This is a genomic window from Aeromonas sp., from assembly GCF_050252055.1.
Taxonomy (GTDB): domain Bacteria; phylum Pseudomonadota; class Gammaproteobacteria; order Enterobacterales; family Aeromonadaceae; genus Aeromonas; species Aeromonas caviae.
This window is the reverse complement of the sequence record NZ_JBFWLQ010000010.1, coordinates 1-55,525: the sequence shown is the minus strand read 5'-3', so window position 1 is coordinate 55,525 and position 55,525 is coordinate 1. Positions and strand designations below refer to the sequence as shown.

Genomic DNA, 55,525 nt, shown 5'->3' with positions numbered 1-55,525 from the left:
CGCCAAGCTGTTGATGGGCCGGGGAGGCGCAGCCTCCCAGCAGCAGGGTCGCGATCAGCAGGGCGGGACGGACGGCAGACATGAAGGTTCCTCGGGTGCCAGGGTCAATGACTATAGCAGGGGATTGGTGGGCGGCGTGCCCCTCAGCAGCCCGGCGAGGCGCTCCAGCCCTTCGGCGACGCGGGCGTCGGTGGCGGGCTGACTCAGGCTGAGGCGTACTCCCTGCGGGGCGGCAAACTGGCCGGCGGCGAAGTGTTCTCCGCTGGCGACCCCCACGTCAAGGGCGTTGGCGGCCTCCGCAAACTCCTGGCTGCGCCAGGGCTCGGGCAGCGGCAGCCAGGCGTGCATGGACCCCGGCTGCCAGCGTGCTCCCGGCAACAGGTGGCGCAGGAGCTCACCCCGGCGCGCCAGGATTTTTCGCTGGTGTTCGATGAGCGGCATGATCTGGCGCTGGCTCACCAGCTTGCAGGCCAGCTCGATGAGCAGCGGACTCACCATCCAGCTCGACAGCCGCATCGCCTGGGCGAAGCCGTTGCGAAGGGCGGGAGGGGACAACACGAAGCCGACCCGCAGGCCGCCGCAGGCTATCTTGGCGAGACTGCCGAGGTAGATGACCCGCTCCGGTGCCAGGTTGACCAGGGGAGGGAGCGCACTTTCGGGCAGCAGGCCGTTGACGTCATCCTCGACGATCAGCAGATCGTGGCGACGGGCGATGGCGACGATGGCGTCGCGTCGCGCCAGGCTCATGGTGGCCGTGGTGGGGTTTTGCAGGGTGGGGGTGAGGTAGAGCAGCTTGGCCCGGCGGGTACGGCACGCGGCATCCAGCGCCTCTGGCAGCAGTCCCTCCTCATCCATCGCCAGTCCCACCACCTGATTCTTGAGCTGGCGTGCATTGCCCAGCATGCCGGGGTAGCTCAGTCCCTCGCAAAACAGGGTCTCTCCCACGCAGCCGGTGGCCAGCAGGGCCAGCATGATGCCGTGCTGGGCACCATGGCTGAACAGCAGGCGATCTTCGCTCGCCGTGATGCCCTGCTCGGCGAGCCAGTCGACGAACAGCTGGCGCTGTGCGGGGCGTCCGGCCTCCTTGTCATAACCGAGCAGGCCGTTGAGATCCCCCTGCGCCAGCTCGGTGAGCAGGGGCCTGATGATGGCGCCCCTGTCCAGCTGGACCGGGAGGTTCTGCCACAACTCGATGCGCTGGCTGTCTTCATTGCGGATCACCCATTCGTTGGCGGGATCCGCCGCTCCCCTGACCCAGGTGCCGTGCCCGACCCGGGCCGCCAGCAGGCCCCGTCGCTCCGCCTCGGTGTAGGCGCGGGTGACGGTGCCCACGGTGACCCCCAGCTTGTCTGCCAGGGCCCTGTGGGTCGGCAGCCGGGTCTCGGGTGAGAGGATGCCGGTGGAGATGGCCTGCTCGATGGCCTTGACCAGTTTGAGGTAGAGGGGCCCCTCGAAAGGGGTGAGGTCGGGCGTCCAGATTGTCATGGTGACAATAAATCCATTGATCCAATATTGTCCGCAATATAGCGTGATTATCAGCCTGTATACAACCAACAAGCACACATTGTATCGGTACAATGTGGCGAGAAAGGAGTCTCCCCATGACCATCGAATGGTATGCCACCCTGTTTGGCTTCGCCCTGCTCACCTGCGGCACGCCCGGGCCGAACAACCTGATGTTGACGGCGTCCGGCGCCAACTTCGGCGTGCGGCGCACCCTGCCCCATCTCATCGGGGTGGCGGTGGGCCAGCCTGTGTTGCAACTGGTGCTGGCGCTCGGCTTCTATCCGCTGTTCGAGCGCTGGCCCCTGCTCAAGCTGAGCCTGCAGGTGCTGGGCAGCCTTTACCTGCTGTGGCTGGCGTGGCGCATCGCGGTGGCAGGCGCCCCCGGAGATCCCGCCAGCCGTGCCCGGCCCTTGACCCTGCTTGAAGGGCTGGGCTTCCAGTTCCTCAATCCCAAGGCGTGGATGATGGGGATCTCGGCCATCAGTCTGTTCAGCCTGCCGGGGAGCGACTACTGGCCGAGCATGTGGGGCATCATGAGTGTCTTCCCCATGGCGGGGTTCCCGGTCTGCTTCGCCTGGGTGATGTTTGGCCATCAGCTCAGCCGCTGGATCAACTCGGACAAGGGGTGGCGTCGTCTCAACGGCAGCCTGGGTGCCTTGACCGCCCTGTGCGTGGTGATGCTCTGGTATTAACAGCACCTTGATTATTCATGCAAAGAAAATGCATTGCTGACCTTGTCGTCAGGGCGTCGGCTCTGCATATTAGGAGGCTTGCCGTATCTGAACGAGGTTGAGATGGATCTGAACTGGTTGCTCCCCCTGGCGGGCTTTGCCCTTATCACCTGTGGCACGCCGGGCCCCAACAACATGCTGCTCACCAGTGCCGGGGCCGCCCAGGGGTTTCGCCGCTCCGTGCCTCTGCTGGTGGGGGTGGTGGGGGGCATCAACCTGATGATCCTGGCCACGGCCCTGGGGCTTGGGGTGGTGTTCGAGCGTCTGCCCCTGCTGCACGACGGCCTCAAGCTGGTGGGGTCGGCCTACCTGCTCTGGCTGGCCTGGAAGGTGGCCAACGCGAGTGGCCCGGCGGAGGGGAACCGGCCGCTCATCCCGGCCCATCAGGGGGCCATGCTGCAACTGCTGAACCCCAAGGCCTGGATGATGGCGCTCTCCGCCATCAGCGGCTTCACCCTGGCGGGGGAGGCTTACTGGCCGTCCGCAGGCTGGGTGCTCGGCATTTTCTTCGTGACCGGCCTCTATACCGGTGCCTTCTGGGTGCTGTTCGGTGCCCAGGTGCGCCGCCTCATCCGCACCGCCACCGGCTGGCGTCGTTTCAATCTGGGCATGGGGCTCGCTACGGCGGCCTGCGTGCTGATGATCTGGGTTTAGGCCTCGGCCTGAGCCTTTACCGGCTGTCTTGTTGGCCCTTCGGGGCCTTTTTTATTGCCGGGGCGGTGCGATCAAACGCGCCCCCTGAGGGATTGCAGCATTGGTTTGCACCATCGGGTTACATAAGGAGATCCCATGAAATGTATCGGTCTGCTGGGTGGCATGAGCTGGGAGTCCACCGTCAGCTATTACCAGGCCCTCAACCGGGGGGTACGCGAGCGGCTCGGCGGTCTGCACTCGGCGCGGGTGCTGCTGAGCAGCGTGGATTTTGCCGGGATAGAGCGGTTGCAGCACGCCGGTGACTGGCCCGCCACCGCCCGTCTGCTGGCGGCCGAGGCCAGGGCCATTCAGGCCGGTGGCGCCGATTTTCTGCTGATCGGGACCAACACCATGCACAAGGTGGCGCCGGAGATCGAGGCCGCCATCGACATTCCCCTGCTCCACATCGCCGATGCCACGGCCCATCGCCTCCAGGCCGACGGGGTGACCCGGGTGGGTTTGCTCGGCACCCGCTTCACCATGGAGCAGGATTTCTACAAGGGGCGGCTCCAGGAGCGCTTCGGGCTGGAGGTGCTGGTGCCTGATGATGCTGCACGGGAGCGGGTGCACCGCATCATCTATGACGAGCTCTGCCTCGGCGATATTCGCGAGTCGTCTCAGGCCGAGTATCTGGCCATCATCGCCGATCTGGCACAGACCGGTGCCCAGGCGGTGATCCTGGGTTGCACCGAGATCGCCCTGCTGGTGGGGGCGTGCCAGGCCGCCGTGCCTCTCTATGACACCACCGCCATCCACGCCGAAGCCGCGGTGACGCTGGCCCTTGCCTGATGTGGTGCGGGCGGGGTGAGGGGGCGCCCCTCTCGGCGCCCCGCCTGTTTTTTCCTCCTTTCATAACTGTGAGTCAGCCTTCATTTCAGCAGGGCTGAAGCCGTTTTTATTGTCAATCGGCTCACATTTCCTCTTTTTGTCTCTTGAGTCCGGGGCGTCAGGCGCCTAGTTTTCGATCACTGAAACGATTCAGCTTTCACAAAAACAAGAGACACGAGGATAAATCCATGTTGAAGAAACTCTCCATTGCCGTGCTGCTCGCCCTGGGCGCCACCGCGGGTCACGCCGCCGAATTTCTGCTGACCGACTCCCAGCAAGGGCTGGATGTGGGTGACTGGAAGATCACCAGCGAGAAGCTCGGCATCAAGAGCCCGGTTCCCTTCACCATCGAGAAGAAACGCCTGCACGGCGGCCGCCAGGAAGGGGTGGATCTGCTCATCGTCGACAACGGCGTCATGAAGATCACCCTTGTGCCGACCCGCGGCATGGGGATCAAGGAGGTCAAGGCGGCGGATCTGCGCCTCGGCTGGGATTCACCGGTCAAGGAGGTGGTCAACCCCGCCTTCATCGATCTCGAGAGCCGTGGCGGCCTCGGCTGGCTCGACGGCTTCAATGAGATGCTGGTGCGCTGCGGCTACGAGTGGACGGGTCATCCCGGAGTGGATGACGACGGCCGCCTCAAGAGCCTGCATGGCCGGGTGCAGAACATTCCCGCCTCCGTGGTCAGCGTGACCGTGGACGAAGAGCCGCCCTATGCCATCCACGTGCTGGGCCGGGTGGACGAGCGCACCTTCAAGATGAGCGAACTGGTCACCTGGACCCAGCTGAGCGTGGTGCCCGGTCAGGCGGAGTTTGCCCTGCAGGACAAGCTGACCAACCACGCGGACTACGAGAACGAGTACCAGATCATCTATCACGGCAACTTCGGGGCCCCCATTCTGGAGGAGGGAGCCAGGGTGAGCACGCCGGTGAAGCAGATCTCCCCGTTCAATGACTACGCCAAGGCCGGACTCAAGGGCTGGCAAACCTATCTGGGGCCCACCAAGGGCTTCGACGAGATGGTGTTCAACCTGGTGCCCTACAGCGACGCCGACGGCAATACCCTGGCAGTGCTGAACAACCGGGCCGGCAACGCCGGAGTGGCGGTGGGTTACAACACCAGACAGCTGCCGGTGCTGACCCTGTGGAAGAACACCGACACCCGGGCCCAGGGCTATGTGACCGGCATCGAACCCGGTACCAGCTATGCCTACAGCACCAAGTACCAGCGCCCGCTCGGGCTGGTCCCCAAGATCCAGCCGGGGGAGACCAAGACCTTCGATCTGACCTATCGCCTGCTGCAAAATGCCGACGAGGTGAAGCAGGCCCTGGCCCAGGTGGAGAAGATCCAGGGCGGTCGGGCCACCGAGCTGCGCGAGCAACCCCTGGTCAAGCTGCCATAAGGGAGAGACGCCCAGCAAAAAGCCGCTCCATGAGCGGCTTTTCTATTCCCAGCGACATATCCTTATTATCGGATAGCTCCTTTATTTTATAGTTCTAAAGTTAATTGTAATAAATAAATTGGGTACAGTTACTTGCTGGCTACTATATTTCCATAGCTTACTGTGTTACAGGCTTGTAAATGGGGTTGGCGTGTTAAAGTATAATTATATATAAATAATACTCTCGACGGCGGACTGAGATAACTGTGACTAGAACGCACCAGCAGAGCAGGTCAGTGGATTCTTTTGAGCTGGTGTTGTTATGAAAGTCCCTGAGAGGTCTGATTAAACTGTATGTAATGGTGGACGAGTAGATTGATATCAGCAATATTTATATTTAGAACTATACATTGAAAGGCACGATAGATACTTTATGTGACGAAATGAGCTATAAGGAGTTATCTGAAAATACTTAAGGTATGATATTGACGGATTATTACTGAAATCATTAGTAATAAAATCCAGTTTTTTGTAATTCAAGAATAGTTTTTCCTAAGTTAGGAAAATGCTTTACCTGTCAAAATCAAGTATCCATATGGGCCTTTTTTTTGTGCGTTGATAACATATACTTCCCATTTCACAATGAAATGGAAGATATGTTGTATGAAATTGTTCATGTTAGCTTTGTTAGTTCCGATAGGGGTTTCCGCTATTGAACAAGATTACCGAATGACAAAAGATGCTTGGGTTGATGGAAATATAGACAAGGAGACTGCATCATCAACAACGGTAATTGTGAATGTAAATGGTGACATCATCACTCCCGGAAGTAGTGGCGATAATATAACTGGTAGTTTCGTTGAGAATAGAAAAATAATACAACTGAAGCAAGACATAAATCAAAACAAAACTTATTATCTTGGCAAGGTAATATCAGACCGGCAGTATCAAGGTACTTGGTATGATATTAATGGTAATGGTGGTGACTTCCGCATCGAGTGGGGTGATGAAGAAAGACCTGATTGCCGTTTGGCAACAGAAACCGGCTGGTATCACGGTTTATACTGTAATGTAGATATTGATGGTGGGGGCTGGAGATTAGTTGCAGTTAGGTATAATAAAGAGACTCATGTTCCTGTTGAACAATTGACTGAGTTAAATAGCAACCAGTATCTGAATCCAGGTGCATGGGGGCAATTGAAGGATGAATCAACGGAGATACTATTTTTACAACCCGACACAGAGATATGGGGGGTTATGAATATATCACAAGCGAGTAATCCAAAATTATGCTCACCATTGAATGAGAATTTAAGTAAAAAGGTTTTAGTCCATGCTGAAAAAGAAGGGTGCTCACTCGAAAACTTAGACTATACCGTAGTCGGCCATCCTGGTAGTTTGGATTATCAAGGTAACTTCTATCGGTATAAAAAAGGTGTTTGGACTGCTAATTATCCAGACTTATGGATTAGAACAAATTGGCCACAGCAGCAAGATGTCTCATATGGTAGTAGCCAACTAATGGTCTTTGTAAGATAAATAAAGGCCACCTCAGGGTGGCCATTATTTATCTGGTGCATGTCAAGCAATACAATTTCTTAAACATGGCTGTACATGGCTTCTATCTCGCGCTGGTACTTGGCCTCGATGATCTTGCGGCGCAGCTTCATGGTGGGGGTGATCTCCCCGAGCTCCATGGAGAAGGCGCTCGGTAGCAGGGTGAACTTCTTCACCTGCTCGAACTTGGCCAGCTCCTTTTGCAGATCCTGAATGCGGGCCTCGAAGAACTCCATCACTCGGGAGTGGCGCAGCAGCTCGGTCTTGCACTGGTACTGCAGGTTGATGGAGCGGGCGTACTCCTCCAGGGACTCGAAGCAGGGCACGATGAGCGCCGACACGAAGTGGCGGGCATCGGCGACGATGGCAATCTGCTCGATGAAGCGATCCTTGCCGAGGGTCCCCTCGACCAGTTGCGGCGCCACGTACTTGCCGTTGGAGGTCTTCATCAGCTCCTTCAAGCGCTCGGTGAAGTAGATGTTGCCCTCGCCATCCAGCTCGCCCGCATCGCCGGTGCGCAGGAAGCCATCCTCGGTCATCACCTCGGCGGTGGCTTGCGGCTTGTTGTAGTAGCCACGCATCACGGTGGGGGCGCGCACCAGCAGTTCGTTGTTCTCGCCGAGTTTCACCTCGATGCCGTTTAGCGCCGTGCCGATGGAGCCCAGCCTGAACTGGGTGTCTTCATAGCAGCAGACGGTGGCGGTGGTCTCGGTCATGCCGTAGCCGTACTTGAGGTTGAGCCCCATGGCCTGGAAGAAGAGATTCACCTCGTCCGCGAGACGGGCGCCCGCCACCGGCAGGAAGCGGGTGCGACCGCCGAAACGGGCGCGCAGCTTGCGAAACACCAGGTGCTCGGCAAGCCAGAGCTGGCCATAGAGCAGGGGAGAGGCGGACTTGCCCGCCTGACGGGTGGCGACCATCTGCTTGCCCACCCGGGTGGCCCAGCCGAACAGGGCGCGGCGCAGGCGCGGCGCTTGGGCGACCTTGGCCTGGATCATGGCGTAGGCCTTTTCGTAGAGGCGGGGCACGGCGCACATCACGGTGGGCTTCACCTCGCCGATGACATCCATCACCTTCTGCGGGTCGCGAATGTAGACGTTCTCGGCGCCGCAATAGAGCACGTAGTAGCTCCAGGCGCGCTCGAACACATGGCTCAGCGGCAGCATGCAGAGGGAGACATCCTGCTCGCTGAGGTCGAGGCGAGCGTCATGCATCTCGAAGCAGGCGGTCATGTTGGCGAAATCGAGCATGACCCCCTTGGGTTCGCCCGTGGTGCCCGAGGTGTAGATGAGGGTCAGCAGGTCGTCCATGCGGTAGTGGCGCTCGCGCTCACGCAGCACCTGTTCGCTGGGTTGGTGGTTGCCGGAGACGAGGAAGGTCTGGAAGTGGCTGGCCGAGGCGCAGCCGCGCAGATCGACGGTGCCGTCCAGGGCGACGATGTGGCTTATCTCGCCGCTGTCGATGAGGTGCAGCGCCTGATCGAACTGGGGCTGCTCCCCCACGAACAGCATCCTGATGCCGGCATCCTTGACGATGTAGCGCAGCTGATCGAGGGTGCTGGTGGGGTAGATGGGCACGCTGACGCCACGGGCGGCCAGGATGCCGAGGTCGGCCTGGGTCCACTCGGGCATGTTGCGGGCATAGATGCCGACCATCTCGCCGGACTGGTGGCCCGCCCGGATCAGGCCTTGGGCGCAATAATCCATGGCCTGACCCAGGGTTCGCCAGCCGATGGCGCGCCACTGGCCATCCTGCTGGACGCGCAGGGCGGCCTTGTTGCCAAGGCGGGCAATACGCTCACGCATCACTCTAACCAGATGAAACTGCGACATCTCACGCATCCTCAAGTAACAGTTGTGCGCCCGCAGGGGCACCAAAATCGGGGCTGGAGTTTAAACTCTAACATTACAGCTTACAAGTGTGCGCCATTTGTCCTGGATCACAAAGTCGTCAACCAGATGAGAGTGAGGCATGATAGGGGGCAGGGATCGGATTCATTCAGGGAGTTGCACCATGAATATCGGGATCAAGAGCCTGTTCACCGGCGTGTTGCTGCTGTTGGCGGGGGCAGGCGCCCTCTGGTATCTGCTGGGGGGCGCGGGGGAGCAGGAGAATCCTTGGCTGAGCGGCGCCGAGGGCTATGAGCAGGCGCAGCGGCTGGCGCTGAGGGAAGGATACCCCTTGCTCTACGTGATCGAGCGCGCCAAGTGCCGACGCTGCAAGGCGCTGAATACCAGGCTGTGGCGTGCCCCCGAGATGCAATCCGCCCTGGCGGGGCTGGTGAAGGTGCGACTCAACCCGGATGCGGGGGATGGCAGCGAGCACATTCTGCGCCGCTTCCCCCAGGTTGCGACGGCCCCTGGCATCTATGTCCAGCGACCGGGTGAGCCGCTTCGCCCCATCAAGATCGCGGTGGATATCGATCAGATCTGGATGCCCGGCGTCACCTATGGTCGCGGCTTCTTCATGCCCCTCTCGGGAGCCGCCTTCGAGGCCGTGCTGAGGGTGACCCTGAGCCTGGAAGACCCCTCCATCGACAACGCGCCCCTGCCCTGAGGGGGGAAGCGAAGCGGGGAAGTTAGGGTGGTCAGAGGGGGGCGCCCGCTGACGGCGGTCTGCTGCGGGTTGTCAGCCGAAGTCGAACAGACGGGACATCAGCACGGCATCCTCCCTCTCCTGCCCGGTGCCATAGTAGTCGGCGCGGCGGCAATACTCGGCAAACCCCTCGCTCTCGTAGAGGTTGATGGCGGTGCGGTTGCCGGCCCTGACCTCCAGGAACCAGGCCTCGGCCTTGCCGGCCTTGCTGCGGGCCAGGTACTCCCTGAGCAGCGCCCGCCCCAGCCCTTTGCCCTGAAAATCGGGATGCACGCAGAGATTCATCAGGGAGCTGTCTCCCGCCACCAGATCCGAGATGTAGAAACCGGCCGGTCGTCCGTCCACCAGCATCAGGCCGTTGAGATAGCGCGGCCCGAAGCAGGAGAGCAGGTTGGCCTGGCTCCAGGGCTCCTGGTGGGCGGCCTGCTCGATGGGGTAGATGGCTTCGAAGTCCGATTCGAGCAGGGGGCGAAAGTGGGGCAAGAGGTCAGACATGGTCACTCCGGACGGGATTCAGGCTTGCGATGGACACCATGGCCGTGCCATGGTCGTGAGCATCAAGGGGTGTGGCGCTGCCGGCACTGCTGCCAGAGGGCGCGCTTGTGCGCCCCATCGGGCTTGAGCGGGCAGACCAGGGCATCGGGCCAGCGAGGGTCCGGCGCCGTCAGCCAGAGCAGGGGCGAAGTGGCCCCCGCGGGCAGGGAAGGCATCTCGGACAGCAGGGAGACCTCGTCGGTGCCAAGGCCGAGCCAGCGGCAGATGTCCCCGAGCAGGGAGGGCGCGGGCAGCGTCTCGGCCAGCAGCCAGAGCTTGCCGGTCGGCAGAGGGGCAGTCTCCTGCGGGGCCAGCACCTCGTCGGCGGGCGTGTTTGCCGGCTGCGCGGCGCCGTCGGGGCTGGTGCCTCCCGTCAGGAGTCGGCCTCTCTGTTGCCAGAGGGGGATGCCCATGCGGGCCAGGATGCGCTGGCGCAGCGGGTCCAGCAGGGGATCTTGCATGGCGAAGGCTCACTCTTGATCTGCGTTGGGGTAAATAATGATGCGCAGAGTACACTCTCGCGGGATTTGCTGCACCCCGGACGTGCGCTTTTCGCCCTGTGGCGATGGCAAACGAGCGCCTCCCCGGGGGCAGAGATGACAGACAATGAGAGTGGGGCGGGGCCAGAGGCCGGACCCCGTCACCACGGATGACCTATCAGCTTCGGAACTGTGCCTATGCCGCCTTTAGCCCAGAATACTGTTCGTGCCACCCCCATTCATGAGCGCCTGCCACGGCTCCTTTCCGCCCTTGGCGAGGGACTGTATGAGCGCCAGGATGCCCTGCGGCTCGGCCTGCTGGCGGCCCTGAGTGGCGAGAGCGTCTTTCTGCTGGGCCCCCCGGGCATCGCCAAGAGCCTGATCGCGCGGCGCCTCAAGCTGGCGTTTCAGGATGCCCGCCATTTCGAATACCTGATGACCCGTTTCAGTACGCCGGAGGAGGTGTTCGGCCCCCTCTCCATCCAGGCGCTCAAGGAGGATGGCAAGTACCTGCGGTTGACCAGCGGCTACCTGCCGGAGGCCGAGGTGGTCTTCCTCGACGAGATCTGGAAGGCGGGCCCCGCCATCCTCAACACCCTGCTCACCGCCATCAACGAGCGGCAGTTTCGCAACGGCGACAGCCAGCACCCCATTCCCATGCGGCTGCTGGTCACCGCCTCGAACGAGCTGCCTGCCCCGGACAGCGGGCTGGAGGCGCTCTACGACCGCATGCTGGTGCGGGTCTGGATGGACAGGGTGCAGGAGAAATCCAACTTCCAGGCCATGCTGGCGAGCGATGGCCAGTCCCATCAGAACCTGACCCCCTCGGTGCAGATTCGGGGGGAAGAGTACGACGCCTGGCAGGATGCCATCGAGCAGGTGCGCCTGCCGGACGCCTGTTTCGAACTCATCTACCAGCTGCGCCAGCAGCTCGACAGTCAGCTCGGGCACGGCTGCTATGTCTCGGATCGGCGCTGGAAGAAGGCGGTGCGGCTCATCAAGGCGAGCGCCTTCTTCAATGGCCGCGACGAGGTGGCTCCCCTGGATCTGCTGCTGTTCAAGGATTGCCTCTGGCACGACGAGGCTTCCCGCACCGCGCTGCTGGAGATGATCGGCGAGTTTTCCCGCCTCTACGGCTACCAGCAACTGGCGCTGACCCGGGAGCTGCTCTCCCTGCGCGAGCAGTTCAAGCAGTTGCAGGAGGCGGTCGCCCTGCGCATCGGCTGCAAGGCGGTCAAGCGCAAGCAGTGGTTCGGCCGCCGCGCCCGCGGCACCGAACTGCCGCTGGCCAACGCCAGGGCGTTCGGCAAGCTGGTGCACTTCCAGCTGCTCACTCCGGCGCCCTTGGATGGCAGCGATCCCGAGCGCCTCACCGGCACCCTCACCTTCGATCGCACCCTGCTTTCTCACTGGCACCCCACCGGGGAGGCGCTGGTGGGCTGGCCCCTCGGCAACCCCAAGGAGGGGCACTACGAGCTGGTGCTGGACGAGCAGTTGCGGCTGCACGTGCTGGATATCCAGCGCCAGCCCGTGCCCCTGATGCTGGTGGAGCGCACCCCCATCCCCGAGGTGGTGATGGCCCCCTGGCTGTCGGCCCTGGACGACCTGACGGGCCAGGTGAACCGGGTGCTGCAAAACCTCAAGGGCCAGCGCAACCTGTTCGACCGTCACCAGCCCCATCTGTTCGTGGGGGACAACTGGTTGCGTCAGGTGGAGGACAGCTTCTTCGTGCTGAGCCGGGACCTGGAGCGGCTGGGGGCCGAGCTGCAGCAGTGGCGGGATCGTCTGCCTCTTCTCGATGCACAGGGGTGACGTCGCGTCTGACGTGGGGTTGGTGAAATAAACAGGATGAAAAACATGTTTCGTCAGCATGATATTCCATCACATCTCAACGCCCGGGGTGGTCCATGTTAGAGATCGGCATGATGGACCTGGGGCTGCTCATGGGGGAGGGGGAACTGGCGGGGGAGATGGCGCTGCTGCTTGCCTCCACTCCCAAGATCTCCGAGTTCCTCAAGCGCTCGCCCCTGCAGGGCAAGCTGCTCAGAAAGCGCATCCAGACCTGGAGCGAACAGCTTGGGGAGGAGATGCGTCACAAGCCGGTGCCGGTGGCTCTCGAGCGGGAATACCTGCTCTATCAGGCCCATCGGCAACTGCCCCTGCCGGAGCTGGTGGGGCGCCTGCCCGCCCTGCTGGAAGCCCTTGAGCAGCACAGCCCTTTTGCGGGGGATGCCCGCAGCCTGGTGCGCCAGATAGTGGCCCAGCCCACCGAGGGGTTGCGCCAGCTCTTCATCGAGAAGTGGCGTGCCAGCCTGGTGGGCAGCCTGTTGCAGTTGCAGCAGCAGATAGCGGAGGCGGAACGGGAGAAGCAGCGCCAGGAGATAGAGGATCAACTGCTGGCCAACCGGACCCTGGCCGATGCCCTGGATCCGCACCAGATCTCCGCCGGTGGGCTCTGGGATCTGGCCCAGGGGAGCTGGCACAAGCGCAGCCTGGCGCTGGTGAAGCAGTACGCCCGCATGTTGCAGCAGGAGCCTCTGCTCGCGGAGATCGCCGCCCTGCTTGGGCGCAGCGAGCGGGAGCGGCGCAGCGAGGACAGGACGCTGCCGCCGGTGCCTGTGCACGAGCTGGAAGAGGTGCAAAGTGACGATGTGCCCGACGATCTGGTGGGGGTGCATCCGGCCAGCGATCTGATGCGCCTCCTGCCGAGCGAGGCGGTGATGCTGGCGCTGCCGGAGCTGGAGCTGGAGTTCTATCGCCGTTATCTGGAGCGGCGCCTGCTGAGCTACCAGTCGCGGGGCACCCTGCCGCGCCAGCGTCTGATGCTGCGCTCCCCCGAGCAGGGAGGGCAGGAGGTGCAGCCGCGTGGCCCCTTCATCGTCTGCGTCGATACGTCAGGTTCCATGGGGGGCTATCCGGAGGAGTGTGCCAAGGCGCTGTTTCTCGCCCTGCTCAAAGGGGCGATGGAGGAGAAGCGGGGCTGCTATCTGATGCTCTTCTCCACCGAGGTGGCGACCCTGGAGATCACCGCCGACACCGGGCTTGAGAAGGCGGAGCGCTTTCTCTCCATGAGTTTTCACGGGGGGACCGATCTGGTGCCCTGCCTGGAGCAGGCCCTGACCCAGCTCGAACAACCCGCCTTTGCCAAGGCCGACGTGCTGGTGATCTCCGACTTCATCGCCCAGAACCTGCCCCACCCCCTGCTCGAGCGGATGAACCGGCGACGGGCGCAGCAGACACGCTTCCATGCGGTCGCCATGTCCCGTCACGCCAAGGCGGCTATTTTGCGGGTGTTCGACAACAGCTGGCTGCTCGATTGCGGCCTGCGTGGACGCCTGCTGCGGCGCTGGCAGCGCCATTGAGGGTGCTCAGGCTCAGAGAGTGGGCCTGTGGTAGAGGCCCCGTTCGTTGACCTGCTCCTGATCCAGCAGCGGCTGACCGCTTGGCTGGGCAATATAAAAACCCCGCTTGCCGCTGCGCTTGACCCTGTACATGGCCTGATCCGCCCGGGCCAGCGCCGCGCCGAAATCGTCCTGGGGCCGGATGGCCGCAATTCCCATGCTCAGTCCCACCGAGGCGTCCCCGTTGGGCAGCTCGAAGGGGGTGGCGATGGCATCGATGCACTGGCGGGCGAGGTGGCTGGTGCGGGGATCGTCGCACGCCCAGGGCAGCAGCAGCACGAACTCGTCCCCGCCGATGCGCCCCAGCCGTACCTCCTCGCCGCAGCAGTGGCGAAGGCGCAGGGCGAGGGAGACCAGCAGTTCGTCACCTGCCCGGTGGCCCAGGTTGTCGTTCACCAGCTTGAAGTCATCGAGATCGATGAAGCAGATGGCCTGGTACTCCCCGGGAAAGTGGCGGTGCAGTGCGGTGCGGTTGAACAGGCCGGTGAGGGGATCCCGGTGGGCAAGCTGGGCGAGCTGCTGCTCGTACTCCTTCTCGTGGGTGATGTCGATGTGGGTGCCCATCACCCGGACGGGGTTGCCCTGCTCATCCCGCTCCACCACCCGGCCCCGGTCCAGCACCCAGGTGGTCTTGCCATCCTTGCCGATCATGCGGTGCATCGCCTGATAAAACGGGCTCTTGCCCTCCAGATGGTCGAAGAAGGCCTGCAGCACCTGCTCCCTGTCCTCCGGGTGCAGGTGGGCGCGCCAGACGTCGAAGTGGGCCGACAGCTCCTTGGGCTGGTAACCGAGCATGGAGCCCCAGCGCCGGTTGAAGATGATGAGTTTGCCGGTGGGCACATGGTTCTGCCAGATGCACAGGCCGGTGCCGTCCATGGCGGCGTCCAGCTTCTCCCGCGCGTCATCCGCGATGCGTTTGAGACGCTCGTTCTCCAGCAACAACCTGTCGTAAGCCTCCCTCAGCTCCTCGTAGGTCATTCCTCATCCCTTCCCCTGTTCGAAAGCATATATAGTCGATGCACTCTCTCCTTCTGTAAAGAAGGGGATAGGGGAGGCTCTCGTTCGATATGAGGCGTTTTCTCACCCTCTGGCGGCTGTGCGCCCAGAGTCTGTGGGGATATGATGACAGCGGTGAGCGCGGCGTCCGGCCAGTGAAGAGGAGAAAATGTCCGCATGAAGATCCTGATGGGAGGTGGTCTGTTGCTGGGGGTTGCCCTGGCCCAGGCGACGCCACTGGCTGGGTACGAGTTGCAACTGGCGTTGCAGCGACTGGAAGAGTCGACGATGCCGGTGCAGGTGTTTCGCGAGCGCGTCGCCGCCCTGACTGCCGGACAGGCACACTATCCGCCCGAGGTGCAGGGCCGCCTTGCCCGGCTGCAGTGCTGGGCCCAGCCGAGTGAACGGGACGAGGAGTTTCGCCGCGCGGTGGCGTTTGCCGAGCAGGGGCTGGCGCAGGCCCGTGCCCGCAAGGACAGGGTCACCGAGGTGGGGTTGCTCGCCTGCCGCGGGTATCACCGGCAACTGCTCGGCAACATGGCCGGGGCCGGGGAGGATTACGACGCCGCCCTGACCCTGGCTCGCCGGCTCGGGGATGAGCGTCAGCGTGCCGACATCCTGAGCCTGCGGGGGGAGATGTACTCCTACCAGGGGGAGCTGGCGGAGGGGCTGATGGATCTCATCGATGCCCACCAGCGCTACGAGGCGCTCGGGCTGGAGGCCAAGGGGCGCGAGGTGCTCGCCAATATTGCCAATGCCTATCGCAGGATGGGGCTCTATGAGCGGGCCGAGAGCTATTTCAAGGAGCTGGAGCACGACTACCGGCAGCTCGGGGTCGAGGAGTACCTGGTGGACATTCACAGCCAGCAGGGGCTCCTCTACATCGACACCGAAGAGTACGACAAGGCGCTGCCCCTGATGGCCGAAGCGGAGCGTTACTATCTGGGGTCAAAGCAGGAAGGAGTCCTGGCCTGGAGCCGGATCGAGCTGGCCACCATCCTGCAGAAACAGGGCAAGCCGGACCAGGCCATGATCAAGCTCGATCAGGCGGCAGCCTCCCTTCATCAGGCGGAGGGGGCGGACAGCGTCACCCTGGGCCACTGGCACCTCGTCATGGCCGAGGTCCTCGAGGCCCTGAACCAACCCGGCGAGGCGCTGCGGCACCTGGACGAGGCCGAGCCCATCTTTACCCGGGAGCAGAACCTGCGCTTCCTCGCCCGGGTGCATGAGACACGGGCCCGGGTGCTGGAGCGTCAGGGGCATATCCAGTCGGCCCTCACCAGCCTCAAGACCTATGTCGAGACCCGCCAGGCCCTCGAGCTCAGATTGCGGGAACAGCGCTCCTTGCAGATGCGTTTCGAGTTCGATCTCGCCCGCAAGGAGCTGGAAAACCAGACCCTCAGGTCCCAGCAGCAGTTGCAGGCGGAGAAACTCAAGCAGTTGCAGGAGCGGCGCTACTGGCAATACCTGGTGGTGGCCCTGCTGCTGGTGGTGATGGGTACCCTGGTGGTGCATCAGCGCGGGCGCACCCGCAAGATGCAGCGCCTCGCCATGACGGACGAACTGACCGGCATCCACAACCGGCGCCAGATCCAGGCCAAGGGGCGCAAATGGTTCACCCAGGCCCGGGAGGAGGGCAAACCCCTGTGCGTGCTGCTGCTGGATGTGGATCACTTCAAGAAGGTGAACGACCAGCTGGGCCACCACGTGGGTGACAGGGTGCTCACCGCCGTGGCCCAGTGCATCGAGGAGCAGTTGCGCAGCCTCGACAGGGTGGGGCGCAACGGCGGCGAGGAGTTTCTGGTGCTGCTGCCGGATACCCTCCTGGGCGAGGCCGTCGAGGTGGCGGAGCGGATCCGCCTCGCCGTCGCCCGTCTCGAGATTGAGGGGGTGCCTGCGGATCACCCCATCCGCATCAGCATCGGCTGTGCCCAGTACAAACCCGAGGATGACAACCTGGGCGAGCTGGTACGCCGGGCCGACGAGGCCATGTACGAGGCCAAGCTGGCGGGGCGCAACCGGGTGATGACGGCCCGGTGAGGCCGACCCCGGGCCCCCGTGATAGCGGGCTGGGTATTTTTCACTCGCGCGGGTATAATGCCGCGCAATTTTGCTTTGATCCGGGGCCAGACCCATGTAATGCAACGCGCTTCTCCTGTCTCCACCGGCGGTCACTGACCCGCCCGCGTGGTGTCGTTGTCTGCATGGGCGCCCTGCTTCCAAGGTGCTGTCCCGCATTTTTCCCACGGTGGCTCCAGGCCGCCGCTCAATAGAAGAACGTCGAATTATGTCAGCTGAATTTCTGAGTGAAGTCTCCAAGAGACGCACTTTTGCGATCATCTCGCACCCGGATGCGGGTAAAACCACCATCACCGAAAAGGTCCTGCTGTTCGGACAGGCCATTCAGCGGGCCGGTACCGTCAAGGGCCGTGGCTCGGGCCAGCACGCCAAATCCGACTGGATGGAGATGGAGAAGCAGCGCGGTATCTCCATCACCACTTCCGTGATGCAGTTCCCCTACGCCGACTGCCTGGTCAACCTGCTCGACACCCCGGGTCACGAGGACTTCTCCGAAGATACCTACCGTACTCTCACGGCGGTCGACTGCTGCCTGATGGTCATCGACGCCGCCAAGGGTGTTGAAGACCGGACCCGCAAGCTGATGGAAGTGACCCGTCTGCGCGACACCCCCATCCTCACCTTCATGAACAAGCTGGACCGCGAAGTGCGCGATCCGATGGAGGTCATGGACGAGGTGGAGCGCGAGCTCAACATCATGTGCGCCCCCATCACCTGGCCCATCGGCTGTGGCAAATCCTTCAAGGGTGTCTACCACCTCTACAAGGACGAGACCTACCTGTATCAGAGCGGTCAGGGCCACACCATCCAGGAGAAGCGGGTGGTCAAGGGGTTGAACAACCCCGAGCTGGATGCCGCCATCGGCGAAGATCTGGCTGCCCAGCTGCGTGGCGAGCTGGAGCTGGTGCAGGGCGCCTCTCCCGAGTTCGATCACGACGCCTTCATCGCCGGCGAGATGACCCCGGTCTTCTTCGGGACCGCCCTCGGCAACTTCGGTGTCGACCACATGCTGGACGGCCTGACCGATTGGGCGCCAGCCCCCATGCCGCGCAAGGCCGAGAGCCGCGAAGTGGTAGCCACCGAGGAGAAGTTCTCCGGCTTCGTGTTCAAGATCCAGGCGAACATGGACCCGAAACACCGCGACCGTATCGCCTTCATGCGCATCGTGTCAGGCACCTACTCCAAGGGCATGAAGATGCGCCACGTGCGCATCGGCAAGGACGTGAACATCTCCGACGCCGTCACCTTCATGGCCGGTGACCGTGAACAGGCGGTCGAGGCCTGTGCTGGCGACATCATCGGTCTGCACAACCACGGCACCATCCAGATCGGCGACACCTTCACCCAGGGTGAAGATCTCAAGTTCACCGGCATCCCGAACTTCGCACCTGAACTGTTCCGCCGCATCCGCCTGCGTGACCCCCTCAAGCAGAAGCAACTGCTCAAGGGGCTGGTGCAGCTCTCCGAAGAGGGGGCGGTGCAGGTGTTCCGTCCGCTCATCAGCAACGATCTCATCGTCGGTGCGGTCGGTGTGCTGCAGTTCGACGTGGTGGTTTCTCGTCTGAAGAGCGAGTACAACGTCGAGGCCATCTACGAGGCGGTCAACGTCGCCACCGCCCGCTGGGTGGAAGGGACCGACGTCAAGAAGTTCGAAGAGTTCAAGCGCAAGAACGAGGTTAACCTGGCCCTCGATGGCGGTGACAACCTCACCTACATCGCGCCGACCATGGTCAACCTGCGCCTGGCCCAGGAGCGTCACCCGGACGTTCACTTCCGCCAGACCCGCGAACACTGATCACCCCGCCCGCGCACAGCGGGTGGCTGATGACCAGAGAGACCCCGCTTCGGCGGGGTTTTTTGTTATGGGGCGTTTCATTGGAAGGGGCGTAGATCCCCATCCGGGGCTTGATGGTTGAATAAAAATACAGGATAAGTGATTTGAATTTCACCCATGGAGAGAGACATGTCCGTCACCCAGCCCGTAGAGGCGCAGTTTGCCGCCTACAATGCCCACGACCTCGACGCCTTCGTGACCTGCTTTGCCCCGGATTTCAAAGGCTATCGCATGCCGACCGAGACGCCGAGCACAGTCGGCAAGGGGGCGCTGCGAGCCTTCTATGCGGAGCACAGATTCAACAATCCGCTGCTCAAGGCCGAGCTGCTGTCACGCACCGTCTTGGGCAACAAGGTGTTTGATCACGAGCTGATCCACGGCCTCTCCCCCGAGCCCATCGAGAGCGTGGCGGTGTTTGAGGTGAAGGAGGGTCTTATCCAGACCGCCTGGTTCTATTTCCCCTCCTGAGCGCCACGACACGGGCCTGCCGGCGACAAAGCTGGTATAAGAGAAAGTTCCCTGCGGGCATCCCCTGGTCTGCCCGCGTCTGGACAATAACAAGGAGTACACCATGCTTGGACGCATCACCCACCTCTTCCCGCTTTGGGCCCTGCTGTTTTCCCTGCTGGCCTACTGGCAGCCCGAGCCCTTCGTCGGCCTCAAGGGCCAGATAGTGCCGCTGCTGACCATCATCATGCTGGCCATGGGGCTGACCCTCAAACCCCAGAACTTCCTCGACGTGGTGCGCAACAAGAAGGCCATCGGCCTCGGGCTGGTATTGCAGTTCAGCGTGATGCCGCTGGCCGCTCTGCTGGTCAGCCTGTTGCTGGGCTTTGATGCCGAGTTGACCGTGGGCATGGTGCTGGTGGGCAGCGTCGCCGGTGGCACCTCTTCCAACGTGATGTGCTATCTGGCCAAGGGCGATGTCGCTCTCTCCATCACCATGACAGCTCTCTCCACCCTGCTCGGGGTGCTCGTCACCCCCCTGCTGGTGCAGCTGCTGGCTGGCAAGAGCGTCGACGTGCCGGTGCTGGACATGCTGCTGAGCCTGGTGAAGATAGTGCTGATCCCCGTGGTGTTCGGGGTGGTTGCCAATGTCTTCCTCCACTCCCTGACGGCACGTATCGAGCCCGTGCTGCCGCTCGTCTCCATGGCCGCCATCGTCATGATCATCGCCATCGTGGTCGCCCTCAACGCAGGGCAGTTCGCCAGCATCGGCCCCATCGTGGCGCTGGCGGTGATCCTGCACAACGGCATCGGCATTGCGGCGGGCTACTGGGTCAGTCGCTGGCTGGGCTTTGAGGAGCGGATCTGCCGCACCGTGGCCTTCGAAGTGGGGTTGCAGAATTCTGGCCTAGCCACGGCGCTGGCCATGAAGTTCTTCACTCCCGCCTCGGCCATGGCTGGTACCCTCTTCTCGGTCTGGCACAACCTGTCCGGCTCGCTGCTGGCCGGGGTCTGGGCCAAGCGGCCGCTTTCCCGGCCTGCTGGGACCCTGGAGCAGAGCGCTGGCTGATCAGGGGGCGACAGATGAAACAACTAGGGGCCATGGGCCCCTAGTTGTTGTTTGAGCTAGTCGAGCGCCAGCACCATGCAGATCTCGCAGGCGTCGTGGCCCGTGCAGCCAAGGGGCCCCGGCAGGTGTTCGAAGCCCAGGGATTCATAGAGGGCGGTGGCTTCCCGCAGCACGGCGGTGGTCTCCAGATAGCAGCGCTGGTAACCCAGGGCGCGAGCCTCGGCCAGCGCCTGCAACACCAGCCGCCGTCCCAGGCCCAGCCCTCGCAGGGCGGGCAGGAAGTACATCTTCTGCAGCTCGCACACATCCGCTGCCCCCGCCAGCGGCGCTATGCCGCCCCCGCCAAGAATGGTGCCGTCCGGTCCCTCAATCACCCAGTAGCGGCTGCGCTCCCCCTGATAGGTCTCGTGGAGAAAATCGAGGTTGGGATCCGCCACCCCGTACCCCTTGTCGGCGGTGAGGCCGTATTCGGCGGAGACGGCGCGCACCACGGCGGCGATCCGGGGATTGTCGGCCGGGGTGATGGGGCGGATGACGAAGCCCTGCTGGCGGCGGGCGCGGGAGAGGGCGCTGCGATAGAGCCGCATGCCCTCCCAGATCTGCTCGCACTCGGCGGGGGAGAGCTGGGCCAGGGCCCCCGCCATGGTCTCGTCCATCTGCCGGTGCAGCTCCTCAAGCTGTGCCTTGCCCGGCTCGGTGAGGCTCGCCTCCTTGCTGCGCCCGTCCGAGGGGTGGGGTTGCCAGGCGATAAGCTCCCGTTCGGCGAGGCGGGCCAGGGGGCGGCTGGCGTTGGACTTGTCGATGCGAAGGCGCTCGGCAAGCTGCTGGTTGGTGGCGGGACCGTTCTCCAGCTCAATGAGCAGGTGGGCCTCCAGGGGGCTCAGGGCCAGCGAGCCGCACTGCTGGGAGAGCATGCCGAGTTCGCGTACCAGTTCCCTCGACAGGGCGCGCAGGGGGCGGGGATCCATGGGGTTGTCTCCTAGTGATGGCATTTGGTTGTTGTACGCAACCAATAGCATCATTTGGTTGTTGGTGACAACCATTTGCGTGAAAAAGGGTGAAAGGCAGGCAGAAAAAAGGGCCCGGGAGAGGGCCCAAACATTGGAAACCCGCGCGGGGGCGCGGATCCCATCCTTGGTCAGGCAAGGCGCCGGCGAGGGTTAGACCAGCTCCGCCAGCATGGTGTCGGCATAGGGGGTCAGCGCCTCTCCCTGCTTCACCTTGGCGAGGTAGTCCGGGTTGGCGATGAGGGGGCGACCGATGGCGACGAGGTCGAAGCGGTCCGCCTCGATGGCTTCGAGCGCGGTCTCGGCGCTGTAGTTGCCGACCCCCACCAGGTGGCCGTCGTAGCGGGCACGCAGGTAGTCGGAGGCGCGGCCGTCCAGGTAGTCGAAGGTGAGGCTGTCATCGAAGATACCCAGGTGCAGATAGGCCAGAGTGCGCTGGCTCAGCTCGGCCAGCAGGTGGTCGAACACGGCGCGATCCCGGGCATCCCCTTCCAGGTGCACATAGGCGCCGGGGGAGAGACGAAGGCCGGTGCGATCCCCGCCGATGCGGGCGGCGATGGCATCCACCACCTCGAGGGCGAAGCGGCTCATGTTCTCGGGGCTGCCGCCGTAGTTGTCGGTGCGCAGGTTGCTGGCGTGGTGCAGGAACTGATCGATGAGGTAGCCGTTGGCACCGTGGATCTCCACCCCGTCAAAGCCCGATTCGATGGCGTTGGCGGCGGCCTGGGCGTAATCCTCGACCAGCTGGGCGATTTCGCGCTCGGTCAGGGCGCGGGGCACCTGATAGACCAGCTCGCGCATGCGCGGCACCGTGCCCTCATGGGCGACGGCGGAGGGGGCCAGCACTTCGGCGTGGTGGAAGAAGGGGTGGGAGAGACGACCCACGTGCCACAGCTGGGCGAAGATCTTGCCGCCGTTGGCATGCACGGCGCTGGTCACTTTCTTCCAGCCGGCGATCTGTTCGGCGCTGTAGAGCCCCGGGGTATTGGGGTAGCCCTGCCCGTCCGGACGGATGATGGTGGCTTCGGAGATGATGAGGCCGATGTCGGCGCGGCGGCCGTAGTAGGCGGCCATCTGTTCGGTGGGCACCAGACCCGGGCCCGCCATGCAGCGGGTGAGGGGGGCCATCATGAAACGGTTCGCGAGGGTGAGGGTGTCGTTGAGGCGATAGGGCTGAAACAGGGTATTCATGATCGTCTGTCCTGAGGGAGTGATTCTTGAACGGGCATTCAAGACGTTTTTTGGTTTGTGTGCAAGTATTTTTTGAGCAAGCATTCAACATGGATTGACGGGGGAGGCTGGGGTAAACTTGCCGCCCTGTTTTTTCCGTCCCGCGGGACCTTGCCACCGGAGACCCCATGCGCAGCGCCGAATACAATCGGGATGCCGTCTTGCGAAACGCCATGGAAGCCTTTCGCGCCAAAGGCTATGCCAAGACCACCATGCAGGAGCTGGTGGCCGCAACCGGCCTGCACCCGGGCAGCCTCTATGCCGCCTTTGGCAACAAGCGCGGCCTGCTGCTGGCGGCGGTCGATCACTATGTGGCAGAGAAGGGGGCCCTGCGCCGCCGCTGCCTGGCACAGCCCAGCCCGCTGGCGGGGCTGCACGCCTTCCTCGAGCAGGTGGTGGACGATGCCCTGCAGGGCTCCTGCCTGCTGACCCGCACCCTGATGGAGCTGGCGGAGCAGGACGAGGAGCTGCACCTTCGCTTCAAGGCCATCTACGGCGAGCTGGAACAGGATCTGGCCGGGCAGCTGGCCCTGGCAAAGGCGCAGGGGGAGCTGGCAAAAGAGGGGGACATCCCCACCCTGACCGCCTTCTTGCAGGTCCATATCCAGGGACTGGTCACCTTCGCCCAGTGTCACCCCGACCGCCCTCTGCTGGCCGGTGTCGTCGCCCGGATGATGAGCGCCCTGCGGGCGTGATGGCGAGGATGGAAACAACAAAGGCTCCCGCGGGAGCCTTTGTTGTTGTTGGGAATGCCCCTCGCAGCAGGGGTTTTGCCCCCTTCTCCCCTTGCGGGAGCCATGGTTGTTTCTGGGGGAGGTCGCACGCCGCTTGGTTGTTTGTTCCCTTCTCCCCTTGCGGGAGTCATGGTTGTTTCTGGGGATGCCACACGCCACCGGGTTGTTTGCTCCCTTCTCCCCTTGCGGGAGAAGGGTTGGGGATGAGGGGGGAGGGCTCTGCTCAGCGCAATGAGAGCCAAATATGGGCCAGTACGACATCCATCCGACTCAATACATCGTTATTCCACACCCGGATCACCCGAAAGCCCTGCTGATTGAGGTAGGCCGTTCTTGCGCCATCATGTTGCCACCCGGCCGGTTCGTTGTGCTGTGACCCGTCTACCTCGATGATCAACCTCTGCTCAAGAGAGATGAAATCGACAATGTAGGGCCCGATGGGCATCGTAGGGCCCGATGGGCATCTGGCGACGGAATTTCACCCCGGCCAGACGGCGGTCGCGCAATTGCAGCCACAGCTTCTGTTCGGCAAGGGTGGCTTCTCGCCTCATGCGCTTGGCAAACGGATGGGTTCTCATGGTGCCTATCCAGAGCTGTTTGACCCTATTAGATATAGCCATTCCCCGGTCTGGTGACTGAGTGGGTTGCTTCCCCTCACCCTGGCCCTCTCCCAGAGGGAGAGGGGACAGATCGAGTGACAGTTGTCATCTTGTTGGTCATCTCGGGGCCATTGTGGTGTGACATTGAACTGATGAATCGACAGGTCGATGTGCTGGTGGGATGTATTCCGCCCTAGCAGACAGGTTGTTTGCGATGCTGCCAGTGGCGCAGATCCGCTCCCTTCTCCCCTTGCGGGAGAAGGGTTGGGGATGAGGGGGGAGTCACACGCCGTCGGGTTATTCAGGAGTCACCAGCTCTTTCATCAGATGCTTGAGCCACACCTGGGCCGGCTGCTGCGCATGCTGCTTTGGTATGCCAGACGCTGCGGGTTTACGCGGGGCTGACCAGATCCTTCATCAATGCCTTCAACCAGATCAAGGCCGGTTGCTGGGCGTGGACCGGGTGCCAGACGCAGTTGAGGTGATAGTCCGGCACGTCGTCGGGCAGGGGCAGGCTTTTCAGCGGCCAGTGGCTGGCGAGCAGCTCGGCCACCATGCTGGGCAGTACCAAGAGGTGGTCGCTCTGGCTCACGATGGCGGCGGCGGACATATAGCTCTGGCTGTTGACCGAGATGGTGCGGCTATGGCCCAGGCTCAGCAAATAGCGGTCGAGGCTCGCCTCCGAGGTGCCGAGCGGCGAGTGGAACACATGGGGCATCTCGATTAGCTGGTCGAGGGTGATGCGCTCCTCCTCCAGCTCCAGGGTGGCGCGCACCAGCCCGGCCAGGGGTTCGGTGAGCCAGGTCTCCTTGCCCAGATACCCCGGCACCTGCATGTACTCGTCAAACCCCAGCACGAGATCTATCTCGCCGCTCGCCAGCTCGGCTTCGGGCAGGGTATCGCGCAGGATGCGGATTTCGATGGTGACGCCGGGGGCCAGCTTCCTGAGGCGCTGGATAAGGGGCGGGATCAGCACGCACTCCACGTAATCCGTGGTGCAGAGCACGAAGCGGCGCTTCGACTGACGCGGCGCGAACTCGTCCTCCTCCCAGAGTTGCTGCTCCAGCAGCCGCAGCGCCTGCTGCACCCCCAGATGCAGGCGCTGGGCCCGGGGAGTCGGCAACATCCCCTGGGGCGTGCGCACCAGCAGCGGGTCGCCGAGAAAGGCCCGCAACCGGCCGAGGGAGTGGCTCATGGCGGGCTGGCTGATAAAGAGCGATTCGGCGGCGCGGGTCACGCTCCCTTGCGTCATGAGGGCGTCAAAGGCGAGCAGCAGATTGAGGTCGAGTTGGTGCAGTTTCATGGGGGGATTATTCGCCGTGTTTATGGGACAATTAATCCTATTCATTTGATGGATGGGCGCGCAACTTCTTACACTGCGACCCACTCTTATTTTTTTCAGGGTTCCCAGGCAAATCGGGGGCCTCAATCCATGCAAGGAGCCTTGCGATGAGCATCAAGACCATGAACACCACGCCGGCCGCCGACGGCTTCACCATGCCCGCCGAGTGGGCACACCAGCAGGCCGTCTGGATGATCTGGCCGTTCCGCCCGGACAACTGGCGGGAAGCCGGTCGCTTCGCGCAGGCCACCTTCGCCAAGGTGGCCGATGCCATCGGGCAGGCCACCCCGGTCTTTATGGGGGTGCCGGCCCAGTTTATGGAGCAGGCCCGCGCCATCATGCCTGCCCACGTCACCCTGGTCGAGATGGCCAGCGATGACTGCTGGGCCCGCGACAGCGGCCCCACAGTGGTCACCAACGCCGCCGGCGAGTGCCGCGGGGTGGATTGGGGCTTCAACGCCTGGGGCGGCCACAAGGGGGGTCTCTACTACCCGTGGAACCAGGATGAAGAGGTCGCTGCCCGGATGCTGGAACAGCACGGCATGGATCGTTACGACGCGCCGCTCATTCTGGAAGGGGGCTCCATCCACGTCGACGGCGAAGGCACCTGCCTGACCACCGCCGAGTGCCTGCTCAACGAAAACCGCAACCCGCACCTGACCAAAGCGCAGATCGAAGCTCACCTGCGCGACTATCTGGGCGTCACCAGCTTTATCTGGCTGGACGAAGGCGTCTACATGGATGAAACAGACGGCCACATCGACAACATGTGCTGCTTCGTGCGTCCGGGTGAAGTGGCCCTGCACTGGACCGACGACGAGAACGATCCCCAGTACGCCCGCTCCCTGGCCGCCCTCCAGGTGCTGGAAGCGGCGGTCGATGCCAAGGGTCGCAAGCTGAAAGTGTGGAAGCTGCCCCAGCCGGGCCCGCTCTTCTGCACTGAAGAGGAGTCTGCCGGTGTCGAGAGCGGCAGCGGTGTGCCGCGCGAGGCAGAAGGCCGTCTGGCCGGTTCCTACGTGAACTTCCTCATCACCAACGATCGCATCGTCTATCCGCTGCTGGATGCCGCCACCGACGGCGAAGCCCAGCGCATTCTGGAAGAGATCTTCCCGGAGCATATGGTCGTCGGCGTACCGGCCCGGGAGATCCTGCTGGGGGGTGGCAATATCCACTGCATCACTCAGCAGATCCCCTCCGGCAAATAAGAACCGGATGACGATCCTGCTGCGAGACCGTGATCAAGGCTCATGCGCTGCTCGCTTATGTGAAACCGAGGGCTCACGTATGTTTATACGCTCCGGTTCCTGCGCTGCTCTTCACCTTGCTGACGGCCTCTCGCGACGGGTCGTAAACCGGTTCTAGTTAGTATTCAAAACCCCACGCCGTGGGGTTTTATCTCTTGATAATGTGATGGTCGCAGGCGCCGATGCGGCGATCATCATGACAAACAGTCACCCTTTTACAGGAGATCCCCATGATCGAAGTGACCGAGGTTTCCATTGCCGAGCTGCGTGCTGCGCTCGAATCAGGCCGCACCACCGCGGTCGAACTGGTCGAGGCCTATCAGGCCCGGATCGCCGCCTATGACGGCCCCGAGACACCAACCCGCCTCAATGCCGTCGTGGTGCCCAACCCCGATGCCCTGAAAGAGGCGCAAGCGTCCGATGCCCGCCGCGCCCGTGGGGAAACCCTGGGGCCGCTCGACGGCATCCCCTACACCGCCAAAGACAGCTATCTGGTCAAGGGGCTGACCGCCGCCTCCGGTAGCCCGGCCTTCAAGGATCTGGTGGCCCAGCGCGATGCCTTTACCGTTGAGCGCCTGCGCGCCGCCGGTGCCATCTGCCTTGGCAAGACCAATATGCCGCCGATGGCCAATGGCGGCATGCAGCGCGGCGTCTATGGCCGCGCCGAGAGCCCCTACAACGCCGACTACCTGACTGCGCCCTTTGCCTCCGGCTCCTCCAACGGCGCCGGTACTGCCACCGCCGCCAGCTTTTCCGCCTTCGGTCTGGCGGAAGAGACCTGGTCGAGCGGCCGGGGTCCTGCCTCCAACAACGGCCTGTGTGCCTACACCCCGTCCCGTGGCGTGATTTCGGTGCGCGGCAACTGGCCCCTGACCCCGACCATGGACGTCGTCGTGCCCTATGCCCGCACCATGGCCGATCTGCTGGAAGTGCTGGATGTGGTGGTCGCCGACGATGCCGACACTCGCGGCGATCTCTGGCGCCTGCAGCCCTGGGTCAAGATCCCCAAGGCTTCCGAGGTGCGTCCGGCTTCCTATCTGGAACTGGCTGCCAAGGCCGATGCCCTCAAGGGCAAGCGCCTCGGCGTGCCGCGCATGTTTATCAACAAGGATGAGCTGGCCGGCACCAGCGAGCACCCCGGCATCGGCGGCCCGACCGGTCAGCGCATCCATACCCGCGAGACCGTGATCGCCCTCTGGGAAGAGGCGCGCAAGGCGCTGGAAGCCGCTGGCGCAGAAGTCATCGAAGTGGACTTCCCGCTGGTCTCCAACTGCGAAGGGGACCGACCCGGCGCGCCGACCGTGTTCAATCGCGGCATCGTGAGCCCGGAGTTTCTCAACGACGAGCTGTGGGAGCTCTCCGGCTGGGCGTTCGACGACTTCCTGCGTGCCAACGGCGATCCCAAGCTCAACAAGCTGGCCGATGTCGATGGGCCGAAGATCTTCCCCCACGATCCGGGCACCTTGCCGAACCGCGAAGGGGATCTGGCGGCGGGCATGGACGAGTACGTCAAGATGGCCAAGCGCGGTCTCAAGCGTTTCGACGAGATTGCCTCTGTGCCGGACGGCCTGCGTGGTCTGGAGCAGACCCGCAAGCTGGACTTGGAGGACTGGATGGACGGGCTCAAGCTCGACGCCGTGCTGTTCCCGACCGTCGCCGATGTGGGCCCGGCTGACGCGGACGTGAATCCGGCCTCCGCCGACATCGCCTGGAGCAACGGCATCTGGGTCGCCAACGGCAACCTCGCCATTCGCCACCTCGGCGTGCCGACCGTCACCGTCCCCATGGGGGTGATGGCCGATATCGGCATGCCGGTGGGCCTGACCTTCGCCGGCCGCGCCTATGACGACAACAACCTGCTGCGCTTTGCCTCGGCCTTCGAGTCCACCGGCAGCAAGCGCCAGGTGCCGCCACGAACGCCGCCGTTGGGGTAAATATCCCGAATTGGTCTGGTGATAATAAAAAAAGAACCCACTCGCAATGCGGGTGGGTTTTTCTCTGCGGGTAGACTCTCATGTGAGTGTACTTATCACGAAGAAGCACATTGCCTACCTTTTTCTGGATGTAGTGCGATACATAGCGTATTTTGATCGTGTTCTTTCAACCACATACTGCAAACGGTATATCGTTAGTGAAATTCTGCTGAGTAGGGGAAGTTGCCATTTAATTACTTAGAAAACATATTGTAGAAAGTGGTTAGTGTAGTCTTCATTAGTGTTTAATAATGGACTTCGCATAGCCTTTTAACTTTGTTACAAAGTGCATCTAAATCTTGAAAAATAAATTCCTCATCAATCCCTAACGCACTTATGGTATTTAGCATCAATAGTCTGTGTTCATCATTCTTTATGTTGACTCTAATTTTATAGAATTCATCTTGTGGGCCAAAATATTGGTCTATGCTATTTGATGAACTACCATGAACTGTAAAGCAGCCTTTTTGAGTACTAACTCGCCTAATACTTTGAGTTGTATTTATTGCAACTGGCATTCTAGGTATATTAGTGAGGTTATTCTTGAGGTTGGGGCCTAGATAACCATCCAGATCTATTAATCCTTGAGATGGAGTGTTTATTACACGATTATTGATTACAGCAGGACAGTAAAGGGCGGCTAATCCTAAAGACTTCAAATTTAACTGATAAGGGTTCATAACCCAAACAGCGCGATCTCCATTTCTTCTTGGTTCTGAAGATAGTGCAAAGTAAAGCGCCACTAGTGCTGATTCTGACCAATCAAGTAGTCGGGTGGGTAAGCCATGATGTTGCATCAGAGCAAAAATTTCCCATGAGTTCAAACTTCCTGAATTTAAATATGATTTGTAAGAAATTAAAAAAGCATGTTCTAGACTGGACTCTTGATGTTGGATATTTCTCCAAACTAACCCTGGTAATGGCTTGTGAGTCTCGCTAGATACCCCTCTAAACCATAAAGATTTATTATTTTTAAGTGACTCGATATAATCTACGTATTCTGATACATTTGTTATTTCCTTTACTTTCATTTTTCTTCCTGTGACTTCGTTATTATTACGAATAGTAAATGGTATTCGGTACTTTTCGAAAAATATGCTGCATGCATTCCATATTTAAATATGTAATGTAATTTACATCTCCAATCCTGCTTCTGCAAGGGATGAAGGGGTTGAGTAGATGTTTCCAAAACCATTCGATCTTAACTTCACATAGGGCTACTGAAGCGTATTCGGACGATCGCGATAAGGAATCGCCGAGCGGTTGCTGATATCCAGGGTTTCCTGCCTGTCTTGCCATGACTCGGTGCGCGGCGCTATGCGGACGATTACGCTGCGCTAATCGACCCTACATGATGGGGCATATTGTTACCTCCCCTCATCCCCGACCCTTCTCCCGCGAGGGTAGAAGGGAGCAAATATGCGCCTCTGATTTGGTCTGGCAACCGGGCTTCGAATTGGCACGGACCATCCCCTCTCCTTCGGGAGAGGGCCAGGGTGAGGGGCCGCTATCTGTGCTGTAGGTTCGAATAGCGAAGCGTATTCGGACGATCGCGTACAGGTAGTGGCCGAGAAGCCACTGACATCCAAAGCATGCTGCCGGTTTTGCCATGATTTGCTGCGTGGCGGTATGCGGACTAATTTTTCATTTCCTTATGTTAGTTATGGTACAACTCTACAAAATAGTGGGGGCTAGAAATATAATGGAGCGTTTTTTCTAAAGTTTTTAATTATTGTTTCCATGTCGATGTCATTACAATTAACCATACATGTAGTATCTTTTTTCTTTTGAAGAAAATCTGGTAAAGGTTCGAATCCTGATATCTTGTAGTAGTCAGGGTTAATATCGGAATAAAGAATAAATACTCTTGTTTTAAATTGGTTGCGATACTCTTTTTTTACTGCGTCTAATAGTATTCTGGCAAAGCCATTTCGCCTTTTATCAGAAACTGTAGATAGAGACCCTATACCTATGGTTGAAATGTCATAAATGGAAGGTAGTGAATAACATATAATAGAACTTAAAATGCAATTGCGTTCTTCAAGAATATACCAGGTTCCTTTTTTATATTTTTCAGAATTATTACAGGAAAACAAATACTTGTTGAGTTCTAAACCATCTCCCCAAGCATCATAACCCATTGTATAGATACTGTTCATATCATCTAACGTAGCGGTTCTGATTACTAGGTCATTAAATCTAAGAAGTGGTAAATTTTCTGCGGGTGTTAAAAAAGACATAAACCACCTTTGATAAATGGGTATTGATAACTAGTTGTAAAAATACAGGTAGAGATGTGGATTAGTGTTCACAACATTATTGCAGTGGCTCGTTTGGGTCAACTTTTTGTTTTTTTAAAATTAAAGTGCTGCGTTGTTATGATTTTTTGTGATCTTGTATTATCTAGAGAGGGTGGGGCGGTATTTTGTTCCGATGAGCGGCTTTGTCGGGATATTGATTTCCACTTTTTCAGTCCGAATAAAGATACGGTGAGAAAGATGCCTGCAGATTGCTCTTCATACAAACATGGAGAGAAGAGCCTATTTTCACCATCTTCACCCTGGCTTCACACGGCCTCATTTTTCCCTCACAAATCCCTTCTATCTTCTGCCCACTGATAAATGGGTCTGCTTGCCACAGAGTGGCGAGGGCCAAAAAGAGGGGAGCAAGAGGATGACATCGTGGATCAAATACGGGTTGGCCGGGGCCTTGATACTGGTGGCGAGTTTCTGGGGCGGCAGCGTGCGGGCGGCGCAGATGCCCCTTGGCACGGATGGCGCCCTGCCGGGGCAGACAGTCGCCAAGGCGGTACTCCCGACGGGGGCCCATTTCCAGCCCCTGGAGGCTCTGCCATCGGTTGTTGCCGGGCGTGGCACCTGAGGGAGTTGATACCGGCCTTTTTAACCAGACCGGGCCGGTGATGTCACGGCACAGTGCGCATCAACACAGGCCGGATTGGCTAGTGCGCGACATAGTGAGCCTCATGCCAGGCCGGGTGGCCTACCGCGCCCGATATTGCGCATCCAGCCAGGCGATGGCCTCTTGGGGGTCGTTGAATGCCCGGATATGGTCCGGGTGGGTGAGGGAGAGGCAGGAGAGGGCGATGTGATGGAGCACCTTGGCCGAATAGAGGGAGGCGATGGCCACCAGATTCTTCTGGGTCAGCCACTGATAGGTCTCCTGCAGATGGGGCAGGGCGGATAGCACTACCCCCTGATGCTGACGATGGTCCACCAGGGCGCAGAAACGCTTACCGTCCAGGCTGTTCACCACGGACTTTATCTGTGCAATCCACGCCAGCATACCCTCTTCATTGAAAGGGCCGATCAGCTCGCAGGTGACCAGGTGTTCCTGCACATTGAAGATGAACTCACCGTGCTTTTTATCAAAGGACATACAACATTCTTATCCATGACCAGGGGCCGCAAGATGATGCTTATTCATTCCGTATGCATCAATACCCGAATGAGGGTTTTGGTCATGAAATCGTATTGCTGCGTTGACGCCGATGAGGGAAGGGGTCTGCCTCTGGTACCGAAGCGAACCATGGGGAGCTCCACATCGGGCACAAGACCCCGTGAGGATAGCCGGCTCATGGCGAAAATGACCCGGGCAAGGCCGGTGGAGCAGTGCCGGGCCTGTGTCTGCTCGGCGAAGGCGACACCCCGGCATAGGTGGGTGTGTCACCGGGGTTCTTGATGGGGCGCTTCGCCGGTTCAGCCGGCCAGCGGCAGGTAGACATGCTGGTAGGCCAGGGCGATGGCGCTGTAGAGCAGCAGGGCGGCCATCAGCAGGTTGAAGTACCTGAACCAGCGAGGATGTTGAAGATGACGTCCGATGAGGCTGCCCGCCATCGAGTAGCTGCCGGGGGCACCGGCGGCCAGCAGGCCGAGCAGCAGGGACCAGGGCAGCAGGCTCCAGCCGTGGATCTGGGCCGCCGGGAACTGAATGCTGGTGATGGGCAGGGTGGCGATCATCGCCTTGGGGTTGAGCAGCTGGATGACGAAGCCGCTGCGCACCCCCAGAGGGCGGGCAGGCGCCTCGTTGGCACCGAGCTCGCCGCTGTCGCTGGCGATCTTGATGGCGAGGTAGGCGATATAGAGGCACCCCACCAGGCTGACATAGATCAGGGTATCTTCCCGCACCAGGCGGGTGCCCGCCCAGCCAAAGAGCAGCAGGAGCACGAACATCGCGATGCCAACCCCGAGGAAGAAGCCAAGGGAGGCACGGGTGCGGCCGCCCAGGCCTGCGTTGAGGCCGATGAGGTTGACGGGGCCTGGGGTATACATGATGCCGATGGCATAGGCGAGAAGCTCAATCATGGGGTGTTCCTTGGGCTCAGCGGATCAGGCTGGCGCTGTATTGGGTGGGGGTCATGCCATAGATGCGCTTGAAGCGACGGTTGAGGTGACTGAGATCGGTGAAACCGTAGCGGTACACCAGATCCTGCGCCGACTCTCCGGCGGCCAGGGCGCGCCGGGCGGCATTGATGCGGCAGTTGATCACGTATTGATGGGGGGTGATGCCAAGCTGCTGGCGAAACAGCCGCAGGAAGTGGTACTTGGAGATGTTGGCCGCCGCGCTGATGTCGGCCAGGGAGATATCCTGCTGGAAGTGGGCGTGGATAAAGTCCCTGGCCTGCAACAGGAGGCGATCGATGCGGCTCACCCGGCCATTGGGCTCAAAACGTCCCGCCTGCTGCATCACCCGGGTGGCGAGGCGATAGAGGGCAAACTCCTGCTCTATGCTGTCGGCCTGGCCGCGCACCGCCTGGGCCAGCTCGAGGATGCAGGCGCTCAGCGCCTCATCGCGCACCAGGGGCTGCAACAACCGGTAGGTCCCCATTGCCCGCTCGCCCGCGGCATCGGCAAACAGCGGAGTGAGTTCGTGGGGCGGAATGTAGAGCATGGTGTAGTCGAGGCTGGCGTTGTCCCCGGCATGGCCGTCGTGAACATCCCCGGGATTGAACTGGATGACGCTGCCTGCCGGGCTGGAGTGGGCTCCGCCGTGGCAGAAGAAGTTCTGCCGCCCGGCCAGAGTGACCCCGAAGGAGTACTCCTCGTGGGCGTGACGGTCGTAGCGAAATTCCGTCATGTTGACACGCAGCGCAGTCAGGCTCGCCAGGTGCTGACTGTGTGCGAATATGAACTGGTTGTCCTGCGCCATCTTTCCCTCCTGTACCAGACTGCCCCCCTAATCTAGCCCCAAGGGTGTGCCTCTCGCTTGGACAATCTTGCTGTTTGCCGGCCCGCCTGCGCCCCGCACCGAGAAAAACGGCGCAGCCGATGGCTGGCTGCGCCGGTTGGCCCGTCAGCGAAAGCGAAACAGCTCCCGGTGCAGCGGGGTGGCCAGATGGGCATCCAGGGTGTGGGCCATGGGCTCGGGGCCGCAGAACCACACCGGGGTGTGCTGGCGCTCGCCCAGGGCGGCGAGATCCAGTCGGCCGCGCTCGGACTCCAGATGCAGCCGGTAGTCGACCCCGGCCCGGCGGCACAGATCGGCCAGCCGACCGTGATAGGGGGCGGCCTCGGCGCTGGGAGCGCATTGCAGCAAGGTGGTGCCGGGGCGTTGTTCACCACGGCGTACCAGGGCCTCCAGCCAGGCGACGAAGGGGGTGATGCCGATACCGGCGCCCACCCAGAGCGCGGGGGCCGGATCCGGCAGGGCGAAGGCGCCATAGGGGCCGGTCACGATCACAGCATTCCCCACCTTGAGGTGGCGGTGCAGCCAGCGGGTGTGATCCCCGAGGGCGCGCACCGCCAGGGTCAGGGTGCGGCAGTCTGCCGAGACATCGACCAGGGTGTAGGGGTGGGGCTCGCCGCGCCCGGCAAAGTCGAAGAAGGCGAACTGCCCCGGGCGATAGCCGTGCAGGGGGGCGGTGAGGCCAACCCGGATCTCCAGGGTGCGCTCGTCCAGAGGGGTGAGGGCGCTGACCGTTCCCTGGCGGCGTGCGTCCCGCCCCACCCGGCCAAGCAGGGAGTAGAGCGCCCCCAGAGCACCCAGCCCGCCACCGATGAGCAGGGTCAGGCCGACCGGGGTCAGGGCGCCGATGCGCGGCAGCAGGCAGAGCCCGTGCAGCCAGCCCATCAGATAGATGACCGGGGCCAGCCGGTGAACCACCTTGAAGCGCTCGTAGCGCACCACCGCCAGCAGGCTTACCACCACCAGGGCCAGCAGCAGATAGAAACTCCATTCCCCCAGGGTATTGCCGAGGCTGTGCCAGAGGGCATCGTTGCCAGCACCAGCACCAGCACCAGCACCAGCACCAGCTCCGCGGCGCGCCGGCCGGGTCAGCCAGTCGGCGGCGACAGCCCACTTGGGGGCTTCCACCAGCAGCCAGTGGGCCACCAAGGTGCCGGTGGCCCAGAGGGCGCTGCTGCGGTGCAGGTGCAACATGCGATCCAGCCCGCCTGCCCAGGCTTCGAGCCTGGGCAGGCGCAGGGCGAGCAGCAAAGAGAGGGTCATGGCGCCAAGGCCAATCAGACCGGTCAGGATCAGCAGCTCGTGGCGCCAGGGCCAGAGACCGGCGGGCCACTGGGTGAGGCCAGCGAGCCAGATGAGGGTGAGGGTCAGGGGCAGGGTCCAGCCGAGAGATGCGGGTTTCATGAGGTCCTCCTTGTGTCATGCCCCCATTGCACTCCCGCTTTGTGGCGAAAGTGTGCCTCGCTACTACCTCTTTTGTAGCAAGCTGTGGCAAAGGGTCGCCGGGTCAGGGCAAGCGGACTGAGCAGGGGGGCGCGGAGCAGAACAGGGGGGCAGGAAAGCGGTTGGCGTCACCCCACAGGCCTGGGTCTGGAGAGTGGTGATGCTGGGGCAGGCGCATGGCTGTCCCAGCAAACAGTCGTGTCAGGATTTTCGTCCCTTGCCGCCCTTGTTGCCCGCGAGGGCCTGCTTTCTGGCCTTCTGCTTCTGGGCGCCCTTGCTGGCGCGGCGCGGCTCGGGGTCGAAGCGGGTGAGATCCGGCTCAAAGCCCGGGAACCACTGCTGGGGCAGGCGGGTATCGAGCACGGCTTCGACTTTTTCCAGCAGGGGGGCGTCTTCCGGGCTGAACAAGGTGATGGCGAGCCCCTTGTTGCCGGCGCGGCCGGTGCGCCCTATGCGGTGGACGTAATCCTCGGGCTGATGGGGGAACTCCAGATTGATCACATGGTTGAGATCGCTGATATCGAGGCCGCGAGCCGCCACGTCGGTGGCCACCAGCGCCTGCAAGGTGCCGGCGCGAAACGCCAGCAGCACGTTTTCCCGTGCGCTCTGTGACAGATCCCCGTGGAAGGCCAGCGCATTGATGCCCCCCTTGCCAAGCTGCTGGGCCAGCTTGTCGGCCCCCTGGCGAGTGCGGCTGAAGATCAGCGCCGGCGCCCAGCCTTTCACGGTCAGCATGTGTTGGACCAGCGCCACCTTGCGATCACTGTCCACCGCATAGACCCGCTGCTCCACCTCGGCCGCCGTGGTGTTGCGCGGTGCCACTTCCACCAGCGCCGGGTCGCGCAGCAGTACCTTGCAGAGGGCAAACAGGTTGTCATCGCAGGTGGCCGAGAACAGCAGGGTCTGGCGATCCGCCGGGATTTGCTTCAACAGCGCCTGGATCTCGTCCATAAAGCCCATGTCGAGCATCCTGTCCGCCTCGTCAAACACCAGATGGCGCAGTTCGGCCAGCGTGAGCGCCCCCTGGCGCAGGTGATCGAGCAGGCGGCCCGGGGTGGCTATGAGGATATCCACCCCGGCGTTCAGCGCCTCCACCTGTGCGGCGATGCTCACCCCGCCGTAGACCAGCGTGCTGGTGAGAGTGGTGCCCCTGGCGTAGCGAGTGACGCTCTCGGCAACCTGCACCGCCAGCTCACGGGTCGGCACCAGCACCAGGGCGCGGATGGGGCGAGGGGCATCGCTCGTCGGGTGTTGCAGCAACTGCTCCAGCAGCGGCAGCACGAAGGCGGCGGTCTTGCCGGTGCCGGTCTGGGCGCCCGCCATCAGATCCCGCCCCGCGAGGATCAGGGGGATGGCGCTGGCCTGCACCGGGGTGGGGGCGGCGTAGCCAAGCTCGGTCAGGGTTTGCTGCAAGCGGGGGGAGAGGGCCAGTTCGGCGAAGGAGGCAATGGACATAGGGCACCAGTATGGGGTTATCCCGCCCCGTGGCCGGGACGGAAACAATCAGCGTGGGCGGGATGGTAACAGATAGCAGGGGAGCGGCAGAAGCCGGGCCGCTCAGGGGGCCGAATTGTCACCCGGATCGCGGACAAGGCGGATGGTCTGCCCCTGGTAATAGGCGATATTGCGCTTGCCGTGCTGCTTGACGTGATAGAGCAGGTCGTCGGCCAGTTGCACCGCCTCGGCCACCGTCAGGTAATCGCGAATGCGGGTTACTCCGGCGGAGAAGGTGATGGGGGCGGGCAGCTCGGGGATGCGCAATGGCCGCTCCAGCAGGCGGGCGGCGGAGTGATGCATCATTTTGTCATCGTCCATCCCCTTGAACAGCACGATGAACTCTTCCCCGCCCCAGCGAATGGCGACATCGCCCTTGCGGATATTGGTCTTGAGGTGATTGGCGAAGGCGACGAGCGCCAGGTCACCCACCCCGTGACCATGGGTGTCGTTGACGGACTTGAAGTTGTCGATGTCGAGGATCATCAGGTAGTCGTGCTCCCGCAGCAGCGCCTGATTGAGGATGTCACGGCGTGGCAGCCGGGTCAGATGGTCGGTCTGGGCCAGGATGCGCAGACGGGTAACCAGGCTGCGCCCCGTCAGCATGATCAGCAGCAGGATGATGAGATAGAGCTTGAAGGCCGCCCCGTAGAGCACGGACCGGATGAAATCGCCGTAACTGTATGACCACTTGAGGTAGAGATCATTGCCTGCCTGGGTGCGCATCAGCGGCGTGCTCAGGCAGAGGTGGAACGGGCGGCAGGGCTCGACCTCTTCGAAGGAGAGGACGGTCCGGGTCGGATTGAGGCTCTCGAAGGGGTGCAGCACATCCTTGAACGCCCGGTCGACGGCGATGTCGATGCCCTTGAGTCCATAGCGGTAGTCCTTGATGGCGGGCTCGTAATAGACGAAGGGGAAGTAGAGGGTGATGGTATTCAGTCCGGTGAAGGTGTCGGTGTAGATCTCGGATACCCAGGCTTCATCCGTGCTGCAGGGGACATGGGTGGAGGCGAAGGAGGCGCAACCGAAAAAGTGGGTCCAGGGCTCGATGTCATTGAGGTCGGTGTTGACCGGGAGCAGTTGGCTCGGCAGCATCCCCTTGTTGGCGACCATGCCAAGCAGGCGGCGATCGTCATAGAAGGCGTAGAGGTTGAGGACCTCGGGGTTGGAGATGACGTACAGGTAGGCGAGGAGCATCTGGTTGGCCGGGGGCAACACGGGAATGACCGCCAGGCGCTTCAGGGTGGGGAGATCATAGCCATAGGCATAGGCCGCCGCATCCCCGTTCTCGCTGAAGATGGGCATCTTGATGCTGCTGTTGTCGATGAAGTCAGCCAGTTTCTCTGGCGCCAGGATGCGGGCCCGCTGATAGAACACCTCGAACAGGTTGGCTTGCTTGGCGGTAATGAGCGCCATGTCGTGCCTGATGACGAAGTAGGTGTAGTTGGCTACCAGCCCGAGCCCTGTCAGAGCCAGACATAGCCAGCCAAACCGGTAGAGCCATTGACGGGGGATGATACGCAACAGTGATCCAGCCATGCAGTGAACTCGTCCATGGTGACAGAGGCCATTCTTGTAACTGATTTTGCCGGGCATCACCAGATGAAGTTGGTGGGTCGTCACCCGGCATGCGCAAGAATGAGCCAACAATATCAAAAAGATAGACGATGAGGCGTCATGCGATGTTAGGCAGGGAAAAGGGGTGGCGACTGAAACAAGAGGGCATGGCGCCCTCTTGTGTGGACTGTGACGGGCGCCTTAGCGAGCCTGGTATTTCGGCGAGCGGGGGCCATGGAGGATGCCGTTGGGCATGTCGGCACTGAGCAGCCTGACGCTGGTGATACCGGCGATTTCATGACCCTTGTCGGTAAGGGTGTTGGCAATCTGATTGACCACCGCCACCACCAGCATGCCGATGAGGCCGCCCCCCGAATTGCCCTGCTGCTCGGCACTGCTGGCGCTGGCACTGCCTTCCCAAAGCAGCTTGCCGGTGCGCAGATCCACTAGGCGGGCACTGGCGGTGACCACTGTCTCGCTGGAGATGACCAGATAGCTGGTACCGTACTCTTTGATGTCGAGGTAGAGGGCGGTATCGGCACCGTAGATCTCGTGGAGCTTCTTGATGGGCAGCGCCTGGATGTCGGCGGGCTCGGTCACGCCGTTCTGCCGGAACGTCTCGTTGGTGACCGCCACCGGCAGCACGTAATAACCGGACTCGGCGAGCGGATAGGTGATCTGGGATTGCAGGCTGGCGCCCGCCTTGATGTCCGGCGAGTGATTCACCGGTGGCAGCACCAGAATGGAGGTCGGTCTGCTCTCCTTGAAGTTGCTGTAGTCGTAACCGGGGCCCTGTGCACAGCCGCCCAGGAGGAGGGCGCCCAGCGTGAGGGCAAGGAGGGTGCGCAGGGTCATTGGGTCTCTCCCTTCTTGTTGGACATCAGGAAGTTCATGAAGGGGGCCGATTCGGGGAAGAGGCGCTTCTCGGTTTCGAACTGCTCGCGAGTCTGGGCATCCTTGCCGAGCTGGGCGTACAGCATGCCGAGGTGAGCGTGAAAGCCCGGTGGCACAGCCTGCCCCTTGGCGCTCGCTTCTTGCTGGTTTTTCTCCAGCGCATCGATCTGCGCTTCGACCCCGGTGTCGTCACCCTGCATGTGCAGGTAAACCACCCCCTGATATTGATCCCAGTTGTAAAGCGTCTGCGGCCCCTGGGCGCAGGCGCTCAGCAGCAGGCCGCTGACCAGCAGCAGGGAAGGACGGAACCGCGTCATCTCGTCTCTCCTCATTGAGCCGGGCGCCAGGCACCGGTCTCGATGCCGTTCACCAGATTGTTGACGGCCTCGCGGATGGCGAGATCCAGCACCTTGCCGTTCAGGGTGGAGTCGTAGCTGGCGGTGCCGCCGAAGCCGACGATCTCGCGGTTGGAGAGTTCGTACTCCCCGGCACCCTGGGAAGAGAAGACCACTTCCGAGGTGGTGACGTTGACGATGTTCAGGTTGACCTTGGCATAGGCGATCTGTGACTTGCCGCGACCCAGGATGCCAAATAGCTGATGATCACCGACTTCCTTGCGACCAAATTCGGTGACGTCGCCGGTGACCACGTAGTCGGCGCCCTTGAGTTGCTGAGCCTGTTGCTTGATCCCGGCTTCGGCCTGGATCTCCGCCATGTTGTCGCGATCCAGCACGCTGAAGCGGCCGGTCTGCTGCAGGTGGGTGATCAGCACGGTTTTCGCCTGGTTGCCCAGCCGGTCCACGCCGTCGGAGAAGATGCCACGCATGTAGCTGGAACGGTTGTCGAACTTGCCGACGGCGATGGGGCTGCGTGCGCCCTGATAGTGGCTCTGATAGGAGGCAACCTTGGGCACCTCCAGGGTGCGCGACGACTCGCTCGCACAGGCTGTCAGCAAGCCCGCCATCAGGATGACACTGGATGAAACAACAAACTTCTTCATGTAAGGCCCCGTTATCAAAGGAAAAAACAGCGGCGGACTCTAACATGGTTCGTTGCGAAGAAAGTGCCCCGTATGGGGGGCATACCCGCTCAATCCCTGTGCGTTTGACAGGGGAGAGCGGAGGGCTGGGTCTGTTGCAGGGGCTGGAACACCTCCTCCAGGGCTGCCACCAGGGCGCGCATGCGGCCCGTCTTTTGCACATCCGGGTGCAGCACCATCCAGATGTCGATGGGATCGTGCTGGTCAGGCAGCAGGCGCACCAGGGCGGGATCCTCCTCGGCGAGGAAGGTGGAGAGCAGGGCGATGCCGAGCCCCTGCCGGGCGGCGGCCATCAGCACCAGCTGGGCATTGCTCTGCAGGACCACGTTGGGTTCGTGGAGCGGTTCGCCGCACAGACTCAGCCAGTGACGGGCCACCAGCTCTCTGGGAAAGAGCAGCAGGTCGTGCTCTTGCAGTGCCTGACCCGAGCGGGGCGTGCCCCGCCTGGCCAGGTAGTCGGGAGAGGCGTAGAGCCCCATCTTGATGGTGGCGAGCCGTTTGACCACGAGATCTCCCTGCTCGGGGCGCACGCTGCGAATGGCGAGATCCGCCTCCTGATTGGGGATGTCGCTCACGCTGACGGCGGTCAGCAACTTGAGGCGGATGCCGGGGTGGCGCTGGCGCAGCAGGGTGAACGCGGGCAGCACGAAGCCCTGGGCCAGGGTATCCGTGGTGGCGATGCAAAGCTCCCCTTCCTGCTCCCCCAGGCTCGCGGTGCGCATCATGGCCAGGGCCGCCTGCGCCATGGCCTCGGCCTGGGGCAGCAGCGCTTCCCCCAGGGGGCTGGGGCGATAGTGTCTGGGGGTGCGGATAAACAGCTTGGCCCCCAGCTGCTGCTCGAGCAGGGTGATCCGTCGCCCGACGGTGGCCTGATCCACCCCGAGCTCGAGTCCGGCCTGCCGCAGGCTGCCCCGCCGTGCCAGGGCCAGGAAGAAGCGGGCATCGTCCCAGTTGATCATGCTTGCTCCTCACTCAAGCAGAACGCCCGATTGGCGCCGCAATATTAGATGCCAGCGGGGATGGCAGCACAAGGGGATAGACCGGGTCCGGTGCCCCGGCCAAGGGCGCGCGCCACCCCGACGTGATGCAGGATTGAGTCGGCGTGATGCAGAACTGCCGCAGTCCGGGGTGGGCGGGATCGCTATGATGTCGCTCCCGATTGCGGTTTCATTTGTCTGCCACTGGAGTGTCCATGTCTGTCTCAAGCGTCCCGGCTTGCGAGCCAGGTCAGGTTGTCCATCCTCGTCTGCGCTGGTTTCTCTCCCTCGCCCTGATGTCGGCCCTGCTCAACAGCAGCGTGCCTACCCCGCTCTATCCCCATTACCAGGCTGCGCTGGCTCTGAGCGATCTCGGCCTCAGCCTCATCTATGGCGGCTATGCGGGGGGCGTGCTCATCGCCTTGTTCGGGGTGGGCAACCTGGCGGGACGCGTGGCGGATCTGCGCACCCTGATCCTGCCTGCCCTGGTGGCGGTCGGGGGCGGGGCCCTGCTCTTCTCCCTGGCCGACAGCTTCTGGGCCCTTTTGCTGGCGCGGCTGCTGGCCGGGATTGGCACGGGCAGCCTGACCGGCGCCGCCAATGTGGCGCTGCTGCGTTTTGGCCCCAGGGATGGGGGCAAGCGGGCGGCGCTGAGCGCCACATTGTCTTTCACCGCCGGGCTGGCCCTTGGCCCCGTGTTCAGCGGGCTGGCGCTGCAGCAGGATCTCTACCCGACCACGCTGCCGTTTCTGCTGATCCTGGGGATGGCGGCCTGCGCCATCGTGGGGCTGGTGTTGAGCTGGCCCAAAGGGGTGAGGGCGACGGAGGCCGCCCCGAGCGGGCAGGGTGGCGGATCCCTGGGAGAGGGGCTCAGGGCTACGGGGGCCGGGTTCTTCCTTTGCGCCCTGGCGCTCTTCACCGCCTGGGCGGTGGCGGCCAGCTTGCTGGCCATGGGTCCCAAGGTGGTGAGCGAGATGCTGGGCATGACGGATCTGGGGCTGTTCGGCTATCTCGTCGCGGCCTATCTGGTCTTCTCCGGGCTTTGCCAGCTCTGGGCCCGTCGCCTCGATGCCCGCCATACCCTGCAAAGCGGCGTGCTGGCCCTAGCGCTGTGCGTGCTGCTCTTTGCCGGGGCCGTTCACGGCCTGCCCAGCTGGCTGGCGGGACTCGGGCTGCTGGTGGCGGGCTATGCCCAGGGGGCCGTGTTCGTGGGCAGTGCAACCCTGATCAATCGCATCGCGCCCCCGGCCAGCCACGCGCGGCTGCTCTCCCTCTTCTATGTGATCGCCTATGTGGCGAACTGGGTACCCGTGTTGCTGGGCTGGGTGAGCGACGGGGCCGGTCTTGGCGTCGCGCTGGATCTGCTCTTCGTCGGCAGCACCCTGACAAGCCTGGGGTTGGCCTGGGCGGTGTCACGGCGGCGCTTCGAACCCGCTGTGTGACAGGGCATCACCCATCGACCAGGACGACGCTCCCGGCATCCAGGTGGTGCATCCACTCCCGCAGGATCAGCAGGGCGGCGGCGATGCGCCTCTCCCTCGGCAACTGGGCCGATGCCAGGGGATCCCCCTCCACCATGGCGGCAAGCTGGCCGAACAACCGCTCAATGTTTTCCCGGCTCTGCACCCGGTTGCCTAGCACCTCGGTCAGGGGCTCCGGGCTTTGCAGGTGCAGCACGGGGTGGGGCGGGATCCGTGCCGCGAGGGGCATCAGCACATCCTCCACCACCATGATGGCTTGCTCAAGCTCCAGGGGCGTCGGCGGATCCCGGCGAAAGGGTCCCGGGGTCAGGGCATCGAGCCCCAGTGTCAATGCAAATGTCTGGCTGGAGCCATCGGCCGCGGTGAGCGCGACCTGGCTTCGGGTATTGCCCAGGCTCAGCAAAATGGTTTCGTGATGCTCTCTGGTCATCTGGTGTGCTCCTGGCGTTGGATGCCCCATGGATACACCCGCACGGGGCGGATTGGCGAGTCATTTCGCCCCCCATTCGGGCATCAGGGGTTGCAAAGATTGCCATGAGTGGCAATCTGGACGTCCAAACGTCTTTAAAGGAGCCCTGACATGGATATTCGTATCGTCCCCCGCGCCCTCGTGCTCGCCCTTTCTCTGGTGGGGGCGAGTGCCCTTGCCAACGAGGCCCTGGTGTTCCAGACCGACTTCGGTCTCAAGGATGGCGCCGTCTCGGCCATGAAGGGGGTCGCCTTCGGGGTGGACCGCACCCTGCCGCTCCATGACCTGACCCACGAGATCCCGGCCTACAACATCTGGGAAGCCTCCTACCGCCTCTATCAGACCCTGCAATACTGGCCCGCGGGCACCGTCTTCGTCAGCGTGGTGGACCCCGGTGTCGGCACCGAACGAAAGTCGGTGGTACTCAAGACCAGGAGCGGCCACTACATCGTCAGCCCGGACAACGGCACCCTGACCCTGGTGGCGGAGCACTTCGGCATCAAGGCGGTGCGCCAGATAGACGAGAAAACCAACCGCCTCAAGGGCTCCGAGAAGTCCTACACCTTCCACGGCCGCGACGTCTACGCCTACACCGGCGCGCGCCTCGCCTCCGGTGCCATCAGCTTCGAGCAGGTGGGGCCTCTGCTGCCCGCCGAGGTGGTGACCATCCCCTATCAGCCCGCGGTGGCCGAGCAAGACGGTACCCTGAAGGGCACCATTCCGATCCTGGACGTGCAGTACGGCAACGTCTGGACCAATATCGACGACAGCCTGCTGACCAAGGCGGGTATCCACAAGGGGGACAACGCCTGCATCAGGATCAGCGAAGGGGATGCGCTGAAATACGAGGGCAAGGCCCCCTACGTCAGCAGCTTTGGCGATGTGCCGGAGGGCCAGCCCCTGGTCTACCTCAACAGCCTGTTGCAGGTGTCGGTGGCGCTGAACATGGACAGCTTCGCCGCCAAACATCAGGTGCAATCCGGCGCCAACTGGCATATCAGTCTGAAGAAGTGCAACTAGACGTTGCCAGCGGGTGCTACCCGGTACAAACGGGCATAGCAGTCTGAAGAAGTGCAACTAGACGCTGCCATCGGGCGCTATCCGGTACAAACGGGCATAGCAGTCTGAAGACGTGCGGCTAGATAGAGGGGAGAGCTTCTGTCGGCGATGTGTCTCTTGGGGCGGTGGGACTGGTGTCCACCGCCCCTTGTCGTTGGCGATGGCGTCTTGCCGGGCCAGCCGGTTATCTCATCATTTGTCATCCTCGTTTAATAAAGCGCTGCCATGCTGTGGCCGGACGCCGTGATGACGCAATGATTGCGCCGAGATAACAAGGAAAAGCCGATGAGCCGTTTTGACGAGAAAGACAGTGCCAACCACCCCCGCGAGCAGGAGCCGGCATTCAACCGCCTCATCGAGGCGGGTCTCAGCCGCCGTGGCTTCCTCAAAGGGGTGGGCGCCGCCAGCATGGTGGCCTTCTTTGCCGCGAGCCCCGTGGCCCAGGCCGTGGCTGCCGCCACCCGGCCGCTGCTTGGCTTCCAGGCCGTGCCCGCCTCGGTGGCCGACACCATAGTGGTGCCGCCCGGCTACAAGGCCGAGGTGCTGATCGCCTGGGGAGATGCCCTCTTCCCCGATGCCCCCGCCTTTGCCCAGGGCAATGATGCCAAGGCCCAGGCCCGCCAGTTTGGCGACAACAACGACGGCATGAGCTTCTTCTCCCTGGGGCCGGATCGCGCCCTGCTCGCCGTCAACAACGAATACACCAACTACGAATACCTGTTTGAAGATGGTGGCAAGACCCTAAGTGCAGAGGCTGTCGCCAAGGCTCAGGCGGCCCACGGGGTTTCCCTGGTGGAGCTGGTGCGCATCGATGGCAAGTGGCAGGCCAACCCCAGGGGGGCCCTCAACCGCCGCATCACCGCCACGACCCCCATGACATTGAGCGGCCCGGCGGCGGGCCATGCCCTGCTCAAGACCCAGGCCGATCCCGAGGGGCGCACCGCCCTTGGCACCTTCAACAACTGCGCCAATGGCCAGACCCCCTGGGGCACCTACCTCACCTGCGAGGAGAACTTCAACGGCTACTTCGGCAGCGAGGGCAAGCCGGAGCTGGACCAGCGCGCCGCCCGCTACGGCTTGGCCGCCGAGGATGCGGGCTTTGGCTGGCACAGATTCGACGAGCGCTTCGATCTCGCGAAGCATCCCCAGGAGCCGCACCGCTTCGGCTGGGTGGTGGAAATCGATCCCCGCGATCCCGCCTCCACCCCGAAGAAGCGTACCGCCCTTGGCCGCTTCAAGCATGAGAATGCGGCCTTCACCGTCAACCAGGATGGCCGCGCCGTGGTCTACCTCGGCGACGACGAGCGGGGGGAACACATCTACCGCTTTGTCTCGAAGAACAAGGTGGCGCCGGGCAACGATCCTGCGAACCGGGATCTGCTGGACGAGGGCACCCTCTATGTGGCTCGCTTCGAGGCGAGGGAGGGGGAGCTCAAGGGCACTGGCCAGTGGCTGCCCCTGGTACACGGCCAGCACGGCCTGACCCGGGAGAACGGCTTCGCCGATCAGGGGGAGGTGCTCATCTTCGCCCGGGAGGCGGCGACCCGGCTCGGCGCCACCACCATGGACAGGCCCGAGTGGGTGGCCGTGCATCCCCACAGGGCCGAGGTCTACTGCACCCTGACCAACAACAAGAACCGCGGCCTCAAGGAGAACCAACCTCTCGATGGCGCCAACCCCAGGGCCGAGAACCCCTATGGCCAGATTATTCGCTGGCGCCCGATGGGGGACGATCACGGGAGCGACAGCTTCGAGTGGGATCTCTTCCTGCTGGCGGGCAACCCCGGCGTGCATAAGGAAGGGCTGATGGCGGGCAGTGCCAACATCCATCCGGACAACATGTTCAACAGCCCGGACGGCATCGGCTTCGACGAGGCGGGGCGGCTCTGGATCCAGACCGACGGCGACTACTCCAACGAGAAGCAGTTTGCCGGCATGGGCAACAACCAGATGCTGTGCGCCGATCCCGCGAGCGGCGAGGTGCGCCGCTTCCTGACCGGCCCCGTGGCCTGCGAAATAACGGGCCTCACCTTCACGCCAGACTGGCGCACCCTGTTCGTCGGGGTGCAGCACCCGGGTGAGGAGGGGGCGCCCTCCCATTTCCCGGACGGCGGCACCGCCATTCCCCGCTCCGCTGTGTTGCGGATCACCCGGGACGATGGCGGCATCATCGGCGCCTGATGGCCCGGGGTAACCGACTGGCCCGTGATGACAAAAGCCGCCTTCGGGCGGCTTTTTTTGTGGGTGTGGCGGGCGGGAGACAAAAAAAGACCGGGTACGGGACCCGGTCAAAGAACCCGCGCATTCAGGGAAGAAGTGCGGGCGTTCAGGCTTGGTGGCGGGGCCGGGCATCGGCCCCTGATCCGGTGTCGGGGTGAGTGGCGTCACCCCGGCGTCAATGCGGGCTATTCGCGCTCCAGTGCGTGGATGGGATCCAGCCTGGCGGCCCGGCGGGCCGGGGCGAAGCCGAATATTACCCCGATCAGGCTGGCGCAAAGGCAGGCCACCCCCATGGCGGCAAGGGAGTAGCTCATCCGGACGCCGCTGCTGACGTAGTCGAACAGTTGGCCCAGCACCAGGGAGAGGGCGATGCCGAGCACGCCCCCCAGCAGGCAGATCAGCACGGCTTCAATGAGGAACTGCTGCTGGATATCCCGGGTCCGGGCGCCGACCGCCATCCGCACCCCTATCTCCCGGGTGCGCTCGGTGACCGAGACCAGCATGATGTTCATCACCCCTATGCCCCCGACGATCAGGGAAATGAGAGCGATGAGGGCGATCAGCGTGGTCAGGGTGGCGCTGGTCTGGCTGATGGTCTGGCGGATACTGTCGGTGTTGAGCAGGAAGAAGTCCTGGCTGCCGTGGCGCAGGGTGAGCAGGCGGCTGATGCCATCCTGGGCGGCGTCCAGGCTCACCTCGTCCCGTACCCGCACGCTGATGCTGCGCAGATGGCTCTGCCCCAGCAGGCGGCTCATGGCGGTGGTATGAGGGATCCAGACGTTGAGGGTCTCGTCGCTGCCAAAGCCGCTCTGGTTCTTGATGGCGACCCCGATCACCCGGCAGGGCAGATCCCCCAGCAGGATCACCTGGCCCAGGGGAGACTGGGTCGGGGCGAACAGCTTGTCCCGGGCGTGCTCGTCGATCACCACCTCCTGGGCCAGGCTCTCCTCGCTCTGGCGATCAAAGCCCATGCCCTGGGCCAGGCGATAGCCCCTGACCTGGAAGAACTGGGCGCCGACGCCGTTGATGGTGCCGGAGACGGCGGTGCTGCCAAGGCGCAGGGTGGCGCTGGTGCTGAGGCTGGGGGTGACGCTGTGCACGTAGTCCAGCCGGGCGATGGCCTCGGCGTCCCCGATCCGCAACGTCTGTATGGTAGCGGAGCGCATGTCCCCGAAGCCGCGGCCGGGGAACACCTCCAGGGTGCTGGTGCCCATGGCGTTGATGTTCTCCAGCACCCGCTCCCGGGAGCCCTGGCCGAGGGCCACCACGGTCACCACCGAGGCGATACCTATGATGATGCCGAGCATGGTGAGAAAGGTGCGCAGACGCTGGGCAACCATGGCCTTGAGGGCCATCTGCAGGGCATTCCCGAGCCCCGCCATCCGCGGGGTCTTCCCCCTGGCGGACGTCTTGGTGGCGGCCTGGGTCGCCTGGGGAAGGGTCTGTGGCTCGCGCGTGCGGCGATCGGCGATCACCCGGCCATCTTTCAGTTCGATGATCCGCTCGGCGTGGCGGGCGATGTCCATGTCGTGGGTGACGATCACCAGGGTGTGGCCCTGGCGATGCAGAGCTTGAAGGCTCGCCATCACCTCGGCGCCGCTCTGGCTGTCGAGGGCCCCGGTCGGCTCGTCGGCCAGGATCACCTCGCCGCCGTTGATGAGGGCCCGGGCGATGCTGACCCGCTGCTGCTGGCCGCCGGAGAGCTGGCTTGGCTTGTGTTCGAGCCGGCTGGCGAGGCCGAAGCGGGTCAGCAGGGCCTCGGCCCGCTGGCGTCGCTCGGCCGGATCCAGACCTGCGTAGAGGGCGGGCACCTCCACATTGGTGCGGGCATCGAGATCCGCCAGCAGGTGATAACGCTGGAAAATGAAGCCGAAGTGCTCCCGGCGCAGGGCGGCGAGCTCGTCCCGGCTGAGGGTGGCAGTATCGCGCCCGGCCACCAGATAGGCCCCCTCGCTCGGCTGATCCAGGCAGCCCAGCAGGTTCATCAGGGTGGATTTGCCGGAGCCCGAAGCGCCGACGATGGCCACCATCTCTCCACGGGCGATCGCCAGATCGATGCCATCGAGCACGGTGACGGTGCGTTCACCCTCTTTGAAGTGGCGGCGGATGCCCCGCAGTTGCAACAAGGCGCCCATGGTCACATCCCCATGGGGGGCGGCATCCCCCCGGCGGCGTTGCTCTGGCCTGCGCTCACTTCGCTGACGATGACCCGCTCACCGGCGCTCAGGCCCGACAGGATCTGGGCATCCACCTTGTTGTTCAGGCCGACCTTGACCCGGCGCAGGCTGATCCGGCCTCCGTCGTCGATCACCCTGACCTGATCCCCCTGCAGGGCGATGGCCGGGATCACCAGCGCATCTTTGAGCCGGGCGACCACCAGATAGACCTGGGCCGTCATGCTGATCCTGAGCTGACCATCCTGGTTGGGCACCTCGAACAGGCCGTGATAATAGATGGCGCTGCTGTCGCTGCTGCTGGTGGTGTCGTCGTCATTGATGGTGTCGGGGGCGGGCTCGATGGCCCGCAGGGATCCCTCGAAGCGGCGCTGGCTGTTGCCAAGAATGGTGAAATAGACCGGCATGCCGACCCGGACGTTGATGACGTCGGCCTCGGAGATCCTGGCCTCCACCGTCATGGTGTCGAGCTGGGCAATCTTGAGCAGGGTAGGGGTGCTCTGGCTGGCGTTGAGGGTCTGCCCCTCCTCCACCGGCATGGCCACCACGGTACCGGAGAGGGGGGCCAGGATCCGGGTATACCCCAGGTTGACCCGGGCTGTGTCCACCGCGATCTCGGCCTGCACCCGCTGGGCGTTGAGGGCCCGGATATCGGCCAGGGTCTCGTCCAGGGTCGCCTTGGCGCTGTCATGGTCGGCCGTGCTGCCAAGACCTCTTGCGACGATCTGCCGCTGGCGCTGGTATGCGAGGCGGGCATTGCGAAGGGTGGCCTCTTTGGAATCCAGCTGGGCCTGGAGGTTGTCGCGCTGGGCCAGGGCATCCTTGAGGGCGTTCTGCTGGGGCAGATCGTCTATCTCGACCAGCAGCTCCCCCTGTTTGACCTCCTGCCCCAGAGTCACGTGCAGTTTCTTGATCTGGCCCGACACCTGGGCGCCCACGCTCACCTGCTTGCGCGCCTTCAGGGTGCCGTCCGCCATGATGAGCTGCTCCAGATCCCGGGTCTCGGCACTGGCGGTGATGTAGTCGCTGGCGGGTGCCTTGGCTTGGGGGCGCCAGGCCAGCAACAGGGCGAGGGCACACAGGGGCAGCAGCCAGAAGAGACGAGGGGAGAACGTGGGCATGACAACCTGTATCCTGAATGACGATCACGGCGGCACTCTACCCCAGAGCCGGGTTAAGGCTCTTTGCGCCAAGCGTAAGGGTTTCGTAAAAATGGCTGCCAAGTGCGTGGCAAGCGGCGAAAATGGCCGCCGACAAGGGAGACCGCATATGAAGATCCTGCTGGTGGATGACGATGCCGAACTGGGCGCCATGTTGAGTGAATACCTGGGGGGAGAAGGGTTTGATACCACCCAGGTGCTGACCGGAGGGGAAGGTGTGCACCATGCCCTCTCCGGCCGTTACAGCGCCCTGCTGCTGGATGTGATGCTGCCCGACTTGAGCGGCACCGAGGTGCTGCGCCAGGTGCGCCAGCGCAGCCGCCTGCCGATCATCATGCTGACCGCCAAGGGGGACAACGTGGATCGAGTGGTGGGACTGGAGATGGGGGCCGATGACTATGTGCCCAAACCCTGCTACCCCAGGGAGCTGGTGGCCCGGCTGCGGGCCGTTCTGCGGCGGGTCAACGAGGGGGGGAGCGCAACCCCCTCGCCGGATGCCCTCATCCTGGGGGATCTGACGGTCACCCCGGCCAACCGGGTCTGCCTCTGGCAGGGGGAGCCGCTGGAGCTGACCGCCACCGAGTTCAACATGCTGGTGTTGCTGGTGCGAGCACCGGAGCAGGTGGTCACCAAGGACACCCTCTCCCTGCAAGGGGTAGGGCGCCCGCGGGAGGCCTATGATCGCAGCGTCGATGTGCACATCTGCAACCTGAGGCAGAAACTGCAGCAAAAAGCGGGGGAGGCCGTCACCATAGAGACGGTGCGCAGCATAGGGTACAAGATACGGTGATCCTCAAGGGACGTTTGTTCTGGAAGATTCTGCTGGGGTTCTGGCTGGCCATCGTGCTGGTCAGCCAACTGCTCTGGCTCGGTTTTCGTGCCGAGCGTGACCCCCCGGAAGAGCACCTGGCCCAGCAGTTGGCGAACCAGCATCTGGAGATGGCGGCAGCCGTGCTGGCAAAGGGGGGAATCGAGGCTGCGACGGCATTGAGCCAGGCCATGTCGCCGCCGTTGCTGCAGATAACACTCCTCGATGTCTCCGATGCGCCTCCCCGGCCAGCGCCCCGGGCATCCAGGTTGACAGCCTCCGGGGAACCTGGCCCGGGCAGCGTGCTGACACGCACCGTGATTGCCAGCGACGGGCAGACCTATCTGCTGCAGACCAGAGTGGACCCGCGCGTCCTCCCCGGCGGGCCGGCTCCCGGCCCCCTCTCCTGGCTCAACATTCCCCCGCCCATGCTCTGGATTGGCGGCCTGGGGGGACTCTTGTTCAGCATTCTGTTCGCCTGGCACCTGACCCGGCCCATGAACGCCCTGCGGCGCAGCTTCGATCGGGTAGCCAGGGGGGATTTGGGGGTCAGACTCTGGCCCGCTCTGCGCTGGCGCCGGGACGAGCTGACGGAGGTGGCGAAGGAGTTCGATCTCATGGTGGAGCGGTTGCAGCAACTGGTCGAGGGGCGCGAGCAACTGCTTCACGACGTCTCCCACGAGCTGCGATCCCCCCTGGCCCGCATCCAGATGGCCATCGGCCTGGCGGAGCAGCGCCCAGAGAAGGCGAGCGACGCCCTGGCGCGGATCCGGCTCGAGACGGAGCGGATGGACAGGATGATAGGGGAGCTGCTGACCCTCTCCCGTGCCGAGCAGGGCCACGGGCTTGAGCAGAGCCACTACGACCTGCTGGCGCTGGTGGAGACGGTTGTCCAGGATGCCAGGTTCGAAGCCCAGCAATCCGGAGTCGAGATAGGGCTCGAGGCGGCGCTGGGGGAGGGTTGTCTCCTGCTGGGGCATGCCGAGCTGGTGCGCCGCGCCGTGGATAACGTGGTGCGCAACGCCCTGCGTTTCTCGCAGTCGGGCCAGATGGTGAATGTTCGCGTGCTGCGCCTGGGCCAGGAGGTGCAGCTCTCCATCGCCGATCGGGGGCCCGGGGTGGAGGAGGGGAAGCTGGCGGGGATCTTCGACCCCTTCGTGCGCATCGGCTCACCCCGCATGGGCAAGGGCTACGGGCTCGGGCTCGCCATCGCCCGCAAGGCGGTGATTCTACAGGGCGGTACCATCCAGGCGCGCAATCGCGCACAGGGGGGGCTGAGAGTGACCATGACGCTGCCCCTGCATGACCCGTCCTGAGGTACGCGGCTCAGACCCGAGTGGGGTAAAACCCCGGTAATGAAAGAGGGGGCCAAGGCCCCCTGCTCGTATCTGTTTCACCGTGCGATTCAGCGCAGCGCCGCGGGCGGCGGCACCTCGGTGTAGCGCCCGTCTATTTCTCGCAGGTAGTAGTGACCCTCCCTGACGTAATAGCGGCGGCCATCCAGATCCAGGGGGATGAGCCCTGTCTCTGCCACCACCAGGACCTGAGGAGGTGGGGAGACCACCACATAGTGGTTCTCCTGCCGACGGTAGAAGATGCCGTCGAGCACATAGTAGGTGAGCCCGGCCAGCAGCAGGGTTTCCACCCCTCCCGGCAGCCTGTCGACGCGGTGGCCGAAGCCGGGGCCAGCCCCATGACCGTACTGCGGGGCAGGGCTCTCCCATCCGCCCGGTCTGCCCATGTTCCCCGGACCCGCCATGGCGGGCAGGGCGATGGCCATGGCAAGCAGCCAGAGTGAAGGGCGGTGCAGACTCATCTCACTGCCCCTTGAGCGGCGCACCGGCGGGCTGGGGTTTGAGTGGCTGGGGCGGCAGTTCGCGCACGCTGACCGTGACCTCGTAGCGGGTATCCGGCTTGGCGGCATCAATGTTTTTGGACAGCGCCTGGATCAGGGCCTGGGGATCCGCACCCTGCTTGCTGGCGTGATAGAGCACGGAGGGGGGCGGTGTCATGGGGCCTCCCTGGCGGGCGCCCATCGGGGGCGGCATCTCGCCGGCATGAAGGAGCGTGGTGCCCAGCAGAAAGGCAAGGGCGACAGGATAGCGTGACATGATGATGACTCCATTGATGGGAACGCCCCCATCAAACGCGACGCGTGCGCCCGGCTCAACCACCTTTACACCCTCTTTTCGCCCTCTTTACAGTTGTGACAACGGGCGCCGTGGCGCCCGTTGTGTGTCGTGAACCGCTCACCGGATCAAAACTCGTTGGAGAGCGCCTTGTAACCCCTGACCAGGTCGATGTTGGTGTGAGCCACATCCTCGGAGAACTCGGTGGCGTCCACGGTGACGCGCGGGATCTGCGCCAGATCGCTCTGCTGGTTGATGCGGGTGGTGGAGGGGACATAGAAGCCGGGGGGAATATCGCAGCCATCGACCACGGAGTTGTGGCGCACCACTGACCCTTCGCCGATGTGGCAGTTGAACAGCACACTGTTGAAGCCGATGAAGACCCGGTTACCCACTTCGCAGGGGCCGTGGACGATGCTGCGGTGGGCGATGGAGCTGAACTCGCCGATGGTGACGGCAGCGCCGGATTTGGAGTGGATGACGACGCCATCCTGAATGTTGGAGTTGGCGCCGATGACGATGGGTTCCATGTCACCACTCTCGTCCACTTCGTCTGCGCGGATCACGGCATAGGGGCCGACAAACACGTTCTCCTTGATGATCACCTTGCCACAGATAATGGCGGTCTTGTCGATATAGGCGGATTCGTCGATAACGGGCAGGTGACCTGAGGGATTCTTGCGGATCATGTTACGTCCTGTTGCTGATGAAATCGGGGAAACGTGGCGCGTCATGAAGGCCCGCCGGAGAGCCAGCTTACGCCTCTGATCCGGCAGGGGAAACCTTTTACTGGTCTGACCCACAGTGAGTAAGGCCATTTTGAGCGATTGTTCTTTGACTCCCTGTTATGGGAGCATGAGGGCGCAAAATGGGGCGCCACCGGGTGCAAAGAGATGAGGGGGAACGAGAGATGAAGCAGGTCATGGTATGGCTGGTGGGGTCGCTGTTGTGGATCTCCGCCGCCCAGGGCAAAGGCTATGCGGGGGAGTTTGACTATTACGCCATGGTACTCTCCTGGTCGCCCGAGCATTGCGCCATCAAGCCAGGGGATCGGGAGCAGTGCGCCCGCAAGCTGGGGTTCGTGCTGCATGGGCTCTGGCCCCAGTATCAGCGCGGCTACCCCGCCAGCTGTACCCGCGAGCGGTTGGATGCGGACATGGAGCAGCAGTTTGCCGGGCTCTACCCCAGCCGCTTCCTCTATCGCCATGAATGGGAGAAGCACGGCACCTGTTCCGGGCTGAGCCAGGAGGCATTTCACCAATTGGCCAGCGATCTGCGCCAGAAGGTGAAGATCCCGGCCGCCTATCAATCGCCGGAAGAGCCGCTGCGCAAAAACAGCTTCCAGCTCAAGGCCGATCTGGCGAGCGCCAACGAGTGGCTGGCCCCCGATAACATCACGGTGGCCTGCGCTGATGGGGGCCGCTTCCTGCGGGAGATCTACATCTGCATCAACAAGCAGGGGACGGATGCCGTTCCCTGCTCCGACGAGATGCAGAAGCGGGAGCGCCGCTCCTGTGGCCAGCCGGACTTCCTGCTGCGCAGCGTGCGTTGACACCTCACGTTCGGGCCCTTCGCGGGCCCGATGTGCAATGAACCTCAAGGAGCCTGATGGATGAAAGCCAAGGCAGGATATCTGGCCGGGAACTGGACAGGCGATATCGCCAGACGACGTGTCAGCACGTCAGGTGCGCTCTGCCGACTCAACCCGCCTCTGGCGCACAATCAGACTGACCATCAGAAACAGGAAACCGTCATATGACGCTCTTTGCCGAACTGGGGATGCGCTATCCCGTCATTCAGGCCCCCATGGCGGGCGTGCAGAACAGCGCCCTGGCGATGGCGGCGACCAGTGCGGGGGCACTGGGCTCCCTGCCTGCCGCCATGCTGAGTGGTGCCGAGCTGCGCCAGGAGCTGAGCTGCCTCGCCGCCAGCGGGCCGGGCCCATACAACATCAACTTCTTTTGCCATCGGCAGCACGAGCCGGAACCGGCTGCGGAGCAGCGCTGGCGCCAGGTACTGTTACCCTATTACACCGAGTTCGGGGTGGATGCCGCTGCGCAGTCGCGTGCTCCCGCTCGGGCCCCCTTCAATGACGAGCATGCGGCCCTGCTTGCAGAGTTCAGACCTGCCGTGGTCAGCTTCCACTTCGGCTTGCCCGAGCCTGAATTGCTTGCCCAGGTAAAAGCCACAGGCGCAAAAGTGTTTGCCAGCGCCACCACGGTGGCAGAAGCGCAGTGGCTTGCTGACCACGGAGCCGATGCCGTCATCGCCCAGGGGCTGGAGGCGGGTGGCCATCGCGGTCACTTCCTGAGTGAGGATCTCAGCTTGCAGCAGGGCACCTTTACCCTTCTGCCACAGGTAGTGGCGGCAGTAGCGATCCCGGTTATCGCTGCAGGAGGCATAGTCGATGGAAAGGGCATCAGAGCCGCCCTTGCTCTGGGAGCGAGCGCCGTGCAGGTGGGAACGGCGTTCCTCTGTTGCCACGAGGCGACGACCTCGCCCCTGCACCGTGCGGCGCTGCAGGGGAGGCATGGCCAACACACCGCACTGACCAATCTGTTCAGCGGCCGTCCGGCGCGGGGGATAGTCAACCGCTTGATGCGGGAACTCGGCCCCCTTTCGGTGCTGCAGCCAGACTTCCCGTATGCCAGCGGCGCATTGGCTCCGTTGCGTGCCGCAGCCGAAAAGGCGGGTGACAGCGGTTTCTCGCCACTCTGGGCCGGGCAGAATATATCGGGTTGCCGCTCCATGGCGGCAGCCGAGCTGATCGCTGCCTGGGTTGCTGAGGCAGGACTGGTCTGAGCGTCACTTTGCGATTCTCTTCCTTTATATATGGATTGATATGGTCAGCAACCCTTCGAACAGGAGACGGGCAGAGAGGAACGGGAGGTAATAGGGGGCAGAATGAGCCCTTTCCGGGTTTGCCCTGTGGGTAAGTCTGTATAAAAACTGTGTTTTGATATGAATAACTAAGAATCGGCATTTTTTTGCAATTTTATTGCGATGAGAGCTTGCCAATGTGATTTATGTCTCTATAATGCGCCTCCATCGACAGGGCAAGCGGCAACGCAAACAAGCCTGTCGGTGCCTCGAAAAAGCCTCGTCAAATAAGGCTTGACTCGAGAAGGCGGTTGAGTAGAATGCCACTCCCGCAGCAGC

51 protein-coding genes and 1 pseudogene (1 of these 52 cut by a window edge) are annotated in these 55,525 nt (G+C 62.6%); 23 read left to right on the top strand and 29 right to left on the bottom strand.

Annotated features, from left to right (window positions below; translation table 11 throughout):
* Nucleotides 1-82: the start of a hypothetical protein gene (locus tag AB7E19_RS16995; protein ID WP_113069655.1), read on the bottom strand. Its footprint begins 383 nt before the window's first position; only the first 82 of its 465 coding nucleotides appear in the window; it begins with the start codon at nt 80-82; its stop codon lies beyond the left edge, outside the window.
* 29 nt (nt 83-111) lie between these two features.
* Nucleotides 112-1,485 carry a PLP-dependent aminotransferase family protein gene (locus tag AB7E19_RS16990; protein ID WP_048206924.1) on the bottom strand — a complete coding sequence of 458 codons (1,374 nt, stop codon included), beginning with the start codon at nt 1,483-1,485 and terminating at the stop codon, nt 112-114.
* Between the two features lie 116 nt (nt 1,486-1,601).
* Between AB7E19_RS16990 and AB7E19_RS16985 the strand changes: the two genes are divergently transcribed.
* From AB7E19_RS16985 to AB7E19_RS16965, 5 genes are all read left to right on the top strand, one after another.
* Complete coding sequence (locus AB7E19_RS16985) at nt 1,602-2,198, top strand: LysE family translocator (protein WP_039039402.1); 597 nt, start codon at nt 1,602-1,604, stop codon at nt 2,196-2,198.
* Nucleotides 2,199-2,300: 102 nt separating this feature from the next.
* Complete coding sequence (locus tag AB7E19_RS16980) at nt 2,301-2,891, top strand: LysE family translocator (protein ID WP_010672906.1); 591 nt, start codon at nt 2,301-2,303, stop codon at nt 2,889-2,891.
* 135 nt (nt 2,892-3,026) lie between these two features.
* Nucleotides 3,027-3,719: an aspartate/glutamate racemase family protein gene (locus AB7E19_RS16975; RefSeq protein ID WP_043155387.1), complete on the top strand. Its 693-nt coding sequence runs from the start codon at nt 3,027-3,029 to the stop codon at nt 3,717-3,719.
* A 227-nt stretch (nt 3,720-3,946) separates the two neighbouring features.
* Nucleotides 3,947-5,161: an aldose 1-epimerase family protein gene (locus AB7E19_RS16970; protein ID WP_039039404.1), complete on the top strand. Its 1,215-nt coding sequence runs from the start codon at nt 3,947-3,949 to the stop codon at nt 5,159-5,161.
* Between the two features lie 642 nt (nt 5,162-5,803).
* A complete protein-coding gene (locus tag AB7E19_RS16965) occupies nt 5,804-6,679 on the top strand; it encodes a hypothetical protein (RefSeq protein WP_201970095.1) in 876 nt (291 codons plus the stop codon).
* 59 nt (nt 6,680-6,738) lie between these two features.
* Here AB7E19_RS16965 and AB7E19_RS16960 read toward each other — a convergent pair whose 3' ends face one another.
* Nucleotides 6,739-8,529: a long-chain fatty acid--CoA ligase gene (locus tag AB7E19_RS16960; protein WP_322131632.1), complete on the bottom strand. Its 1,791-nt coding sequence runs from the start codon at nt 8,527-8,529 to the stop codon at nt 6,739-6,741.
* Between the two features lie 181 nt (nt 8,530-8,710).
* On the opposite strand from AB7E19_RS16960, the gene AB7E19_RS16955 reads away from it, so the two are divergent.
* Nucleotides 8,711-9,253, top strand: a complete 543-nt coding sequence (locus tag AB7E19_RS16955; RefSeq protein WP_223924881.1) for a thioredoxin family protein — start codon at nt 8,711-8,713, stop codon at nt 9,251-9,253.
* Between the two features lie 72 nt (nt 9,254-9,325).
* On the opposite strand, the gene rimI is transcribed toward AB7E19_RS16955, so the two are convergent.
* Together rimI and AB7E19_RS16945 are read right to left on the bottom strand one after the other, a co-directional pair.
* Entirely contained in the window at nt 9,326-9,775 is a 450-nt protein-coding gene (gene rimI / locus AB7E19_RS16950) for a ribosomal protein S18-alanine N-acetyltransferase (RefSeq protein ID WP_103255305.1), read from the bottom strand.
* A 74-nt stretch (nt 9,776-9,849) separates the two neighbouring features.
* Nucleotides 9,850-10,287, bottom strand: a complete 438-nt coding sequence (locus tag AB7E19_RS16945) for a hypothetical protein (RefSeq protein WP_323877818.1) — start codon at nt 10,285-10,287, stop codon at nt 9,850-9,852.
* Between the two features lie 216 nt (nt 10,288-10,503).
* Between AB7E19_RS16945 and AB7E19_RS16940 the strand changes: the two genes are divergently transcribed.
* Entirely contained in the window at nt 10,504-12,117 is a 1,614-nt protein-coding gene (locus AB7E19_RS16940; RefSeq protein ID WP_427936014.1) for an ATPase RavA domain-containing protein, read from the top strand.
* Between the two features lie 95 nt (nt 12,118-12,212).
* Nucleotides 12,213-13,667, top strand: a complete 1,455-nt coding sequence (viaA, locus tag AB7E19_RS16935) for an ATPase RavA stimulator ViaA (protein WP_029313704.1) — start codon at nt 12,213-12,215, stop codon at nt 13,665-13,667.
* A 12-nt stretch (nt 13,668-13,679) separates the two neighbouring features.
* Here the strand turns inward: viaA and AB7E19_RS16930 are convergent, their stop codons facing one another.
* A complete protein-coding gene (locus AB7E19_RS16930; RefSeq protein ID WP_427936012.1) occupies nt 13,680-14,684 on the bottom strand; it encodes a diguanylate cyclase domain-containing protein in 1,005 nt (334 codons plus the stop codon).
* Nucleotides 14,685-14,879: 195 nt separating this feature from the next.
* On the opposite strand from AB7E19_RS16930, the gene AB7E19_RS16925 reads away from it, so the two are divergent.
* The 4 genes from AB7E19_RS16925 to AB7E19_RS16910 all read left to right on the top strand — a co-directional run bounded on the left by AB7E19_RS16925 (nt 14,880) and on the right by AB7E19_RS16910 (nt 20,131).
* Nucleotides 14,880-16,742: a diguanylate cyclase gene (locus AB7E19_RS16925; RefSeq protein ID WP_427936009.1), complete on the top strand. Its 1,863-nt coding sequence runs from the start codon at nt 14,880-14,882 to the stop codon at nt 16,740-16,742.
* Between the two features lie 244 nt (nt 16,743-16,986).
* The gene (gene prfC, locus AB7E19_RS16920; RefSeq protein ID WP_103255304.1) at nt 16,987-18,576 is read left to right on the top strand and encodes a peptide chain release factor 3; all 1,590 of its coding nucleotides are present in this window, start codon (nt 16,987-16,989) and stop codon (nt 18,574-18,576) included.
* 168 nt (nt 18,577-18,744) lie between these two features.
* Nucleotides 18,745-19,083 (top strand): nuclear transport factor 2 family protein, encoded by a 339-nt coding sequence (locus tag AB7E19_RS16915; protein ID WP_427936008.1) that lies wholly within the window; start codon nt 18,745-18,747, stop codon nt 19,081-19,083.
* A gap of 103 nt (nt 19,084-19,186) precedes the next feature.
* Nucleotides 19,187-20,131, top strand: a complete 945-nt coding sequence (locus AB7E19_RS16910; RefSeq protein WP_041214550.1) for a bile acid:sodium symporter family protein — start codon at nt 19,187-19,189, stop codon at nt 20,129-20,131.
* Between the two features lie 56 nt (nt 20,132-20,187).
* Here AB7E19_RS16910 and AB7E19_RS16905 read toward each other — a convergent pair whose 3' ends face one another.
* Both AB7E19_RS16905 and AB7E19_RS16900 read right to left on the bottom strand, forming a co-directional pair.
* A complete protein-coding gene (locus AB7E19_RS16905) occupies nt 20,188-21,099 on the bottom strand; it encodes a bifunctional helix-turn-helix transcriptional regulator/GNAT family N-acetyltransferase (protein ID WP_113069660.1) in 912 nt (303 codons plus the stop codon).
* 192 nt (nt 21,100-21,291) lie between these two features.
* The gene (locus tag AB7E19_RS16900; protein ID WP_322131635.1) at nt 21,292-22,329 is read right to left on the bottom strand and encodes an alkene reductase; all 1,038 of its coding nucleotides are present in this window, start codon (nt 22,327-22,329) and stop codon (nt 21,292-21,294) included.
* A gap of 167 nt (nt 22,330-22,496) precedes the next feature.
* Between AB7E19_RS16900 and AB7E19_RS16895 the strand changes: the two genes are divergently transcribed.
* Nucleotides 22,497-23,063, top strand: a complete 567-nt coding sequence (locus AB7E19_RS16895) for a TetR/AcrR family transcriptional regulator (protein ID WP_322131636.1) — start codon at nt 22,497-22,499, stop codon at nt 23,061-23,063.
* Nucleotides 23,064-23,325: 262 nt separating this feature from the next.
* On the opposite strand, the gene AB7E19_RS16890 is transcribed toward AB7E19_RS16895, so the two are convergent.
* The 3 genes from AB7E19_RS16890 to AB7E19_RS16880 all read right to left on the bottom strand — a co-directional run bounded on the left by AB7E19_RS16890 (nt 23,326) and on the right by AB7E19_RS16880 (nt 25,004).
* Nucleotides 23,326-23,547, bottom strand: a complete 222-nt coding sequence (locus AB7E19_RS16890) for an endonuclease domain-containing protein (RefSeq protein WP_322131637.1) — start codon at nt 23,545-23,547, stop codon at nt 23,326-23,328.
* A complete protein-coding gene (locus AB7E19_RS16885; protein ID WP_322131638.1) occupies nt 23,507-23,680 on the bottom strand; it encodes a DUF559 domain-containing protein in 174 nt (57 codons plus the stop codon). The genes AB7E19_RS16890 and AB7E19_RS16885 overlap by 41 nt, the downstream gene beginning before the upstream one ends.
* Nucleotides 23,681-24,092: 412 nt before the next feature.
* The gene (locus AB7E19_RS16880) at nt 24,093-25,004 is read right to left on the bottom strand and encodes a LysR family transcriptional regulator (protein WP_427936003.1); all 912 of its coding nucleotides are present in this window, start codon (nt 25,002-25,004) and stop codon (nt 24,093-24,095) included.
* A gap of 146 nt (nt 25,005-25,150) precedes the next feature.
* On the opposite strand from AB7E19_RS16880, the gene aguA reads away from it, so the two are divergent.
* Both aguA and AB7E19_RS16870 read left to right on the top strand, forming a co-directional pair.
* Nucleotides 25,151-26,248, top strand: coding sequence for an agmatine deiminase (gene aguA, locus AB7E19_RS16875; protein WP_322131639.1), 1,098 nt, complete (start codon nt 25,151-25,153; stop codon nt 26,246-26,248).
* A 269-nt stretch (nt 26,249-26,517) separates the two neighbouring features.
* Nucleotides 26,518-28,221, top strand: a complete 1,704-nt coding sequence (locus AB7E19_RS16870; protein ID WP_322131640.1) for an amidase — start codon at nt 26,518-26,520, stop codon at nt 28,219-28,221.
* A 284-nt stretch (nt 28,222-28,505) separates the two neighbouring features.
* Here the strand turns inward: AB7E19_RS16870 and AB7E19_RS16865 are convergent, their stop codons facing one another.
* Both AB7E19_RS16865 and AB7E19_RS16860 read right to left on the bottom strand, forming a co-directional pair.
* On the bottom strand, nt 28,506-29,291 hold the full coding sequence (locus tag AB7E19_RS16865) for an FRG domain-containing protein (protein WP_322131641.1): 786 nt from the start codon (nt 29,289-29,291) through the stop codon (nt 28,506-28,508).
* 660 nt (nt 29,292-29,951) lie between these two features.
* Nucleotides 29,952-30,500: a GNAT family N-acetyltransferase gene (locus tag AB7E19_RS16860; protein WP_128297308.1), complete on the bottom strand. Its 549-nt coding sequence runs from the start codon at nt 30,498-30,500 to the stop codon at nt 29,952-29,954.
* Nucleotides 30,501-30,933: 433 nt separating this feature from the next.
* Here AB7E19_RS16860 and AB7E19_RS16855 point away from each other — a divergent pair.
* A pseudogene (locus tag AB7E19_RS16855) lies at nt 30,934-31,026 on the top strand (subclass B2 metallo-beta-lactamase); the annotation flags it as partial.
* Between the two features lie 234 nt (nt 31,027-31,260).
* Here the strand turns inward: AB7E19_RS16855 and AB7E19_RS16850 are convergent.
* The 10 genes from AB7E19_RS16850 to AB7E19_RS16805 form a co-directional block, all read right to left on the bottom strand.
* The gene (locus AB7E19_RS16850) at nt 31,261-31,656 is read right to left on the bottom strand and encodes a hypothetical protein (protein ID WP_139737235.1); all 396 of its coding nucleotides are present in this window, start codon (nt 31,654-31,656) and stop codon (nt 31,261-31,263) included.
* Between the two features lie 320 nt (nt 31,657-31,976).
* The gene (locus AB7E19_RS16845; RefSeq protein ID WP_182935819.1) at nt 31,977-32,582 is read right to left on the bottom strand and encodes a LysE family translocator; all 606 of its coding nucleotides are present in this window, start codon (nt 32,580-32,582) and stop codon (nt 31,977-31,979) included.
* 16 nt (nt 32,583-32,598) lie between these two features.
* Nucleotides 32,599-33,426, bottom strand: coding sequence for an AraC family transcriptional regulator (locus tag AB7E19_RS16840; protein WP_010672934.1), 828 nt, complete (start codon nt 33,424-33,426; stop codon nt 32,599-32,601).
* A gap of 144 nt (nt 33,427-33,570) precedes the next feature.
* The gene (locus AB7E19_RS16835; RefSeq protein ID WP_427935998.1) at nt 33,571-34,866 is read right to left on the bottom strand and encodes a ferredoxin reductase family protein; all 1,296 of its coding nucleotides are present in this window, start codon (nt 34,864-34,866) and stop codon (nt 33,571-33,573) included.
* A gap of 240 nt (nt 34,867-35,106) precedes the next feature.
* Entirely contained in the window at nt 35,107-36,360 is a 1,254-nt protein-coding gene (locus AB7E19_RS16830) for a DEAD/DEAH box helicase (protein ID WP_319919034.1), read from the bottom strand.
* Between the two features lie 102 nt (nt 36,361-36,462).
* Complete coding sequence (locus tag AB7E19_RS16825) at nt 36,463-37,938, bottom strand: GGDEF domain-containing protein (protein ID WP_045523432.1); 1,476 nt, start codon at nt 37,936-37,938, stop codon at nt 36,463-36,465.
* A gap of 219 nt (nt 37,939-38,157) precedes the next feature.
* Nucleotides 38,158-38,811 carry a DUF799 domain-containing protein gene (locus AB7E19_RS16820; RefSeq protein ID WP_128297302.1) on the bottom strand — a complete coding sequence of 218 codons (654 nt, stop codon included), beginning with the start codon at nt 38,809-38,811 and terminating at the stop codon, nt 38,158-38,160.
* Nucleotides 38,808-39,167, bottom strand: a complete 360-nt coding sequence (locus AB7E19_RS16815; protein WP_427935995.1) for a DUF4810 domain-containing protein — start codon at nt 39,165-39,167, stop codon at nt 38,808-38,810. The genes AB7E19_RS16820 and AB7E19_RS16815 overlap by 4 nt, the downstream gene beginning before the upstream one ends.
* 11 nt (nt 39,168-39,178) lie before the next feature.
* A complete protein-coding gene (locus AB7E19_RS16810; protein WP_029313711.1) occupies nt 39,179-39,850 on the bottom strand; it encodes a CsgG/HfaB family protein in 672 nt (223 codons plus the stop codon).
* Between the two features lie 89 nt (nt 39,851-39,939).
* Nucleotides 39,940-40,848 (bottom strand): LysR family transcriptional regulator, encoded by a 909-nt coding sequence (locus AB7E19_RS16805; protein WP_322131902.1) that lies wholly within the window; start codon nt 40,846-40,848, stop codon nt 39,940-39,942.
* Between the two features lie 233 nt (nt 40,849-41,081).
* Here AB7E19_RS16805 and AB7E19_RS16800 point away from each other — a divergent pair, with 233 nt between their 5' ends.
* Entirely contained in the window at nt 41,082-42,308 is a 1,227-nt protein-coding gene (locus tag AB7E19_RS16800; protein WP_322131901.1) for an MFS transporter, read from the top strand.
* A 7-nt stretch (nt 42,309-42,315) separates the two neighbouring features.
* On the opposite strand, the gene AB7E19_RS16795 is transcribed toward AB7E19_RS16800, so the two are convergent.
* Entirely contained in the window at nt 42,316-42,777 is a 462-nt protein-coding gene (locus AB7E19_RS16795) for a hypothetical protein (RefSeq protein WP_322131900.1), read from the bottom strand.
* A gap of 150 nt (nt 42,778-42,927) precedes the next feature.
* Here AB7E19_RS16795 and AB7E19_RS16790 point away from each other — a divergent pair, with 150 nt between their 5' ends.
* A complete protein-coding gene (locus tag AB7E19_RS16790; RefSeq protein WP_427935992.1) occupies nt 42,928-43,836 on the top strand; it encodes an SAM hydrolase/SAM-dependent halogenase family protein in 909 nt (302 codons plus the stop codon).
* A 324-nt stretch (nt 43,837-44,160) separates the two neighbouring features.
* Complete coding sequence (locus AB7E19_RS16785) at nt 44,161-46,056, top strand: PhoX family phosphatase (RefSeq protein WP_322131899.1); 1,896 nt, start codon at nt 44,161-44,163, stop codon at nt 46,054-46,056.
* 224 nt (nt 46,057-46,280) lie between these two features.
* On the opposite strand, the gene AB7E19_RS16780 is transcribed toward AB7E19_RS16785, so the two are convergent.
* Together AB7E19_RS16780 and AB7E19_RS16775 are read right to left on the bottom strand one after the other, a co-directional pair.
* Nucleotides 46,281-48,230, bottom strand: a complete 1,950-nt coding sequence (locus AB7E19_RS16780; RefSeq protein ID WP_427935989.1) for a MacB family efflux pump subunit — start codon at nt 48,228-48,230, stop codon at nt 46,281-46,283.
* Between the two features lie 2 nt (nt 48,231-48,232).
* Complete coding sequence (locus tag AB7E19_RS16775; protein ID WP_319862421.1) at nt 48,233-49,390, bottom strand: efflux RND transporter periplasmic adaptor subunit; 1,158 nt, start codon at nt 49,388-49,390, stop codon at nt 48,233-48,235.
* 148 nt (nt 49,391-49,538) lie between these two features.
* Between AB7E19_RS16775 and AB7E19_RS16770 the strand changes: the two genes are divergently transcribed.
* Nucleotides 49,539-50,219: a response regulator transcription factor gene (locus AB7E19_RS16770; protein ID WP_010672948.1), complete on the top strand. Its 681-nt coding sequence runs from the start codon at nt 49,539-49,541 to the stop codon at nt 50,217-50,219.
* A 14-nt stretch (nt 50,220-50,233) separates the two neighbouring features.
* The gene (locus AB7E19_RS16765) at nt 50,234-51,553 is read left to right on the top strand and encodes a HAMP domain-containing sensor histidine kinase (protein ID WP_427935986.1); all 1,320 of its coding nucleotides are present in this window, start codon (nt 50,234-50,236) and stop codon (nt 51,551-51,553) included.
* An 89-nt stretch (nt 51,554-51,642) separates the two neighbouring features.
* Here the strand turns inward: AB7E19_RS16765 and AB7E19_RS16760 are convergent, their stop codons facing one another.
* From AB7E19_RS16760 to AB7E19_RS16750, 3 genes are all read right to left on the bottom strand, one after another.
* A complete protein-coding gene (locus AB7E19_RS16760; protein WP_010672950.1) occupies nt 51,643-52,053 on the bottom strand; it encodes a DUF6515 family protein in 411 nt (136 codons plus the stop codon).
* A 1-nt stretch (nt 52,054) separates the two neighbouring features.
* Nucleotides 52,055-52,348 carry a hypothetical protein gene (locus AB7E19_RS16755; RefSeq protein WP_427935984.1) on the bottom strand — a complete coding sequence of 98 codons (294 nt, stop codon included), beginning with the start codon at nt 52,346-52,348 and terminating at the stop codon, nt 52,055-52,057.
* Nucleotides 52,349-52,494: 146 nt separating this feature from the next.
* The gene (locus AB7E19_RS16750) at nt 52,495-53,055 is read right to left on the bottom strand and encodes a carbonate dehydratase (RefSeq protein ID WP_010672952.1); all 561 of its coding nucleotides are present in this window, start codon (nt 53,053-53,055) and stop codon (nt 52,495-52,497) included.
* A 221-nt stretch (nt 53,056-53,276) separates the two neighbouring features.
* Between AB7E19_RS16750 and AB7E19_RS16745 the strand changes: the two genes are divergently transcribed.
* Nucleotides 53,277-53,918, top strand: a complete 642-nt coding sequence (locus tag AB7E19_RS16745) for a ribonuclease T2 family protein (protein WP_322131894.1) — start codon at nt 53,277-53,279, stop codon at nt 53,916-53,918.
* Between the two features lie 203 nt (nt 53,919-54,121).
* On the top strand, nt 54,122-55,168 hold the full coding sequence (locus AB7E19_RS16740) for a nitronate monooxygenase (RefSeq protein WP_322131893.1): 1,047 nt from the start codon (nt 54,122-54,124) through the stop codon (nt 55,166-55,168).
* Nucleotides 55,169-55,525 lie beyond the last annotated feature (357 nt).

What these genes read in the sequence shown, in the direction of transcription:
- AB7E19_RS16990 (WP_048206924.1), bottom strand. Translation starts at nt 1,485, where the DNA reads ATGACAATCTGGACGCCCGACCTCACCCCTTTCGAGGGGCCCCTCTAC.
- viaA (WP_029313704.1), top strand. Translation starts at nt 12,213, where the DNA reads ATGTTAGAGATCGGCATGATGGACCTGGGGCTGCTCATGGGGGAGGGG.
- AB7E19_RS16965 (WP_201970095.1), top strand. Translation starts at nt 5,804, where the DNA reads ATGAAATTGTTCATGTTAGCTTTGTTAGTTCCGATAGGGGTTTCCGCT.
- AB7E19_RS16895 (WP_322131636.1), top strand. Translation starts at nt 22,497, where the DNA reads ATGCGCAGCGCCGAATACAATCGGGATGCCGTCTTGCGAAACGCCATG.
- AB7E19_RS16740 (WP_322131893.1), top strand. Translation starts at nt 54,122, where the DNA reads ATGACGCTCTTTGCCGAACTGGGGATGCGCTATCCCGTCATTCAGGCC.
- AB7E19_RS16945 (WP_323877818.1), bottom strand. Translation starts at nt 10,287, where the DNA reads ATGCAAGATCCCCTGCTGGACCCGCTGCGCCAGCGCATCCTGGCCCGC.
- AB7E19_RS16770 (WP_010672948.1), top strand. Translation starts at nt 49,539, where the DNA reads ATGAAGATCCTGCTGGTGGATGACGATGCCGAACTGGGCGCCATGTTG.
- AB7E19_RS16960 (WP_322131632.1), bottom strand. Translation starts at nt 8,529, where the DNA reads ATGTCGCAGTTTCATCTGGTTAGAGTGATGCGTGAGCGTATTGCCCGC.
- AB7E19_RS16985 (WP_039039402.1), top strand. Translation starts at nt 1,602, where the DNA reads ATGACCATCGAATGGTATGCCACCCTGTTTGGCTTCGCCCTGCTCACC.
- AB7E19_RS16825 (WP_045523432.1), bottom strand. Translation starts at nt 37,938, where the DNA reads ATGGCTGGATCACTGTTGCGTATCATCCCCCGTCAATGGCTCTACCGG.
- AB7E19_RS16840 (WP_010672934.1), bottom strand. Translation starts at nt 33,426, where the DNA reads ATGGCGCAGGACAACCAGTTCATATTCGCACACAGTCAGCACCTGGCG.
- AB7E19_RS16780 (WP_427935989.1), bottom strand. Translation starts at nt 48,230, where the DNA reads ATGGGCGCCTTGTTGCAACTGCGGGGCATCCGCCGCCACTTCAAAGAG.
- AB7E19_RS16890 (WP_322131637.1), bottom strand. Translation starts at nt 23,547, where the DNA reads ATGCCCATCGGGCCCTACATTGTCGATTTCATCTCTCTTGAGCAGAGG.
- AB7E19_RS16745 (WP_322131894.1), top strand. Translation starts at nt 53,277, where the DNA reads ATGAAGCAGGTCATGGTATGGCTGGTGGGGTCGCTGTTGTGGATCTCC.
- AB7E19_RS16775 (WP_319862421.1), bottom strand. Translation starts at nt 49,390, where the DNA reads ATGCCCACGTTCTCCCCTCGTCTCTTCTGGCTGCTGCCCCTGTGTGCC.
- AB7E19_RS16885 (WP_322131638.1), bottom strand. Translation starts at nt 23,680, where the DNA reads ATGAGAACCCATCCGTTTGCCAAGCGCATGAGGCGAGAAGCCACCCTT.
- AB7E19_RS16790 (WP_427935992.1), top strand. Translation starts at nt 42,928, where the DNA reads ATGGATATTCGTATCGTCCCCCGCGCCCTCGTGCTCGCCCTTTCTCTG.
- AB7E19_RS16880 (WP_427936003.1), bottom strand. Translation starts at nt 25,004, where the DNA reads ATGAAACTGCACCAACTCGACCTCAATCTGCTGCTCGCCTTTGACGCC.
- AB7E19_RS16910 (WP_041214550.1), top strand. Translation starts at nt 19,187, where the DNA reads ATGCTTGGACGCATCACCCACCTCTTCCCGCTTTGGGCCCTGCTGTTT.
- AB7E19_RS16925 (WP_427936009.1), top strand. Translation starts at nt 14,880, where the DNA reads ATGAAGATCCTGATGGGAGGTGGTCTGTTGCTGGGGGTTGCCCTGGCC.
- AB7E19_RS16815 (WP_427935995.1), bottom strand. Translation starts at nt 39,167, where the DNA reads ATGACGCGGTTCCGTCCTTCCCTGCTGCTGGTCAGCGGCCTGCTGCTG.
- aguA (WP_322131639.1), top strand. Translation starts at nt 25,151, where the DNA reads ATGAGCATCAAGACCATGAACACCACGCCGGCCGCCGACGGCTTCACC.
- AB7E19_RS16900 (WP_322131635.1), bottom strand. Translation starts at nt 22,329, where the DNA reads ATGAATACCCTGTTTCAGCCCTATCGCCTCAACGACACCCTCACCCTC.
- AB7E19_RS16795 (WP_322131900.1), bottom strand. Translation starts at nt 42,777, where the DNA reads ATGACCAGAGAGCATCACGAAACCATTTTGCTGAGCCTGGGCAATACC.
- AB7E19_RS16845 (WP_182935819.1), bottom strand. Translation starts at nt 32,582, where the DNA reads ATGATTGAGCTTCTCGCCTATGCCATCGGCATCATGTATACCCCAGGC.
- AB7E19_RS16860 (WP_128297308.1), bottom strand. Translation starts at nt 30,500, where the DNA reads ATGTCTTTTTTAACACCCGCAGAAAATTTACCACTTCTTAGATTTAAT.
- AB7E19_RS16870 (WP_322131640.1), top strand. Translation starts at nt 26,518, where the DNA reads ATGATCGAAGTGACCGAGGTTTCCATTGCCGAGCTGCGTGCTGCGCTC.
- AB7E19_RS16975 (WP_043155387.1), top strand. Translation starts at nt 3,027, where the DNA reads ATGAAATGTATCGGTCTGCTGGGTGGCATGAGCTGGGAGTCCACCGTC.
- AB7E19_RS16760 (WP_010672950.1), bottom strand. Translation starts at nt 52,053, where the DNA reads ATGAGTCTGCACCGCCCTTCACTCTGGCTGCTTGCCATGGCCATCGCC.
- AB7E19_RS16930 (WP_427936012.1), bottom strand. Translation starts at nt 14,684, where the DNA reads ATGACCTACGAGGAGCTGAGGGAGGCTTACGACAGGTTGTTGCTGGAG.
- AB7E19_RS16955 (WP_223924881.1), top strand. Translation starts at nt 8,711, where the DNA reads ATGAATATCGGGATCAAGAGCCTGTTCACCGGCGTGTTGCTGCTGTTG.
- AB7E19_RS16810 (WP_029313711.1), bottom strand. Translation starts at nt 39,850, where the DNA reads ATGAAGAAGTTTGTTGTTTCATCCAGTGTCATCCTGATGGCGGGCTTG.
- AB7E19_RS16915 (WP_427936008.1), top strand. Translation starts at nt 18,745, where the DNA reads ATGTCCGTCACCCAGCCCGTAGAGGCGCAGTTTGCCGCCTACAATGCC.
- AB7E19_RS16980 (WP_010672906.1), top strand. Translation starts at nt 2,301, where the DNA reads ATGGATCTGAACTGGTTGCTCCCCCTGGCGGGCTTTGCCCTTATCACC.
- AB7E19_RS16850 (WP_139737235.1), bottom strand. Translation starts at nt 31,656, where the DNA reads ATGTCCTTTGATAAAAAGCACGGTGAGTTCATCTTCAATGTGCAGGAA.
- AB7E19_RS16865 (WP_322131641.1), bottom strand. Translation starts at nt 29,291, where the DNA reads ATGAAAGTAAAGGAAATAACAAATGTATCAGAATACGTAGATTATATC.
- AB7E19_RS16820 (WP_128297302.1), bottom strand. Translation starts at nt 38,811, where the DNA reads ATGACCCTGCGCACCCTCCTTGCCCTCACGCTGGGCGCCCTCCTCCTG.
- AB7E19_RS16905 (WP_113069660.1), bottom strand. Translation starts at nt 21,099, where the DNA reads ATGGATCCCCGCCCCCTGCGCGCCCTGTCGAGGGAACTGGTACGCGAA.
- AB7E19_RS16750 (WP_010672952.1), bottom strand. Translation starts at nt 53,055, where the DNA reads ATGATCCGCAAGAATCCCTCAGGTCACCTGCCCGTTATCGACGAATCC.
- AB7E19_RS16940 (WP_427936014.1), top strand. Translation starts at nt 10,504, where the DNA reads ATGCCGCCTTTAGCCCAGAATACTGTTCGTGCCACCCCCATTCATGAG.
- AB7E19_RS16785 (WP_322131899.1), top strand. Translation starts at nt 44,161, where the DNA reads ATGAGCCGTTTTGACGAGAAAGACAGTGCCAACCACCCCCGCGAGCAG.
- AB7E19_RS16835 (WP_427935998.1), bottom strand. Translation starts at nt 34,866, where the DNA reads ATGAAACCCGCATCTCTCGGCTGGACCCTGCCCCTGACCCTCACCCTC.
- AB7E19_RS16800 (WP_322131901.1), top strand. Translation starts at nt 41,082, where the DNA reads ATGTCTGTCTCAAGCGTCCCGGCTTGCGAGCCAGGTCAGGTTGTCCAT.
- AB7E19_RS16755 (WP_427935984.1), bottom strand. Translation starts at nt 52,348, where the DNA reads ATGTCACGCTATCCTGTCGCCCTTGCCTTTCTGCTGGGCACCACGCTC.
- AB7E19_RS16830 (WP_319919034.1), bottom strand. Translation starts at nt 36,360, where the DNA reads ATGTCCATTGCCTCCTTCGCCGAACTGGCCCTCTCCCCCCGCTTGCAG.
- AB7E19_RS16805 (WP_322131902.1), bottom strand. Translation starts at nt 40,848, where the DNA reads ATGATCAACTGGGACGATGCCCGCTTCTTCCTGGCCCTGGCACGGCGG.
- AB7E19_RS16970 (WP_039039404.1), top strand. Translation starts at nt 3,947, where the DNA reads ATGTTGAAGAAACTCTCCATTGCCGTGCTGCTCGCCCTGGGCGCCACC.